This is a genomic window from Bacillus sp. PS196, from assembly GCF_037963555.1.
In the GTDB taxonomy this organism is placed as follows: domain Bacteria; phylum Bacillota; class Bacilli; order Bacillales; family Bacillaceae; genus Bacillus; species Bacillus subtilis.
The window spans coordinates 245,172-302,448 of record NZ_CP150159.1 but is presented as its reverse complement, the minus strand read 5'-3'; the positions used below and the strand labels follow the sequence as shown (position 1 = coordinate 302,448).

60 protein-coding genes, 1 pseudogene and 1 other annotated feature (2 of these 62 only partly in view) are annotated in these 57,277 nt (G+C 46.1%); of the genes and pseudogenes, 18 read left to right on the top strand and 43 right to left on the bottom strand.

The window, feature by feature from the left end:
* Both NST79_RS01700 and NST79_RS01695 read right to left on the bottom strand, forming a co-directional pair.
* Nucleotides 1-646, bottom strand: partial view of a YcdB/YcdC domain-containing protein gene (locus tag NST79_RS01700; protein ID WP_212060604.1) — the 5' end (the start) only. 716 nt of this gene lie to the left of the window's left edge; the window shows 646 of its 1,362 coding nt (coding positions 1-646); the start codon lies at nt 644-646; its stop codon lies off the left edge, out of view.
* A 186-nt stretch (nt 647-832) separates the two neighbouring features.
* Entirely contained in the window at nt 833-2,251 is a 1,419-nt protein-coding gene (locus NST79_RS01695; RefSeq protein WP_212060602.1) for a YcdB/YcdC domain-containing protein, read from the bottom strand.
* Nucleotides 2,252-2,424: 173 nt separating this feature from the next.
* On the opposite strand from NST79_RS01695, the gene NST79_RS01690 reads away from it, so the two are divergent.
* Both NST79_RS01690 and NST79_RS01685 read left to right on the top strand, forming a co-directional pair.
* Complete coding sequence (locus tag NST79_RS01690; RefSeq protein WP_003246334.1) at nt 2,425-2,556, top strand: hypothetical protein; 132 nt, start codon at nt 2,425-2,427, stop codon at nt 2,554-2,556.
* A gap of 22 nt (nt 2,557-2,578) precedes the next feature.
* Nucleotides 2,579-3,643 (top strand): DUF4352 domain-containing protein, encoded by a 1,065-nt coding sequence (locus NST79_RS01685; protein ID WP_003234750.1) that lies wholly within the window; start codon nt 2,579-2,581, stop codon nt 3,641-3,643.
* 38 nt (nt 3,644-3,681) lie between these two features.
* On the opposite strand, the gene NST79_RS01680 is transcribed toward NST79_RS01685, so the two are convergent.
* The 3 genes from NST79_RS01680 to natA all read right to left on the bottom strand — a co-directional run bounded on the left by NST79_RS01680 (nt 3,682) and on the right by natA (nt 6,651).
* Nucleotides 3,682-4,614: an aldo/keto reductase gene (locus tag NST79_RS01680; RefSeq protein ID WP_212060600.1), complete on the bottom strand. Its 933-nt coding sequence runs from the start codon at nt 4,612-4,614 to the stop codon at nt 3,682-3,684.
* A gap of 135 nt (nt 4,615-4,749) precedes the next feature.
* On the bottom strand, nt 4,750-5,910 hold the full coding sequence (gene natB / locus NST79_RS01675; RefSeq protein WP_003234755.1) for a sodium ABC transporter permease NatB: 1,161 nt from the start codon (nt 5,908-5,910) through the stop codon (nt 4,750-4,752).
* Nucleotides 5,911-6,651, bottom strand: coding sequence for a sodium ABC transporter ATP-binding protein NatA (gene natA, locus NST79_RS01670; RefSeq protein ID WP_015252894.1), 741 nt, complete (start codon nt 6,649-6,651; stop codon nt 5,911-5,913).
* A gap of 143 nt (nt 6,652-6,794) precedes the next feature.
* On the opposite strand from natA, the gene natR reads away from it, so the two are divergent.
* Nucleotides 6,795-7,496: a two-component system response regulator NatR gene (gene natR, locus NST79_RS01665; protein WP_003234759.1), complete on the top strand. Its 702-nt coding sequence runs from the start codon at nt 6,795-6,797 to the stop codon at nt 7,494-7,496.
* A 12-nt stretch (nt 7,497-7,508) separates the two neighbouring features.
* Entirely contained in the window at nt 7,509-8,465 is a 957-nt protein-coding gene (gene natK / locus NST79_RS01660; RefSeq protein ID WP_181216761.1) for a two-component system sensor histidine kinase NatK, read from the top strand.
* A gap of 39 nt (nt 8,466-8,504) precedes the next feature.
* On the opposite strand, the gene NST79_RS01655 is transcribed toward natK, so the two are convergent.
* Complete coding sequence (locus tag NST79_RS01655; RefSeq protein ID WP_003234762.1) at nt 8,505-9,581, bottom strand: helix-turn-helix domain-containing protein; 1,077 nt, start codon at nt 9,579-9,581, stop codon at nt 8,505-8,507.
* Between the two features lie 234 nt (nt 9,582-9,815).
* Between NST79_RS01655 and NST79_RS01650 the strand changes: the two genes are divergently transcribed.
* A complete protein-coding gene (locus tag NST79_RS01650) occupies nt 9,816-10,199 on the top strand; it encodes an RDD family protein (RefSeq protein WP_017695030.1) in 384 nt (127 codons plus the stop codon).
* Between the two features lie 37 nt (nt 10,200-10,236).
* Here NST79_RS01650 and lipA read toward each other — a convergent pair whose 3' ends face one another.
* Both lipA and ansZ read right to left on the bottom strand, forming a co-directional pair.
* Nucleotides 10,237-10,875 carry a lipase LipA gene (lipA, locus tag NST79_RS01645; RefSeq protein WP_003246250.1) on the bottom strand — a complete coding sequence of 213 codons (639 nt, stop codon included), beginning with the start codon at nt 10,873-10,875 and terminating at the stop codon, nt 10,237-10,239.
* Nucleotides 10,876-11,037: 162 nt separating this feature from the next.
* Nucleotides 11,038-12,165, bottom strand: a complete 1,128-nt coding sequence (gene ansZ / locus NST79_RS01640) for an asparaginase AnsZ (protein ID WP_015252898.1) — start codon at nt 12,163-12,165, stop codon at nt 11,038-11,040.
* A gap of 216 nt (nt 12,166-12,381) precedes the next feature.
* On the opposite strand from ansZ, the gene lmrA reads away from it, so the two are divergent.
* The gene (lmrA, locus tag NST79_RS01635) at nt 12,382-12,948 is read left to right on the top strand and encodes a transcriptional regulator LmrA (protein WP_003246449.1); all 567 of its coding nucleotides are present in this window, start codon (nt 12,382-12,384) and stop codon (nt 12,946-12,948) included.
* A 38-nt stretch (nt 12,949-12,986) separates the two neighbouring features.
* Nucleotides 12,987-14,426 carry a lincomycin efflux MFS transporter Lmr(B) gene (lmr(B), locus tag NST79_RS01630; protein ID WP_212060597.1) on the top strand — a complete coding sequence of 480 codons (1,440 nt, stop codon included), beginning with the start codon at nt 12,987-12,989 and terminating at the stop codon, nt 14,424-14,426.
* A gap of 41 nt (nt 14,427-14,467) precedes the next feature.
* Here lmr(B) and NST79_RS01625 read toward each other — a convergent pair whose 3' ends face one another.
* Nucleotides 14,468-15,580, bottom strand: coding sequence for an aminotransferase class V-fold PLP-dependent enzyme (locus tag NST79_RS01625; protein ID WP_212060595.1), 1,113 nt, complete (start codon nt 15,578-15,580; stop codon nt 14,468-14,470).
* Between the two features lie 78 nt (nt 15,581-15,658).
* On the opposite strand from NST79_RS01625, the gene pcp reads away from it, so the two are divergent.
* The gene (gene pcp, locus NST79_RS01620) at nt 15,659-16,306 is read left to right on the top strand and encodes a pyroglutamyl-peptidase I (protein ID WP_212060593.1); all 648 of its coding nucleotides are present in this window, start codon (nt 15,659-15,661) and stop codon (nt 16,304-16,306) included.
* Here pcp and tatC read toward each other — a convergent pair.
* The 6 genes from tatC to cwlJ form a co-directional block, all read right to left on the bottom strand.
* A complete protein-coding gene (gene tatC, locus NST79_RS01615) occupies nt 16,303-17,031 on the bottom strand; it encodes a twin-arginine translocase subunit TatC (RefSeq protein ID WP_014475692.1) in 729 nt (242 codons plus the stop codon). The two genes, pcp and tatC, sit on opposite strands and share 4 nt — an antisense overlap.
* Nucleotides 17,032-17,091: 60 nt before the next feature.
* Entirely contained in the window at nt 17,092-17,304 is a 213-nt protein-coding gene (tatAD, locus tag NST79_RS01610; RefSeq protein ID WP_003223835.1) for a sec-independent protein translocase protein TatAD, read from the bottom strand.
* Nucleotides 17,305-17,316: 12 nt separating this feature from the next.
* Nucleotides 17,317-19,068 carry an alkaline phosphatase PhoD gene (gene phoD / locus NST79_RS01605; RefSeq protein ID WP_014475691.1) on the bottom strand — a complete coding sequence of 584 codons (1,752 nt, stop codon included), beginning with the start codon at nt 19,066-19,068 and terminating at the stop codon, nt 17,317-17,319.
* An 18-nt stretch (nt 19,069-19,086) separates the two neighbouring features.
* The gene (locus NST79_RS01600) at nt 19,087-19,263 is read right to left on the bottom strand and encodes a hypothetical protein (protein WP_003246278.1); all 177 of its coding nucleotides are present in this window, start codon (nt 19,261-19,263) and stop codon (nt 19,087-19,089) included.
* Between the two features lie 81 nt (nt 19,264-19,344).
* On the bottom strand, nt 19,345-20,076 hold the full coding sequence (locus NST79_RS01595; protein ID WP_044052703.1) for a VWA domain-containing protein: 732 nt from the start codon (nt 20,074-20,076) through the stop codon (nt 19,345-19,347).
* 105 nt (nt 20,077-20,181) lie between these two features.
* Nucleotides 20,182-20,610, bottom strand: a complete 429-nt coding sequence (gene cwlJ, locus NST79_RS01590; RefSeq protein ID WP_003246500.1) for a cell wall hydrolase CwlJ — start codon at nt 20,608-20,610, stop codon at nt 20,182-20,184.
* 313 nt (nt 20,611-20,923) lie between these two features.
* Between cwlJ and NST79_RS01585 the strand changes: the two genes are divergently transcribed.
* The gene (locus tag NST79_RS01585) at nt 20,924-21,310 is read left to right on the top strand and encodes a YndM family protein (protein ID WP_003246313.1); all 387 of its coding nucleotides are present in this window, start codon (nt 20,924-20,926) and stop codon (nt 21,308-21,310) included.
* Nucleotides 21,270-21,404: a hypothetical protein gene (locus tag NST79_RS01580; protein WP_119122840.1), complete on the top strand. Its 135-nt coding sequence runs from the start codon at nt 21,270-21,272 to the stop codon at nt 21,402-21,404. The genes NST79_RS01585 and NST79_RS01580 overlap by 41 nt, the downstream gene beginning before the upstream one ends.
* Here NST79_RS01580 and NST79_RS01575 read toward each other — a convergent pair.
* The 15 genes from NST79_RS01575 to glnK form a co-directional block, all read right to left on the bottom strand.
* A complete protein-coding gene (locus NST79_RS01575) occupies nt 21,365-22,051 on the bottom strand; it encodes an ABC transporter permease (RefSeq protein WP_080019558.1) in 687 nt (228 codons plus the stop codon). The two genes, NST79_RS01580 and NST79_RS01575, sit on opposite strands and share 40 nt — an antisense overlap.
* An 18-nt stretch (nt 22,052-22,069) precedes the next feature.
* A complete protein-coding gene (locus NST79_RS01570; protein WP_116316159.1) occupies nt 22,070-22,993 on the bottom strand; it encodes an ABC transporter ATP-binding protein in 924 nt (307 codons plus the stop codon).
* Between the two features lie 91 nt (nt 22,994-23,084).
* Nucleotides 23,085-24,020 (bottom strand): two-component system sensor histidine kinase YcbM, encoded by a 936-nt coding sequence (ycbM, locus tag NST79_RS01565; protein WP_116316160.1) that lies wholly within the window; start codon nt 24,018-24,020, stop codon nt 23,085-23,087.
* Nucleotide 24,021: 1 nt separating this feature from the next.
* Nucleotides 24,022-24,702 (bottom strand): two-component system response regulator YcbL, encoded by a 681-nt coding sequence (gene ycbL / locus NST79_RS01560; protein ID WP_076458515.1) that lies wholly within the window; start codon nt 24,700-24,702, stop codon nt 24,022-24,024.
* A gap of 102 nt (nt 24,703-24,804) precedes the next feature.
* Nucleotides 24,805-25,737 carry a DMT family transporter gene (locus tag NST79_RS01555; protein WP_212060591.1) on the bottom strand — a complete coding sequence of 311 codons (933 nt, stop codon included), beginning with the start codon at nt 25,735-25,737 and terminating at the stop codon, nt 24,805-24,807.
* Between the two features lie 20 nt (nt 25,738-25,757).
* Nucleotides 25,758-25,919: an anti-TRAP regulator gene (gene rtpA, locus NST79_RS01550; RefSeq protein ID WP_003234807.1), complete on the bottom strand. Its 162-nt coding sequence runs from the start codon at nt 25,917-25,919 to the stop codon at nt 25,758-25,760.
* A 97-nt stretch (nt 25,920-26,016) separates the two neighbouring features.
* Nucleotides 26,017-26,264: a binding site (T-box leader), on the bottom strand.
* Nucleotides 26,265-26,320: 56 nt separating this feature from the next.
* Nucleotides 26,321-27,241, bottom strand: coding sequence for a macrolide 2'-phosphotransferase (gene mphK, locus NST79_RS01545; RefSeq protein WP_212060590.1), 921 nt, complete (start codon nt 27,239-27,241; stop codon nt 26,321-26,323).
* 276 nt (nt 27,242-27,517) lie between these two features.
* Complete coding sequence (gene garD, locus NST79_RS01540) at nt 27,518-29,050, bottom strand: galactarate dehydratase (RefSeq protein WP_014478709.1); 1,533 nt, start codon at nt 29,048-29,050, stop codon at nt 27,518-27,520.
* Between the two features lie 90 nt (nt 29,051-29,140).
* Entirely contained in the window at nt 29,141-29,842 is a 702-nt protein-coding gene (locus NST79_RS01535) for a FadR/GntR family transcriptional regulator (protein ID WP_003246338.1), read from the bottom strand.
* A gap of 69 nt (nt 29,843-29,911) precedes the next feature.
* The gene (gene gudD / locus NST79_RS01530; RefSeq protein ID WP_212060589.1) at nt 29,912-31,279 is read right to left on the bottom strand and encodes a glucarate dehydratase; all 1,368 of its coding nucleotides are present in this window, start codon (nt 31,277-31,279) and stop codon (nt 29,912-29,914) included.
* Between the two features lie 36 nt (nt 31,280-31,315).
* Nucleotides 31,316-32,683 carry a glucarate transporter GudP gene (gene gudP, locus NST79_RS01525; protein ID WP_003234818.1) on the bottom strand — a complete coding sequence of 456 codons (1,368 nt, stop codon included), beginning with the start codon at nt 32,681-32,683 and terminating at the stop codon, nt 31,316-31,318.
* Nucleotides 32,684-32,767: 84 nt separating this feature from the next.
* The gene (gene gucD, locus NST79_RS01520) at nt 32,768-34,234 is read right to left on the bottom strand and encodes an alpha-ketoglutaric semialdehyde dehydrogenase GucD (protein ID WP_212060588.1); all 1,467 of its coding nucleotides are present in this window, start codon (nt 34,232-34,234) and stop codon (nt 32,768-32,770) included.
* Nucleotides 34,235-34,263: 29 nt separating this feature from the next.
* Nucleotides 34,264-35,190, bottom strand: a complete 927-nt coding sequence (kdgD, locus tag NST79_RS01515) for a 5-dehydro-4-deoxyglucarate dehydratase (protein WP_212060587.1) — start codon at nt 35,188-35,190, stop codon at nt 34,264-34,266.
* Between the two features lie 227 nt (nt 35,191-35,417).
* Nucleotides 35,418-36,362 carry a glutamine utilization two-component system response regulator GlnL gene (gene glnL / locus NST79_RS01510; RefSeq protein ID WP_181216755.1) on the bottom strand — a complete coding sequence of 315 codons (945 nt, stop codon included), beginning with the start codon at nt 36,360-36,362 and terminating at the stop codon, nt 35,418-35,420.
* A gap of 10 nt (nt 36,363-36,372) precedes the next feature.
* A complete protein-coding gene (gene glnK, locus NST79_RS01505) occupies nt 36,373-37,605 on the bottom strand; it encodes a two-component system sensor histidine kinase GlnK (protein ID WP_080474535.1) in 1,233 nt (410 codons plus the stop codon).
* 301 nt (nt 37,606-37,906) lie between these two features.
* Here glnK and NST79_RS01500 point away from each other — a divergent pair, with 301 nt between their 5' ends.
* From NST79_RS01500 to mmuP, 4 genes are all read left to right on the top strand, one after another.
* Nucleotides 37,907-38,890, top strand: a complete 984-nt coding sequence (locus tag NST79_RS01500; RefSeq protein ID WP_198879032.1) for a glutaminase — start codon at nt 37,907-37,909, stop codon at nt 38,888-38,890.
* Between the two features lie 22 nt (nt 38,891-38,912).
* The gene (locus NST79_RS01495) at nt 38,913-40,349 is read left to right on the top strand and encodes an alanine/glycine:cation symporter family protein (protein WP_003234831.1); all 1,437 of its coding nucleotides are present in this window, start codon (nt 38,913-38,915) and stop codon (nt 40,347-40,349) included.
* Between the two features lie 128 nt (nt 40,350-40,477).
* Nucleotides 40,478-41,425, top strand: a complete 948-nt coding sequence (gene mmuM / locus NST79_RS01490; RefSeq protein WP_212060580.1) for a homocysteine S-methyltransferase — start codon at nt 40,478-40,480, stop codon at nt 41,423-41,425.
* A gap of 119 nt (nt 41,426-41,544) precedes the next feature.
* Complete coding sequence (gene mmuP, locus NST79_RS01485; protein ID WP_212060578.1) at nt 41,545-42,957, top strand: S-methylmethionine permease; 1,413 nt, start codon at nt 41,545-41,547, stop codon at nt 42,955-42,957.
* 36 nt (nt 42,958-42,993) lie between these two features.
* Here mmuP and NST79_RS01480 read toward each other — a convergent pair whose 3' ends face one another.
* From NST79_RS01480 to gamR, 3 genes are all read right to left on the bottom strand, one after another.
* A complete protein-coding gene (locus NST79_RS01480; RefSeq protein ID WP_003246499.1) occupies nt 42,994-44,064 on the bottom strand; it encodes a branched-chain amino acid aminotransferase in 1,071 nt (356 codons plus the stop codon).
* A 209-nt stretch (nt 44,065-44,273) separates the two neighbouring features.
* Nucleotides 44,274-44,549 (bottom strand): DUF1648 domain-containing protein, encoded by a 276-nt coding sequence (locus NST79_RS01475; RefSeq protein ID WP_212060577.1) that lies wholly within the window; start codon nt 44,547-44,549, stop codon nt 44,274-44,276.
* Nucleotides 44,550-44,582: 33 nt separating this feature from the next.
* Nucleotides 44,583-45,290, bottom strand: a complete 708-nt coding sequence (gamR, locus tag NST79_RS01470; RefSeq protein ID WP_003234841.1) for a transcriptional regulator GamR — start codon at nt 45,288-45,290, stop codon at nt 44,583-44,585.
* A 218-nt stretch (nt 45,291-45,508) separates the two neighbouring features.
* Between gamR and nagB the strand changes: the two genes are divergently transcribed.
* From nagB to gltP, 3 genes are all read left to right on the top strand, one after another.
* Nucleotides 45,509-46,258, top strand: a complete 750-nt coding sequence (nagB, locus tag NST79_RS01465; protein WP_212060576.1) for a glucosamine-6-phosphate deaminase — start codon at nt 45,509-45,511, stop codon at nt 46,256-46,258.
* Nucleotides 46,259-46,278: 20 nt separating this feature from the next.
* On the top strand, nt 46,279-48,174 hold the full coding sequence (gene ptsG, locus NST79_RS01460) for a glucose-specific PTS transporter subunit IIBC (protein ID WP_181216751.1): 1,896 nt from the start codon (nt 46,279-46,281) through the stop codon (nt 48,172-48,174).
* Nucleotides 48,175-48,318: 144 nt separating this feature from the next.
* Nucleotides 48,319-49,563: a glutamate-aspartate/proton symporter GltP gene (gene gltP / locus NST79_RS01455; protein ID WP_003234847.1), complete on the top strand. Its 1,245-nt coding sequence runs from the start codon at nt 48,319-48,321 to the stop codon at nt 49,561-49,563.
* A 35-nt stretch (nt 49,564-49,598) separates the two neighbouring features.
* Here gltP and NST79_RS01450 read toward each other — a convergent pair whose 3' ends face one another.
* From NST79_RS01450 to purT, 10 genes and pseudogenes are all read right to left on the bottom strand, one after another.
* The gene (locus tag NST79_RS01450; protein ID WP_003234849.1) at nt 49,599-50,567 is read right to left on the bottom strand and encodes a rhodanese-related sulfurtransferase; all 969 of its coding nucleotides are present in this window, start codon (nt 50,565-50,567) and stop codon (nt 49,599-49,601) included.
* 249 nt (nt 50,568-50,816) lie between these two features.
* Nucleotides 50,817-50,906: pseudogene (locus tag NST79_RS01445) on the bottom strand (hypothetical protein); the annotation flags it as partial.
* 89 nt (nt 50,907-50,995) lie between these two features.
* Nucleotides 50,996-51,274, bottom strand: coding sequence for a hypothetical protein (locus NST79_RS01440; protein ID WP_212060575.1), 279 nt, complete (start codon nt 51,272-51,274; stop codon nt 50,996-50,998).
* Between the two features lie 54 nt (nt 51,275-51,328).
* On the bottom strand, nt 51,329-52,120 hold the full coding sequence (locus NST79_RS01435) for a phosphatidylserine decarboxylase (protein ID WP_046380746.1): 792 nt from the start codon (nt 52,118-52,120) through the stop codon (nt 51,329-51,331).
* Nucleotides 52,113-52,601 (bottom strand): DedA family protein, encoded by a 489-nt coding sequence (locus tag NST79_RS01430; RefSeq protein ID WP_003234861.1) that lies wholly within the window; start codon nt 52,599-52,601, stop codon nt 52,113-52,115. Before NST79_RS01430 ends, NST79_RS01435 begins: the two co-directional genes overlap by 8 nt.
* A complete protein-coding gene (pssA, locus tag NST79_RS01425; protein ID WP_009966430.1) occupies nt 52,592-53,125 on the bottom strand; it encodes a CDP-diacylglycerol--serine O-phosphatidyltransferase in 534 nt (177 codons plus the stop codon). The genes NST79_RS01430 and pssA overlap by 10 nt, the downstream gene beginning before the upstream one ends.
* Before the next feature lie 195 nt (nt 53,126-53,320).
* The gene (gene cesB, locus NST79_RS01420) at nt 53,321-54,211 is read right to left on the bottom strand and encodes an enantioselective carboxylesterase CesB (RefSeq protein ID WP_046380745.1); all 891 of its coding nucleotides are present in this window, start codon (nt 54,209-54,211) and stop codon (nt 53,321-53,323) included.
* 165 nt (nt 54,212-54,376) lie between these two features.
* A complete protein-coding gene (locus tag NST79_RS01415) occupies nt 54,377-54,775 on the bottom strand; it encodes a YbfJ family protein (protein ID WP_015715171.1) in 399 nt (132 codons plus the stop codon).
* Entirely contained in the window at nt 54,738-55,679 is a 942-nt protein-coding gene (gene mpr / locus NST79_RS01410) for an extracellular metalloprotease Mpr (protein WP_041850652.1), read from the bottom strand. Before mpr ends, NST79_RS01415 begins: the two co-directional genes overlap by 38 nt.
* Nucleotides 55,680-55,822: 143 nt before the next feature.
* Nucleotides 55,823-56,992 (bottom strand): phosphoribosylglycinamide formyltransferase 2, encoded by a 1,170-nt coding sequence (gene purT / locus NST79_RS01405; RefSeq protein WP_339225838.1) that lies wholly within the window; start codon nt 56,990-56,992, stop codon nt 55,823-55,825.
* Between the two features lie 215 nt (nt 56,993-57,207).
* On the opposite strand from purT, the gene NST79_RS01400 reads away from it, so the two are divergent.
* Nucleotides 57,208-57,277: the beginning of an AraC family transcriptional regulator gene (locus NST79_RS01400; protein WP_212060573.1), read on the top strand. 758 nt of this gene lie beyond the right edge of the window; only the first 70 of its 828 coding nucleotides appear in the window; it begins with the start codon at nt 57,208-57,210; its stop codon lies off the right edge, out of view.

Genomic DNA, 57,277 nt, shown 5'->3' with positions numbered 1-57,277 from the left:
CATCTGCGATATGCTGGTCGGGCACAATTTCGTCTACATCTGCGGGATAGCTGTATCCCGGGAGAATCGGTTCATATACAAGCCTTGGTTCCTGTTCGCCATCAATGACATCGTACATCAGCTCAAAAGACATTGTGTTTAAGTAATGGGACACAACCTTCTCTTTTGCTACAAATTCCGTCGGAACTTCGGCTTTATGCCCTTCCCCGTAATATAGAAAGTGGACAATCTGACCGCTGCGTGTCATATCAATTAAAAAGCCTGAATTGGGAATCGGAAGCCCCAGCTCCATTTTGGTATAGACAAACCGGATGTGCTCCCTCCGTTCTTCCTTGCCTTGAAAATTAAAATTCATAAATGTGCCGGGATGATGGGCAGCGGCAAACTGAAGAGCCGTCAGCTTCAGCTCGGCATCTGGAAGTTGTTTGTCTGTCTCGGAGCGGACAGTTGTTGAAAAGGTGAGCAAAGCGCCGTCATTTCTAAGTTCAACTGTAATGTGCTTTTCCGGATCTTTAGGGTCCTTCCAGATAAAATATGCCTGCCCGTTCTTCTTTTGCTTTTGGTCGTAATCTTCTATCTCAAGCTCATAATGCGTCGGTACATTTCCGATCTCCTGCGCCTTCTTTTTCAGCTGTTTATTAACCAATGAAGTCATCCCTTTCAAAGAGTCTACGACAAAGAGAATCCTGTTTATTATATAAAAAGACCTTTCTTCATTTAAAGTGAAGAAAGGTCCTTTTCTATTATTGTCATTGTTTTTCGAGATTCTTTCTGTTACTTTCATCACATACTCTCTTCTATACCTGAGGCAATTGCGTGACTTTTGGCTGTTTTACCATGAGCTGAAGACAGGCTCTCCTGTATGTGCATCGATAAAACGCGGATACACCGGCTTATAGACGAGCCGGTAGCTGTGTTCTTCATCATCTCCGTACTCTCTTTCCCAGCCAAGCTCAACTTTAAAATGCTGCCAAAAGATAGACTTGGCTTGTTCAACTGAAATAGCCGGCACAGGATCAATGGTTGCCAGCTTATTTGGGTCAATATCCGGTCCCATATAAACGGTGATATACCCTGTCTGGCGGCTGACACAAATTCTGATCTGCCCAAATCGGATCGGAACCCCGTGACAATGCGCCTCAAATGTAAAACCAGCGACTGCGTTTTCTTCTTCATCATTTTCATCGTATCTGATCCTAAAATATTGATCGGCATTCGGAAATAAAGCAAACAGAAAGCGAAGCGCTATTTTTTCGCACTCTGCCTCAGTTACTGTCAACGGCCCTTTTTTCTCCATAAATGACATGACGCCTTCGAGTTTTCCGGTTTCTTTGTGATAGATGGTTTTCAGCACTTGATGAGTCCGTCCCTTAAACCAGCTGTCCATGCTTTTATCCGCCGGCTGATAAACAGGGTCATCCGGATTCCGCCAAACGATTCCGATTCTCCCATTTCCCAAATCCGCTTCCCGCTCTTTGACAAACCCTTTTTCAATACCAATCATGCTGTCAGGATCGGCCTTTTCGCGGATGCCCTCGAATAAAGGGAGAGGAAAGCTCTCCGGCTCCCTGTAATCATCGTCATCATCAACTGCTTGTTCTTCTTGAACCAAATCCGCAGGTACGGTAATCGCCCTACATTCAGGCTCGTACACCAAATGCGGCTGATCATCTCCGTTTTTGTAAACAGAACGATGGAGAACCTGAAACAAAAGGTCGAACTCCACGTCCTTCTTGATAAAGGCAAGTGCCTCTTCAACATCCGCGACCCGCTTTGGCTTGATGATGCTGCCCGCTTCGCCGTAATAACGGAAGTAAACAATCTCACCTGATAAGGAAACATCAGCCATAAATCCGCTCATGGGGAGAGGAAGCCCAGCCTCCATTTGAACATATGAAAATCTCACTTTATCGCCGTATGCACGGTCATTTTCTTCACGAACAAAGGCAGAGAGTGCCCCCGGATGATGAGTCTCGACAAATTGGCGCATGATATCCTCTAGTTTCTCCTCAGACAGCCTTTCTCCGCTTTCAGGCTCAATATCACGGGAAAGGGATTCCAGCTCTCCGTCCGGTCCAAGCTCCACGATAATGCCGGTATTCTCATCCTGAGGATCTGCCCAACAAAAATGAGCTCTTTTATCATCACCGCCATAATCTTCAATTTCCAGTTTTAAGTGTGTCGGCACCCGGCCGATTTCCAGTGCTTTTTGTTTCAGTCCCTCTTTCTTCACAAAGGCGGCCCCTTTCATCCTTCTTAAGTTCCCTCCAACTAATCAAAAAGTAATAGTCTAAAATACACAGTTTTCTGAGTTTACCAGTTTTACCAGAACATTTTTCACCAAAAATAGGATGATGAACCTATTCAATATAAAAGCTAATAATCTTAAAATTAATTCCGTTGTAACTTTTTATAGGTCCATTCATGACAAAGGAGGGCGGAGTTTCCAGAAAATCCGGTGAAAACCGTGAGAAAAGAACTGATTTTTTTGGTTATATGATGCTAATCCATTCAAAAAGATCCATTTCTCAAAGACAAAAGACTCCCCTTTCCTAAACCATTTGAGGAGGAAAAATGAATGTTTCAGAAAAAAACGTACGCTGTTTTCCTAATTCTTCTGCTGATGATGTTTACAGCTGCTTGTTCCGGCAGCAAAACAAGCGCGGAGAAGAAAGAATCAGAAACAGAAAAAAGCTCAGATATAGCTCAAGTCAAAATCAAGGATGTCTCTTACACACTTCCGTCTAAATATGATAAGTCCACTTCAGATGACCAGCTTGTGTTAAAAGTCAATGTCGCGGTGAAAAACACAGGAAAAGACCCGCTGAATGTAGACAGTATGGATTTCACATTGTATCAAGGTGATACCAAAATGTCTGACACAGACCCTGAAGACTATAGCGAAAAGCTTCAAGGCAGCACGATTAACGCTGACAAATCCGTTGAAGGAAATCTTTTCTTCGTTGTAGATAAAGGCAAGCAATACGAGCTCAACTATACGCCGGAATCTTACGGTGATAAAAAGCCAAAATCAGTTACTTTTAAAATTGACGGAAAAGACAAAAAAATCCTGGCGACGGCAGATAAGCTTCAAGATTCTGCAAAAGCGTTATCAGCTTATGTTGATGTCCTTCTTTTCGGCAAAGATAACGCCGATTTCGAAAAAATCACCGGCGCTAACAAAAATGAAATTGTAAATGATTTCAATGAATCAGCCAAAGACGGTTATCTCTCAGCTTCCGGCCTTTCCAGCACATATGCGGACAGCAAAGCGCTTGATAATATCGTGAACGGCATTAAAGAGGGATTAAGCAAAAACTCTTCCATTCAAGCAAAAACGACTTCAATCTCTAAAGACGAAGCAATTGTTGAAGCCACAGTTAAACCTGTAGATGCATCTTCTCTTTCAGACCGTATCGAAGACAAAGTGAAAGACTACTACAGTAAAAACTCTAGTGCCAGCTATGAAGAGGCAGTGAAATACGCGCTTCAAGTCTACCCTGAGGAATTCAAAAAGCTTGGACCTGCTTCATCTGAAAAAACAGTTGAAGTGAAAATGAAGAAAAATGACATCGATCAATGGCAGCTTGATATGGATGATTACAGAGCAGCAGAATTAGTCGAAGCATTCATCAAAGAATAAAACACCAAAAGGAAATAGCCTTGACGGCTATTTCCTTTTTATTTAAAAATGTCGCTGATGAAATTCACTTCGTCTTCGGTGAGTTCAATGTTCAAGGTTTTCAGGTTATCCTGTAATTGCTCAGGTCGTTTAGCTCCTGGAATAATGGCATCAATCGCCGGTCTCGTTAACAGCCACGCCAAGGCGACATGTGCCGTATCCGCTTGTTTTTCCTCCGCTACTGCTTTCAGCTTATCTACTTTTTTGAGATTGTGGATAAACGTTTCACCCTGAAATTGAGGTTTATCCTTTCTGAAATCATCAAAGACTGTGTCTTGCGTGAATTTTCCTGTCAGCAGTCCGGACGCAAGCGGAAAGTAAGGAATAAAGGAGATGCCTTGTTTTTCACAGTATGGAAGAAGCTCTTTCTCGGCATCACGCTGTATGAGAGAATATTCGGTCTGGAAGACCTCCAAATAGCCGTCAGCATTAAAATCCTGCAATTGCTGATAATCGAGGTTCGAAGCGCCGATTGCTTTGATTTTCCCCTCATCCTTCAGCTCTTTCAAAGTGCCCGCCACTTCAGCGAGAGGTGTTTTTCCATCCGGAAAGTGAACATAATACAAATCAATGTAATCTGTTTTCAGCCGCTTTAGGCTCTTCTCGACCTCGCTGCGAAGAAACTCCCGGCTATTGTCTAATTCAATGCTGCCGTTCACTTCTTTATGAGCTCCTTTGGTGGCGATGATGAGCTCATTCCGCACGCCGCGTTCCTGTACGACTTCGCCGATTAATTCTTCAGATCGCCCCAATCCATATATAAAGGCGGTATCGATAAAATTGACGCCGCCATCCAATGCCGTGCGCACTAAATCCTTCCCTGTTTCATCATTTAGATTTGGAAATAGATTATGCCCGCCGACCGCATTCGCGCCGAATCCGATCCGCTTCACCTTCAGCTTCGTTTTGCCGAGTGTACGTGTTTGATCCATTGTTCCTTCTCCTTTGAAACCAATTTTGATGAAAAATAGTGCAGGGTCACTTTTTGTATTAGATATCCTTTTTCTATTTTCCTTCTTTTTTCAGGATATACAAAAAGGAGAAAGTGTATTTCTCCTTTCGCAAGTTTATTTTGGGAGAACCCATTTGTCTTTCAGGAAGCAGGCTCTGGCTAGTAAAAAGAAGATGGCGATCAGCACGGCGATGGTTCCTGACGTAGACAAAATGGCAGCCGGATCAACCATCCCGAATAAGAGCTGTTTAAATAACGCATGCAGGTTCAGAAACGGGATGAGAAAGTATGATAAGTCAAATTGGTTCGGTGCCTTGCTGAAGATGAAAAACATCGGGAATACAGGCAAAAAGACGACGAGAGACATATAACTTTGTGCTTCTTTTACCGAGCTGGACATGATGCTGATGAAAAGCTCCATCGCAGATATCAGCAATGCAGAGAGCACAATGATTAGCGCTGAAGCGCCGATTACACTCCACATATGATCTCCCAGCTGGAAGGCCGTTTTTAAATTTTCGGTAAATAACACGGTGGACAAAATCAAAAACACCAAAGCAAATACACCTGAAGCCACGCCAAAAGTGGAAACCGCAAGCCACTTGCCGACCAGCACTTTGTTTCTGCTGACTGGCGTTAATAACAGCGCCTCGATTGACTTTCGGTCCTTTTCACCGGCCATGATATCAAGAGCGATCGGCATTGCGCCGGAAACAATGGAAGTCAGAATCAGCATGGGCAGAATGGCGGAAAGCATAATAGCGGAAGTCCCTTTCTCCTCATCCGCTTCCTTTTGCTGAATCGTAAACGGCTGGATCACCGATTGATCAATATGCTTATTTGTTAAACGTTGCTGCACAATTTCATTTTTGTACTGATCTAAGGCAGACTGCACAAGCTGCATGGCATTTGAAGACCCTTGATCGATTGAATTGCCGTAAACATCAACCTTAAAAGGTGTCATGCTGTTGACATATGAGTCGAACTCTTTCGGGACGTTCAGATAGGCATCTGCTTTTCCTTCATCAACTGCCTCTTCAGGCTTTGCAAATGTTTTTACGCTGATTTCGTCAATCTCATTAAGCTTGCTTTCCAGTGCGGGCGGAAGCGAATGGCCGACAGCCAGCGTGTACTGCTCCCCTTTGTCGGACAGCATGCTTTCATAAAAGAAGACAAGTCCAAGCATCATAATCATCGGCACTAAAATTGTGAGTAAAATCGTTTTTCTGTCGCGCAAAGCGTCGATCATTTCTTTTTTATAAATATGGCTCAGCATTTAAGAAATCCCCCTGACAAGCTTAGACATAAAGATGTAATTCAAATCCTCACTGCGCTCGCTCTCGTATAGTGATTCAAGCGCCCCTCGGTAAATCACCTCTCCGCTGTGAATCATGATGACACTGTCACAGAGCGCCTGCACTTCCTCCATAATGTGGCTGGAGAAAAGAATCGTTTTTTGTTCTCTTTTCAGCTGCTGTATAAATTCTCGGAAGATGTTGCTTGACGTAATATCAAGCCCAGTTGTCGGCTCATCAAATAAAATGATGTCCGGATCGTGAATCAGCGCTCTGGCAATGGCGACTTTCTGCCTCATGCCTTTCGAAAACCCGCCCACTCTCCGGTTCATATAATCGCGCATGCCGAACCGTTTCGATAAATCTTCTATTCTTGCTTTGATCTCGTGGCGGTTCAGCCCATACAGCCTGCCGAAGTATTGGAGATTTTCTTTAGCGGTCATCCTGTCGTAAAGCCCGGTTTCTCCTCCGAATAAGACACCGATTCTTTTTTTGACTTCAGCCGGCTGCTTGACCGTGTCAAAGCCGTCTACTGTGATTACACCCTGTGATGGTTCAAGCAAGGAAGCAATCATTCTCAGCATCGTCGTTTTGCCGGCACCGTTTTCTCCGAGAATGCCGACGACTTCTCCTTTTTCAATTGTTAAGCTTACATCTCGCACCGCTTTGACTACTTTTTTCTTATCCTGAAACCTGCGGCTGCAATCGGTCAGTGTAATCATGTCACAATCTCCCTTATCTTTATTTCTAGTAATGACTATATACGAAAAGCTGGATTAGTTGGATAAAGTTGTCGCGAAGAGTTCTTTTTATGTCGTGAAATGGGATAGAATAAAGATGATTCTATGTAACTAGGGGAATGATAATGGTAAAAGTCGGACTTGTAGATGATTATCGAGTAGATTTAGAGAAGCTGGAAGCGATCGTGTCCAGAATGCAGGACGTCGAAATTGTCTTTTCCACCGATTCAGCGAAGGAAGCCTACAGGCGGGTAAAGAACGGAGACATTGATCTGCTGCTTGCCGATATCGAGATGCCCCATATGTCTGGCTACGAGCTTGCTGATTTGATCAAATCCCATTCACTTGATGTGGATGTGATTTTTGTTACCGGCCACGGCGGTTATGCGGTTCACGCCTTTGACCTGAACGTCCATGATTATATTATGAAGCCGTACTATGCCGACCGTCTGGCCGCTTCCTTCGACCGGTACTTGAAAAAGAAAACGGAAACGAGTTTGAATGGGCGTATATTGATAAAGCAAAAGTCTGAAATGCACGTCCTGCAAAAGAAGGATATTATTTTCGCAGAACGGACGGGACGTTCGACGACGATTGTGACAACCGCCGAAGAGGTGCAAACGTATCAAACATTAAATGATATTAAAGGCGACCTGCCCGAAAAGGATTTTCTTCGTTCGCATCGTTCCTTTATTATCAACATTCATTACATAAAGCATTTTTCCGCTTATACCAAGCATTCATTCACAGTTTCCTTTGAGGGAACGTCTAAAAAAGCGATGATCACCAAGCAGCAGCTTGATTATTTTCAAAACTACTACTTTTGAGGAGTTCAGAACGTGATTACCCTTTTTCAATGTCTTTATCTGGTTTTATTTAGTTTCATATGTTATCAGGGAGCTGCTGCTTTTTCACACAGCACAGCCGCCTCTTGGCTCACCGCTGTTTTAGGCGCAGCTGCTGCAGGATTGTACATTTGGAATACGAATCGGGTGTGGAAACACTGTTCCTCAGGGCTTTGTGCATGGATTGCCGTGATTCAAGTGATGTCGGCGGGAGTGGTGCTGATCGGCACAGACATCATGCAGGCATTATGTGTAATCGCGATATTTGCAGGGTGTGAAGGGCTCCGTATCGGACAGTCTGCTTTACAGGCAAGGCTTTCTGATCAAATTGATAAGCTGACTCAAGCTGAACAGCACGCCAATCAAATGCTGATTGATGTGAGAAGCCGGAATCATGACACAATGAAACATATCACTGCAATCAAATCAGCTCAGCCCAAGGCAGATACACAAGCATATATTCAAAACTGGGCGGATCAATACAGCCAATATGACCGTTTTTTAAAAGGAGAGAACGCGTACGTTGCAGGGGTGCTTTATGATTTTTTAGAAAAAGCCCGCGCCTCGAATGTGAGTGTTTCGCTGCATATGCATACACCGCTTTCTTCCCTTCCGTTTTCGCCTGCTGATCAGGTCAGCTTGGTCGGCAACATATTAGAAAATGCGCTCGACAGCGCGGCGGAGGCCCGAGAAAAAGCAGAGATTAAACTGGAGACTTCACTGCGCAGCGGACTTTATGTACTGACTTGTGAAAACAGCACTCCCGGGATGGACCCAAAAGTGCTCGATACAATCTATCAATCGTTTGGCCGCTCAACGAAAAACGGCGCTCATGAAGGCATGGGCACATATATCATTCAAAAACTGGTGAAGAGCGCTTTTGGCAGGCTGGATTTTACCTACCGCCACCCCGTCTTCCGGTTAGAAATCAAAATTCCGTTTCAGAAATAAAAAAACCTTGAAAAGCCAAGCTTTTCAAGGTTTTTTTCATTATGAGGATAACGCTTGTGCAAAACGATCTGCTTCATCTTGCAGCGTGCTTTCAATTTCTTTGTAACGGCTGGAAATCGTTGATGCGCTGACGCCGTATTTTTTCGCCAGTTTAGCTTGAGAAACGGACGCGCCGTTAAGAGAAATTGCGTTTACATAATATTCAACTGCCGCCGCAAAAGCTTCCGGCTTTCTGATGACAGGTGATTTTTTCTCGCAGAATGTTTTCCAGATGTCAATAACAGCTGGGATCAATTCAGTCGGATACTCTTCCCCGCTCATGCCTTCTTCAATAGCCGCAGCGGTTTCTTTCTCCAAGTCGTTTGCCCACTCAACAGTGCTTACTTCCGCTTTCTCTGCTTGTGGCTCTTCATCTTTCTCAGCTAACAACGCGAACAGAACGTTGTTGAATTCCTGCTTCATGAAGTCCTCCGGCGTTTTGCCTTCCTTCACAGCGGCATCCGCATATTTCTTCACCTTGCTGATCAGCGCTTCTGTTCTCTTCACCGGGAAGATCGTGAACTGCATGAAGAATTCTGCTTTTTCCGCTTCGTGGATTGGGTATCCAAGAATCAGGCTTCCCACTGGAGGAAGGTCTTGATTGCTGGCGTCCATTTCCACTTCGAATTGTTTTGCCGTAATGACATCTTCAAAGTGAATGATGCCTTCCTTCAGGTCCTTCAGCAGCAATAAAGCAGGCGTCATGCTCTGCCATGATTCTACGATCTCACGCGTTTTCGGACGAGTGATCGAATCGCCTTTTTTCTGAAGGTACTCTTCGAAGATTGTCTTCTCACCAGCAAGCGGGTGGAAGAAGATTCCCCAGATTCCTAAGTTAAATACGCTGATGTCTTTCGTCTGTCTGTCCATAGCAGAAAGAAAATCATGCTGGTTGATAAAGCCTGAAATGCTTTCTCTATGTACTGTGAAGGCATACTCCACTAAGTCTTCCTGAATTTGTTTCGCTTCTTTTGCCGCTAGTTCCGCCGGGAAGTCGACAACTTTACTTCCGCAGCATTTTTTATATTTCTTGCCGCTGCCACATGGGCAAGGGGCATTTCGTTTCACTTTTCCCACAATAAACCCTCCGAATTCTGTTGTAACTTTTCTATTTTAACAAAAATAACTTCTGAGGGCTTGGTTTCGGGCTAAAAAAGAATTTGGTAATGTGATAAGCTGGCTGATTATGCCAATTTACCTATGACATTTTCACCAACTTTTGTGATTTAAGGCTTATCACCTATTCCCACTTTAGGCCCTTCTTTTTTACAATCATTAGGTGTTTATTTAACATTTTAAGGAGTGTTTCTATTGGAACTAGCTGGTTTCATGCTGCGCGCCTGCGCTCTTTTACTTGATGTAATCATTGCCGCAGCAGTGATTTTGGCAGCCGGATTTACGTTTGGCGATGGGTCCGCCGGTGTCATTATTGTCGCCATATTGATGCTGATTGTGTACCCTTTGCTGATGCCGCTGACAAATTGGAAGGGCACACTGGGCAAAAAAATCATCGGGCTGCAAATCGTGAGGGACGAAACACACGAGAAAATTTCTCTCCTACAGGCGATTGTCCGCTACATCATAGCGTGGGTGCATGTGTTCTCCCGCCTGATCTATTTGACTGCCGCATTTACGAAGAAAAAACAAACCGTTCATGATATGGCTGCGAAAACCATTGTGCTGAAAGCAGAATAACCTTGAAGAATAGCATTCTTCAAGGTTTTGTTTTTCATTAATTCGTATTCTGGCCCCCGCCGTTCAGCCCTTCTTTAATCAGGCTGTTGACTTGGCTGCTGTACAGAAGGCCGATGTGTCCAACGCCATGGATTTGAACGTTTCTAGCACCATCTAATCTTGATAAGTAATTCATGACAATCATATCGGCACTGCTGTAAATGGATGTGTATAAAATCTTTTGATTTGGATCTGTTCCCGGAAGCGCCTTGCCTGTCGTCAAACGGTTCGCGCCGCCAAGCGTCACGACGTTTGCAACTTTATTTCCGCCGTCCAGATTTTTTATGTAGTAAAGTGTGTTCGCGCCCCCCATACTGTGAGCGACAATATCCACTTTTTTCGCACCCGTTTCATCTAAAACCTTTTGCACAAATCGTGATAATACCGGTCCATTGTTATAATTTGTGCCTGTCTTGTCCCAAAAATCAACTGCATACAGCTTGTCCCGCGACCAGCCCTGAGATACGAGATAGCTCTTAATTCCCGCAAAATTGAATGATGCCCCTCCAATACCGTGAACCATAACGACTGGATTGTGTTCAGCGGCTTTTGCTGACGGCTGCAACGCAAACAGCGATGTAACAGACAGCATCAAAATTGTTACAAGTGCAATGATCCTTCTTTTTACAAATTTCATAATATCCTCCTTTTTTTGTAACAAATTCTCCAATTATATTACGTTACCAAATTAATTAAGTAAAGGGTAATTTTGGCTTATTTTTAAAGAAATTTTAAGATTCAGAGGTCATTATTGGTCCTAAAAAGCCAAAAAAAAGAAGGCTTATTCGCCTTCTTTTCTTCAATACTCATTGAAATAAGCTTGGATTTTTTGAGGATCATTTGTTTTGGTAAGCGCAAGCATCAGCAACATCCGTGCTTTTTGGGGGTTTAAAGAGTTCGATGCCAGCAAGTCCTTTTCCGCATAGTCTTGGTTTGGTGTGACGACACCATTTCCCGTGCGGGTAGAGCGCACCACTGTGACGCCTTTTTTGACTGCGCTGTCCGCCCCTTTTTCGGCTGCGTCAGATAAAGACCCGTTCCCAGAACCGGCAAATACAATCCCCTTTGCTCCGGCTTTTACAGCAGCGTCAAACAGGTAGCTTCCGTCATTTTGGTATCCATAGATAATGTCAACCTGCGGCAACTCATCAAGATTAGAAACCGAGAAATCCGTGTCCTTCGTATGCTTTCGGGTAATCTCATTATTAAAATAGATATCATCGGCAATTGTTCCGACAAAGCCCATTTCATCTGATTTAAATGTATCTGTTGTGGTTGTGTTTGTTTTGGTGACATATCGGGCTGAGGCAATCCGGTCGTTAAGAACAACAAGCGTCCCTTTCCCTTTTGCCTCAGGGGCACCTGCCACTTTCACTGCATTGTACAGGTTAGAAGGCCCATCAGCGCTGATGGCTGTGGAAGGTCTCATCGAACCGACAATAACAACCGGTTTATCACTTTTCACGGTGAGATTCAAAAAATAAGCGGTTTCCTCCAATGTATCTGTTCCATGAGTCACGACGATTCCGTCTACATCATCTGAAGCGAGCAAGTGGTTGATGCGTTTCGCCAGCTTCAGCAATATTTTATTATCAATATTTGTGCTGCCGACGTTAACAATCTGCTCGCCGCTGACGTTTGCAATGTCCTTCATTTCTGGAACTGCCTCGATCAGTGATTCAACGCCGACAACACCTGCTTTATATTCAGTCGTTGAGGTTTTCGATTGATCGGCACCAGCTATCGTGCCTCCTGTCGCTAAAATTCTAATATTCGGCAGATCCTTTTTTTCAGAGGCAGAAGCCGAAGAGACTTTTTGTGTCTGCGTTTTTTCTTTCGGGGATTCTTTTGTTTCAGGAGAATGTGAACATCCGGTAAAAACGAACAATAGTGCGGTAAAAAGTACGAGCATTCGTTGTTTTTTCATCTATTTCTCTCCTTACATTCATATGATGATTAATCATTGTACATTTTATCTATTCAGTCAAAAGATCAGTGAGCTTTTCTCTCAGTATTTTTTGTTGTCATATCCTTCTTTTTTTGTCTTTTCATACAATGAATTTTTCTTGACAATTGATGATTGAATCAAGATAATAGACCAGTCACTATATTTTTGATTGCAATTCAGTAAGGTGGGAATGTTATGAGTTATGGAGATTCCCGTGAGAAAATCCTTTCGGCAGCTACCCGGCTTTTTCAGCTGCAAGGGTATTACGGCACGGGGCTGAACCAGATTATAAAGGAAAGCGGCGCGCCTAAAGGCTCTCTTTACTACCACTTTCCCGGGGGTAAAGAACAGCTTGCGATCGAAGCCGTGAATGAGATGAAGGAGTATATCCGTCAGAAAATCGCGGACTGCATGGAAGCCTGCACCGATCCAGCGGAAGGCATTCAAGCCTTTTTGAAGGAGCTCTCCTGCCAGTTTTCATGTACGGAAGACATTGAAGGCTTGCCTGTGGGCTTGCTAGCGGCTGAGACGTCATTGAAAAGCGAACCGTTGCGCGAAGCCTGTCATGAAGCCTACAAAGAATGGGCCTCTGTATATGAGGAAAAACTGCGGCAGACTGGCTGCAGCGAGAGCCGTGCAAAAGAAGCCAGCACTGTGGTTAACGCGATGATTGAAGGCGGCATCCTTTTATCTTTGACGGCAAAAAACAGTACGCCGCTCCTTCATATCTCCAGCTGCATTCCTGACCTGCTGAAGAGATAAAAAAACGACATACTACATGCAGTTGATAGAGAGGGGAAATGATTTTGGAAACAACAGCTAAAGCATCTCAGCAATACAAAGTGATGCCGATTATGATTTCCTTGCTGTTGGCCGGTTTTATCGGCATGTTCAGTGAAACAGCACTGAATATTGCGTTAACCGACCTTATGAAGGAATTGAACATTACAGCGGCAACCGTCCAATGGTTAACGACGGGCTACCTGCTTGTACTCGGTATCCTTGTTCCTGTTTCAGGACTGCTGTTGCAGTGGTTCACAACAAGACAGCTTTTTACCGTGTCACTAATCTTTTCAATTATAGGAACCTTGATCGCGGCACTCGCGCCAAGCTTCCCGTTTTTATTGGCGGCAAGGATCGTTCAGGCACTTGGAACCGGTCTTTTACTGCCGCTGATGTTTAACACAATCTTGGTGATTTTCCCGCCTCATAAACGGGGCGCCGCAATGGGAACGATCGGGCTTGTCATTATGTTCGCGCCCGCCATCGGCCCGACTTTCTCAGGATTGGTTCTGGAGCATCTCAACTGGCACTGGATTTTCTGGATCTCTCTTCCATTCCTTGTGCTGGCGCTTGTTTTCGGTATCGCATATATGCAGAATGTATCTGAAACGACAAAGCCGAAAATCGATGTATTGTCTATCATCCTGTCGACGATTGGCTTCGGCGGCATTGTGTTCGGATTCAGCAACGCGGGTGAAGGCTCCGGGGGATGGTCCAGCCCGACTGTTATCGTGTCGCTGATTGTCGGCGTTGTCGGCCTTATCCTATTTTCAATCCGCCAGCTGACAATGAAGCAGCCGATGATGAACCTCCGTGCGTTCAAATACCCGATGTTTATTTTGGGTGTGATCATGGTGTTCATTTGTATGATGGTCATTCTGTCATCTATGCTGCTTCTGCCGATGTATCTGCAAGGCGGCTTAGTCCTCACTGCATTTGCATCTGGTCTTGTTCTCTTGCCGGGCGGTATTTTAAATGGATTTATGTCCCCTGTTACAGGCCGCTTGTTCGATAAATACGGGCCGAAATGGCTTGTCATTCCGGGATTTGTGATTGTCACCGTTGTACTATGGTTCTTCTCAAATGTCACGACCACTTCAACAGCTGTGCTGATTATCATCCTGCACACCTGCTTGATGATCGGGATTTCTATGATCATGATGCCTGCACAGACAAACGGTTTAAACCAACTGCCGCGCGAATTTTATCCAGACGGCACCGCCATTATGAACACGCTGCAGCAAATGGCTGGCGCTATCGGAACAGCGGTTGCGGTCAGCATTATGGCTGCAGGCCAGCATGATTATATGAGTACAGTTAAAAACCCTGCCGATCCGGCAGTCATCCCGCAAGCTTTGACAGCGGGTGTACAGCACGCATTTGTGTTTACAATGATTGTTGCCATTATCGGTTTAATTGGCGCTTTCTTTATGAAGCGCGTGAAGGTAGATCATTAATATGAAAAGCCCCTGACTAATGTTCAGGGGCTTTTTTATGTTTACTTGTGGATCGTTTTCGCCGCGATTTCATCAATCGCGCGCCGCATGTCCTCCTTCGTATTATAAAAATGGGGAGCGAGACGGATCACATTTTCCCGCGGCGCGCAAATCACTTTTTTCTTCTTCAGCAACGCCGCCGTTTCCGATGCCCGCTCATCCCGGATCGCAACCATGCCCGGCTGACCCCCACCTTGTGCCGCCGCCAGCTGCAGGCCTTTTTCAGCGGCATATTGAACTGCATCGGCACAGATCGTTTTCACATGATCCCTGATATGAGAAACCCCAATATGATTCAGCAGCGATAAAGCCGCTGCAGCTGCGTATACGCTGATAAAAGCTGGGGTGCCCGTTTGAAAACGACGCGCGCCTTTCGCATAAGCCCCATCAAATCCGTTCTCTCTGCCGAACCAAGCTGATGCTTTCGGTTTCAGTGCGTCAGCCAGCTCCTTTCTCACATAAAGAAACGCCACACCCGGTATGCCGAGCAAATACTTCCGGGTGCCTGCTGCCAGCATATCTACGCCCCATTCCTTCACATCAATGGGAATATGCCCGGCTGATTGATAAGCATCTACAAACAATAAAGAGCCCTTTCTCTGAGAAATCTCGGCAATCGCTTTTATATCCTGAACATAGCCGTCACGATAATGAACGTGAGGAACACACGTCAGTACTGTTTCATCCGAAATATGCGTTTCATATTGTTCAAGCGGCAGCACGCCGTCTATTGATGGAATGACGGATACGGTATAATCGGAGTGTGCCTGCCAAACATGAGGCACCGCCGGAAAATCCATATCTGTATATACAACGTGCTTCTTTCCAAATGCAGTTAAGGACGATGCTACAGAAACCAGTGCATCAGAAACTGACGGCACAATCGCCACTTCATCCGGTTCAGCCCCGATCAGCTTTGCAAACTCGTTTCTCGCAAACTCTGTTTTTTCAATCGCTTCTTTCCAGTTCGTCCCTTTATACAGCAGGCTGTCATGATAATCCTGGATCGCCCTTGATACAGGCTCTGCCAATGCGCTCTGAGAACAGCTGGCAAGCATCGTATGCGTCTGCAAGATTGGGAATAAATGACGATACTGCTGCGGCAAATGCTCCATTATGATTCACTCCTTTACATTATTTTGATGAAAAACCCATAAATAAACAATAGAATAAAAGAAAAAGGAGATGGGAGCATGAGAAAAAAAGTGCTGATCACTGGCTTTGACCCTTTTGACAAAGAAACCGTCAATCCATCATGGGAAGCAGCGAAACGGCTTAATGGCTTCGAGACAGAAGAAGCCATTATTACAGTGGAACAAATTCCAACCGTCTTTAGATCCGCTCTGGACACTCTGCGCCAAGCCATTCAAACACATCAGCCGGATATCGTAATTTGTGTCGGCCAAGCAGGAGGACGGATGCAGGTTACACCGGAACGGGTGGCGATCAATCTTGCAGATGCGCGAATCCCCGATAACGAAGGACATCAGCCGATTGATGAAGAGATTTCTCCAGATGGGCCCGCCGCTTACTGGACAGGGCTTCCCGTGAAACGAATAACTGCTAAGATGAAGGAACACGGCATTCCAGCTGCGGTTTCCTACACAGCGGGGACCTTTGTATGCAACTATTTGTTCTACGGGTTAATGGATCACATTAGCCGGACATCCCCGCACATTCGCGGCGGTTTTATTCATATTCCTTACATTCCGCAGCAAACAATCGACAAAACAGCGCCGAGCCTCAGCCTGGACACGATTGTCCGGGCATTGAGAATCGCCGCTGTTACGGCCGCACAATATGATGAGGATGTGAAGTCACCGGGCGGTACGCTGCACTAAGCGGCCGCCGCTGTTTCTTCCCTCAGCCTCTTTTTGTAGACAAACGCCGATAGGGTGACACTCACTTCAAACAGGACAAGAAGCGGGATCATCACGAGAAAATCAGAAATAAAATCAGGCGGTGTAATCAATATAGATACGACAATCAGCAGAAAATAGGACAGCTTTCTCGCTTTGGCCAGTCTGTAAGGATTTAAGATGCCCAGCCTTGTTAAAAACATCACCACCAAGGGCATCTCAAACAAGAAGCCGAACGGCAGGCTCAAATTCACCATAAACCGAAAGTAGCGGTCAGCCGTAAACATCGTTTCAAAGTGGCCGGAGGATAAATGAGTCAAAAAGCTGAGCACGATCGGAAACAAGACAAAGTATCCGAAGGAGATGCCCGCCAAAAACAACGCAAATAAACCTGGTATGTACATGAGCGTCACCTTGCGCTCCGTTTTCGTCAGCGCCGGTGCAACGAAACGCCACAGCTGGTACGCGGCAACAGGGATAGAAGCCGCAATGGCACAAATGCCGGAAAGCATCATATACACCCAGAGGATTTCACTCGGCCCAAGCACAGCCAGCTTTCCATCCAAATCCCTGATTAGCCAGTCATAAATGTCCTGTACGAACAAAAAAGCCGTGATGAGAAATAGAAAAAATGCCGCGAGGGTTACGATAATCCGGCGGCGAAGCTCTTCTAAATGCCCGATCAAATGGGTTTCTTTTTTATCCATTCAAAAAAGCCCTCCCTTTCATAAAAAAAGAGGCAGACCCGGTGTCTGCCTCATCAGCATTCAGCCCGCGTTTTTGTCCTGCTTTACCGCTGTCAGCTCAGCTGATTTCTCTTCTTTTTCATCACCAGACACAAGTGATTTTGTGGCGCTTTTAAATTCCAGCAGTGTCCGTCCGGCGGCACGCCCGATTTCCGGCAGCTTGGAAGGGCCAAAAATAATGAGGGCGATGACGAAGATCAGAATCAAGCCCGGTATTCCAATGTTTGAAAACATAATTTCCACTCCTTAATTCGTGATTTTTGCCCGCTTCTTAATCATTTGTTTTTCGTGGGCTTTGTTGTGCGCAAAGAAACGATCCTCTTCGACCTCATCGGATTGCTTCACCCCGCCTTGGATTGTTGTGGATGATACCTTTCTCAACCCAGTTTGGTCTTTCTGGTAAACGAATGAAGCCCGCGTGGAAATGGCTGCGCCCGGCTCGGTCACAAACGGCATCACCCGATAATCGGCTTTCCACTGGTGAGGCGTCACTGTACAGCGGACATATCCGCGATAGTCGTTAAAGAACTTGATGTGCGGATTTTCTTTTAAAATTTGGTCCGTATCCGCCCGCTTATCGGCGCCGTTTCCTCCGGATGTGATCGAGGTTCCGACAAATTCGGCTCCGAATATTTTTGAACTTGTCTTCTCGAAATCGACATGCAAATTCGATGCCCAGCTTGCGTGTACATCACCTGTCAGTACGACAACATTATTCAGATTTTTGCTTTTAATGAAATTGATCACCCGTTCGCGCTGAGCCGGGTAGCCGTCCCACGAATCCATGCTGTAGATCGGGCTTGCGCTTGTCCCGAAATTCCACTTGGCAAAGAAAATCTGCTGCGCCAGCACATTCCAGTGGGCAGTCGAGCTGCCCAAATTGTTGAAGAGCCACTGCTCCTGTTCTTTTCCAAGCAGGGTCCGATTCGGATTGCGCGATTCATCAGAAGGCGGCTTATTGCCGTCGTTATTGGCTTGGTCGTCCCTGTACTGGCGGGTATCAAGCACATTGAAGGACGCCAGGTTTCCGTACGTAAAGTGCCGGTACAGCTGCATATCTGGGCCATTCGGCAAAGAGGAAATGCGGAGCGGCATATGTTCATAGTATGCCTGGTATGCTGCCGCGCGGCGGAGCACGAATGCTTCAACCGACTGTCCTTTTTCAGGTATTTTATTGGCATAGTTGTTTTCAACTTCATGGTCATCCCAAGTTACAACCCAAGGGAATGCCGCATGTGCAGCTTTAAGATTGGCGTCAGAACGGTATTGAGCGTGACGGTTCCGATAGTCTTGCAGCGTAATGATTTCCGCGCTGTTGTGCGTGCGGACATTGCCTGTTTTTGATACATATTCATTTGGGCCGTATTCATATATGTAATCACCGAGATGGAAGACAAGATCAAGCTTTTCCTTTGCCATATGCTTGTAGGCCGTATAATATCCGTGCTCATATTGCTGGCAGGAAGCAAATGCAAAGGTCATTTGCGGCACATTGGCGCCAGGGGCAGGCAGTGTTTTTGTTTTTCCGACAGGGCTTAGTTCATGGCCGGTTTTGAAACGGTAATAGTACACTTTGTTTGGCTCAAGCCCGTCCGCTTCCACATGAACGGAATGGGCAAGACTCGGTTTAGCCATTTCAGTGCCTTTTCTTACGATTTTGCGGAAATGCTCATCCTTTGCGACCTCCCATTTGACAGGCACTGCTTGCTTCGGCATTCCCCCGCCATTCAGCGGATCTGGTGCCAGACGTGTCCAAAGCACGACACTGTCAGAAAGCGGATCACCTGACGCTACCCCTAATGTAAACGGATAGCTTGAGAATTTAGGCGCAGCATTTACTTCAAAGGCCCCAACCGACTGGGCAATCGTTAATCCAAGAGAAAGTCCTGCAATCTTCCCCGCTCCTTGAATAAATTTGCGGCGGTCAAACGTATTGTTTTGAAAGCTTTCCTCTTTCAGTTTCTGTACCCATTCATCAAAACGACTGTCGTATGCCATTCAAGATCCCCTCTCTCCTCATTGATCGTCTCCATTATAGGAAATCATTGTTAAACGACTGTGAAGAAGTGTGAACTGATTGTAAGCGCTGAACATTAAAAACAGGTCTTCCCTCACAAGCCTGCTGCTGAAACATGCCGAAAGCTGGCTGAATGACGCGTTTTCTGCATATCCTGTCGTTTGCAAGCCGCCCATTCGGCCTATTTTTCTTCACATGATCTTAAAAAAACAAAAACACCGAGCCATTTCGCAGAATGACTCAGTGCTCTTTATCAGTTATTTCGAAAACAATCTGCTGAAAAAGCCCTTCTTTTTCGGCTTTTCAGCAGGAGGCTCTTGTTCTCTTACAATCCCTTTTTCCTTCGCTTCTTTCAGCCAAAATGGAAATTCAGCAAGCAGAGCATCATAAAGCTCATCATCAGAAATGCGGTCAATCTCTTCGATATGCAGGAAGTTCGTGTTATCAATGACACGCCCTTCTAACGTATCCAGTTTATTGAGAAAATCAAAGTTTCCGTTTCCGATGCCGACAAACTGCCAGAACACCGGTTTATCAGAAGAAGCTTCAATTATCGGTTTGATTGACTTTTTACAGCCCCCGTCATTGATAAAAACAATGAAAGCAGGATACGAGCTCGGTTCCTCCGTAACATATTTGCGCAGCACGTCCTTCATGACTGGCGGCTCATCATTTCTGCCGAATTTATGCAAGCGGTCATTATTTAAAATTTCACGATCGACATAGCCCGAAAAATCCTTTTCTGAAACTGGCTTTAATCGGGAAAATTCATTATCATACACCCATACATCCAGCAAACCGTTATCATCAAACTGATCAGCCACTGCCAAAATCCGCTCCACCACATTTTGAACCGTCCCGTTTTTGTAGAGCGGTCTTATCGATCCCGTAATATCAAGAACCAGTCCAACACGAGCCGTCACCTTCGTTAACTGCTTTTTCTCCAGTACGATCTTTACACTTTTCTTTTGCAGGTCAATTGTTGCCATTCTGTCATCTCCGTCAGCTCTTTTTTCTTTGATTATCTCACAGGAATATTTTGCATTGCATCTTTTCAAAGAAAAACACCGTTCAATTTGAACGGTGTCCTGTCTCTAAAATGTGTTATATACATTTTCACACGTCTCCGCCGTCGGCTGATAAAAGCAGTGTGACTTAAATCTGGCCACAAACGGCTGGTTATACCACTGGGCTGGACAGTCCCCCTGCGGCCTGAAGTACCATAAACTAAATTTTGCAGGCCAGCGCCTTTCACCATTAATCGACCGGCGTGCAAGGGCACGCTCGCTATCTCGCGCCCTTTGATAAAAATATCCATGAGTCACAGCCTCAAACGCGTGTGGCTGATAAATCATCTGCCTGATGGTGCGGAGGCCTTTAAAATCTGAGCAATTCGCCCGCAGCCGATTAATTCCAACGTTGCCGACAAGCAGCATCCCCTGCTTGCCTTCGCCTTCCGCTTCCGCTCTGAGCAGCCTTGCCATCAAATCGACATCCGCACTCGTTGCTCTCACGACCGCCATCACGTCACCTCCCCTTGATCTCTTTTCATCATATTTCATTACTTCAGAAGTGATGACGGAGGGACAGGAGAAGTTTTTAAATTTATTCATCTAAAAACAGCAAACATAATGGGCTGTTGGGCGTCAAAGCAGCGTCCGGTGCAGTACAAGCTTCACGTTTCCGCTGTCGAAGCGCCGCAGTCTCAATTCCTGGATTCACATCATTGACCCCTCCCCAGCAGATTTGCACCCGTCTCCGAAAAGAAATAAGGTTTAACTTTTTACATTTGAGGAATTATACATAACAAATCAAATGACAAAAGGAGGAATTGTAATGACACATGTGAAAGCGCTCGCTATTAAAGGTATTATGACGATTATTGTGTTGTATCTGGTGCTTGGTCTGGGCTTTGGTTTCACGTTTGGTGATACGCTGCTAATGACGATTGTGTTAGGGGTTATTTCTTATTTGCTGGGCGATCTTTATGTATTGCCGAAATGGAATAATATGATTGCAACTTTGGCTGATTTTGGGTTGGCCTTTCTCGTGATCTGGCTGATGGGCATGCCGCTTTCTATGGGGATGACTGGCGGTGAAGTTGCATTGGCGGCTTTATTCGGCGCGATCGTCATGGCAATCGGTGAATATTGCTTCCATTTCTATATGATGAGCAAAGAGATTGGCAAGAAGCATTATCTTGAAACAAGAACAGACTCATAATGGAAAGGCCGGTGCTGACAGCATCGGCCTTTTATACATATTGGGCGCCTTTGTTTACGCATCCTGCTTGTCCGCATTCCTGATCGCCATGTAGGAAAAGAACAAACCGAATGCCGCTAACGATAACGGGATATACACAACAGATGAAATCGAGAAGCCCGGACTTGTTGAGCTGATGAGCATCACAATTACTACAGATGAAATGATGGTCGCCGGAACCGAGTGTCTACGCATCCCAAAAAAGATGGGAACTAAACTGGTTCCAGCGGCGCCAAAAGCGAAAACCGCCATTTTGACCGCCTGTTGAGAAATGATCTCGGAAGTAAGCTCTCCCGGTATGAAATGGTAGATCGAGTTCAGCCAAAAGAAACCGGCGGCTATGAGTATATTTGAAAGTAAAATCGTGATAAACGTCAGTCCGCCCGCGATCATGAGCTTAGCGGTGAGCAGCTTTTTACGGCTGACCGGGTACGTGAACATCACAAGAATGGTTTTGTTTTTATATTCCGAAATCACCAATTTTACGATCAGCACAGCGCCAAATACGATAAATACCGCTCTGACGAAGGTGCCGATGATGAGGAATGCTTCATCCGTACTTTGGAACGAAACCCCGCCATCGGCTTTTTCGGAATAACTGATCAGCCACATAAAACCCATAATGATCACGTTGGCAATAAGGGCACCTCTGATATACCAGCCCATTTTCATTTTTCTTAATTCGATTCTGATCAGATTCATCAACGTGTCTCTCCTCCTTTACGCACTGATGCTATTGCCGTTGATCAATTTGATAAAATAATCCTCCAGCGACGTATACTTTTTGTTCATTGATTCAATGTCTACATCATTTAAAATCAATGCTTTGGATATGGCAGCCTGAGAGGCTTCAGCCTCGTAAATTCGAATCGTTTTCTCATTTAATATTTTAAAGTTGGTTAATTGCAGCTCTTTCTCCAGCACAAAGCAGGCCCTTGTCTGATTCGATGTAACAAGCTCGATGTATTCAGTGTTCTGGCCCCTGACATCCTCCATTGATACCTCTTCAAGCAGCCTGCCGTCCCGAATGACGCCGATCGTGTCCGCAATTTGTTCGATTTCACCCAGCAGGTGGCTTGAGATCAGCAGCGTCATACCGTACTCTTTGCTCAGCACTTGAAACAATTGCCTGATCTTTTTAATGCCGAGAGGGTCAAGACCATTCACCGGCTCATCCAGAATAAGCAGGTCCGGCTTCGTGAGGATGGCACGCGCAATTCCAAGGCGCTGCTTCATCCCGAGGGAAAAGGTTTTGACGGGTTTTTTGTCGATTTGTTTTAAATTCACCATATCCAGCACTTCTTGTATGGCTTTTTTATTGTGATATCCCATATATTCACAATGCAGATCTAAATTTTCTTCAGCTGTCAGGTTTTCATAAAAAATCGGATATTCAATCATGCTGCCGATGTTCCCCAGAACCTCATATGACGTGTGGGTGAACTTGTTCCCAAGAATGATGATTTCACCGCTTGTCGGTTTGACAAGGCTCGTCAGCATTTTCATAATGGTTGTTTTCCCCGCGCCGTTCGGGCCGAGAAAGCCATAGATTTCACCTTTTTTAATATGCATGCTGACATTGGATACGACCTCTTTGCCCTGATATGTTTTGGTCAGCCCGTTTGTTTGTACGATATAAGTCAACTTTGTTTCTCCTTCCCTCTCTTTTCCTGTTTTCTATTGTAGCGGCGAGCCCTGTCATTTTTATTTCTCAAACCTTAAGAAATTCTTACGATTAATATGTCATGCGTTTCAAGGTGATCGTAAATGCAGTCCGTTCGTACGGCTTGCTTTGGACGGATATGGTGCCTCCCATTTTTTCTGTAAGCCGTTTTGTGATGGTTAAACCCAAGCCGCTTCCTTGAAATGCTTTATTTCTGGATTCTTCAAGTGTGTACAGCCTCTCAAACACCCGCTGCTGATCGGTTTCACTAATCCCTTTTCCGCGATCCCATACGGTGATGGCGATGTTCCTCTCATCATAAGACAGCGTCAGCCCGATTAACTTGCCGGCCGCGCCATATTGAATCGCATTGGACAATAGGTTTTGCAGGATTCTGTCCAGAGCCTCTTCATTCGCCTGCGCATACACCGGCGTATCCGGGATATCGATGGCTGCTTGAAAGCCTTTTGACTGAACAGCGTCATAATAGTGCAGGATATTTCGTTTGCATATGTCGTTCATATGTACTTTGGTGATCGGGATCTCTTTATCTTCAGATTCTAATTTCGCTAAATCAAAAAAGGAGTTGATCATCTGAATGAGTTCATTTGTTTTCTGGCGGAGCTTCCCCAACAATCTTTCCCGCTCTTCTTCCGGCATGTTCGGGTCACTTTGAATGGCTTCGATATAACCGAGAATGACCGTTAACGGCGTTTTCAGGTCGTGCGACATATTGGTCAGCATCCGCTTCATGGATTGCTCTGTTTTGGCAAATTGGGCGCTGATCTGCTGACGATTCTCAACGATAAGATTGATATTAACAAGCAAGCTTTTGAGCGCATGATCGTCTGTAGGAATCAAAATTTGTCCTGCCGAATCCCGGCTGAGCATGTAGCTAAGCTGGTCAGCCGTGTAAGCCAGATTCCCGTCCCGCTTCTTTTTCATTATGAATTGAATCACATTCAGACACGCCAGAGCGATGACAGCGGCCACCCATAGCACTGTCATTCTAAAACTCTCCTAATTTATAACCGATGCCCCATAACGTTTTAATATATTGAGGGGAGGAGGGGTCATCCTCAATCTTTTCTCTGAGCCGCCGCATATGTACGTTAATGATGTTCTGATCATCAAAGTACTCTTCATTCCAAACGGAACGGTAGATTTGTTCTTTCGTAAACACTTTTTTAGGATTTGATGCAAATAAGCACAGCAGCTGCCATTCTGTTGACGTCAGCTGGAGCGGCTCTCCGTTTTTCAAAACGGAAACATTGTCTATATCTATCGCAAGCTGGTGAATCCGGATCACCTTATTCACAGCCGGCTCCTCTGCCGAATATTGCGTCGCCCGCCGTATCGCGGCTTTTACTCTGGCTGTCAGCTCAATCATCGAAAACGGTTTGGCGATATAATCATCCGCCCCAAAGCCCAGTCCCAATGCCTTGTCCACATCTCCATCTTTTGCCGAAATCATTAAGACCGGAACGTTGCTTTTTTCCCGGATGATTTTCAGAAAATCCATGCCGTTCAGCTTCGGGAGCATGATATCAAGGAGGACCAAATCGTATGAACCCTGCTGAAACAGCCGGATGCCCTCTTCTCCGTCGAAAGCATGCACAATTCCAAAGCCTTCTTTTGTTAAATAATGATCCACCATTTCACTGATTGAGTGGTCGTCTTCTACAAGCAATATGCGCTGCATCTTCTCACCTAACCTTTACAAAATCAAAAAACACACACGTAATTACACTTATTGTAATTGAAAAACGTGTGTGTTTTATATAAATTATTCTTATTTTCCTGTTTTCAGCTTCCTGTATTCCATCACCGTAATGACAAAAAATACGGCACCGCATCCAATGACTTGAATGAGCCCGAGCCGTTCACCGAGAAATAAAGCTCCATAGAAAATCGTCATGATAGGCCCTGCCATTGAAATGGCGGCGGCTCGCTGTGCCCCGATTCGTTTTATGCCCTCAAGCATTAGCACAAATGGAATCACTGTGGTAACGACTGCAATTACCGCGAACAAACCATACATAGAAAGCGGATATGCTGCCATTGGCGTATTCATGCCAGCCGCCGATTTTATCCCTGTGTAAAGCATCATGGCAGCTCCAGCAGCTGTCATCCCGTATGCATTGAGACGGATCCCCCCGATTTGATGGACGAGATGCCCCGAAAGGACAAGATAACCAGCATAGACTGCCGAAGATAACAAAATGAATACAGCTCCAATCATATTCGCCTGGAAAAGCTCAGCATTCCAGCCGCCCAGCGCCAAGAAAAGCCCAAACATGACCGCCAGAACTGCGAAAAGGTCCTGAATTGAAGACATTTTCCGGTCACGACACGCGGTGAATCCAAACACAAACAACGGATAGCTCATCAGCAATATACGTTCAACCATTGCGGATACATGGTTCAGCCCGATAAAATCAAGCAAGGGAGACAGAAAAAAACAAAACACTCCCGCGCCACAAGCCTTCCATAGGTCTCCTTTTTTCTTACCGTCTGGCATTGGAGGACGGTATATTAAAAAAATCAGCCAAAACAGCGGAACAGCCAGCAGCTGCCTGTATAGCAGCACGGCATCTGGCTCAGCACCCATTTGGTATGCCCATTTTATCCAAATCGATTTAGACGCAAAACAAACTGTTCCGATCAGCAAAAAAATCGTACCTGCTGCGGCCTCACGAATCTTACTCTGCTCTTCTGCTCTCATCTCAGCTCAGCTTTTCTCCTTTACTTATTCAAATGCTTTTGGATAAAATCCAGAAGCGTATATCCTTGAGCAGTCAGAATAACACCTTTTCCGCTGCAGGCCGGGCAAGGTGTTCCTTCGATTTCTCCCGCTCTTTCACATTTAGGACATGCGACCTCAAGATCATCAGTTGCAATGACCATTTGATATCCTCCTTTCTAACTCATCTGCTATGCCACCACCAGCCATCGTCCATTGGCCGTCACCTCCTTTAAGAAACACAAAAAACCCCCGTCCTATGCAAAGGACGAGGGTCTCGCGGTACCACCTTTATTAACAGCTATACAGCCGTTCACTCTAAGTACAGAAAACCTATGTTTCGATACTCCTCTCTTGGTAACGGGGAGAGAAACCCGGCATCGCCTACTATCCGTTCAGCAAAGCAATTCAGAAGCCCATTCGGCATCAGGGAAGGATCGGTTCACACCTGCCACCGACTCTCTGAACCTCCATTCTGATGCGTACTTGCTCTTCCTCACGATTGTTAATCCGTTCTATTATTTGTAAAGTTTATAATACTTGGTTCTTGAAATGAAGTCAATTCTTAATCCGACGTTACACCAAGTGCTTCCAGCGCCATATTGATGTGTTCCTCCTGCTGTGTTTGCAGAGCTAGCTTGGCGATTTCCACCGGATACGCCGCCTGCATCTCTGAAATGTGTTCCTGCATTTTTGCCCATATTCGGCCGCCTGCTTGATCATAGTATTCAAGCAAACGGGCAGTTTCTTTTTCTCCGAAAATGGTTTGATAAAGAACAAAATCCTTGGCTGGGTCAGCAACCTTCGCTTCTGTCCAATCCAGAAGTCCTGTGACACGTCCATTTTGATCGATAAGGATATGCGGCGGGTGGAGATCGCCGTGTATCAAAGAAGAGAAACCCGGCCAGTATGCATCATCATCTACCCACTTTTGCCATCTTTCCCAAAGCGTCGTAGATACGCCAAGCTTATTCTTCACATCAACCATAGAGTCTGCTGTCATTTGCCTGAAATCTTCTGGCCTTATCACTTCTATTCCGGATTGCCCAGCAGATATTTGATCCGTGCCATGTAATTCAGCCAGTATGCCAGCAAGTGTACGGACAAAATCGTCTGATGGCGGCTGATGATTCATATTCCAAACATATTGCTTTTGTTCCAAATCAATTCCAGCAGCCGGCGTTCCTTTTAACATTGGGTAAGCGATCAATTCCGGTGTATGAATTCTCCAATCCGGCACATCAGCAGTCAGATTCGCGCGGAGAAAGGCAAGCGTTATGCCTTCTGCAGATGCTCTTTCCACAACATCACTTCGCCGCGGTTTTCGCAGCACCCATGGCATACCTGTGTCGTCCTTGGCAAATACAACTTGAAAGTCCATTCCGGTTTCATTCAATTGCGCGTTCTCAGAATGAACCGTCAAACCTTGGCTGCGTGCAAGCCCGACAATCTCAGTGATAAGCTGTATTTCGTTAAGGTTTGTCATCCCATTTCCCCTTTCTCATGCTCAGGCCTGCAGTAGAGAGAAGGGATGCTTGAAGGCACAAAAAAGGGCAGGCACGCCACCCTCTTTTTTGATAACCATATAAGGGCTTATACATAGGCGGATTCATCCCGATTCTCCCGCATTCAGGCGAGAGTTGTTCACTATTGAATTCGTGTCACTCGGAATCTAATGAATGCCATGCTGGAACCCCTCCGTTCTTTGTTTGTCGATTATCATTTTACAGCATATTCCATCTTTCCGCTATAAAAACATGAATCAAGTCACTGGAGCAGGATTAAACAAGCACAAATCATTATGAAGACCCCAACGGTCTGCCCACGTTTGTTTGCGGCCGCTTGCCACATCCAAAATCGTCCTGAAGATTTCCCAGCCTACGTCTTCGATACTGGCCTCTCCTGTCGCGATTCGGCCGGCATTGATATCGATTAAATCAGCCCAATGCTCTGATAAGGAATGCCGCGTCGATACTTTCAGAACCGGCGCAGCAGCCAGGCCATATGGTGTTCCTCTCCCTGTCGTAAACACCTGCAAATTCATGCCCGCAGCCAGCTGCAGGGTGCCGCACACAAAATCGCTTGCCGGTGTCGCCGCGAACAGCAGGCCTTTTTGCTCTGCTCTTTCACCAGGACCGAGCACGCCGGAGATGGGGCTTGTGCCTGATTTCGCTACCGAGCCTAACGCTTTTTCCACCACATTGGATAATCCGCCTTTTTTATTGCCTGGTGACGGGTTTGCGCTTCGGTCTGCGTCTCCCCGCCGAAGATAGCTGTCATACCACTTCATCTCTTTGATCAGCGATTGTCCGACCTCTTCACTGACAGCCCGCGGCGTTAATAAATGAATGGCATCCCGCACCTCTGTCACTTCAGAAAACAAAACCGTTGCACCTGCGCGAACCAATAAATCAGCCGCATACCCCACGGCAGGGTTCGCCGTCACGCCGGAAAACGCATCACTGCCGCCGCATTGCAGGCCGATAACCAGATCCGAAACAGGGCATGACACCCGGGTTCTGCTGTTCAGCCTGATTAACCGTTCCTCCGCCATTTCCAAAATGGATTGGATCATCGCCGCAAAACCTCGGTGATCCTGGAGCGATAGAATGTCATCATCATTTTCGGAGGCAATTCTTTCCGGGAGGAGCTTTTCACATCCTAATCCGATGACCATTACTTCACCGCCGAAGTTCGGATGCTTCGCAAGATTTTGAATCGTGCGGATCGGAATGACAGCGTCGGGCGCATTGATCGCCACGCCGCATCCGTATTGATGATGCAGCGGCACAACGTCATCGACATTTGGGTATTTCGGCAGCAGCTCTTCTTTTATTCGTTTGACTGCATAATCCAAAACGCCAACAACACATTGAACACTTGTCGTGATGCCGAGAATATTTTTTGTCCCCGCACTGCCATCCGCATTTCGGTATCCTTCAAATGTATATCCTTCAAGTGGGGGCCGCGGCTGCGGCACCCTGTTTGCGAGAGGAAGATCGTCTAACGCCGGAGGAGCGGGCATTCTCACGAGGGCTTCCCGTATCCAGCTCCCGCGTTTGATCGTCTCATCAGCAAATCCGATCACCTCTCCGTAACGCACGATCTCATCCCCTTGATTGAGATCGGTGAGGGCCACCTTATGGCCTTGAGGAACATCCTCTTCAAGTACGAGCCCGCATGAGAAAACAGTGCCCTTTGGCAGTCCTCCATCATTTACAATAATCGCGGTGTTATCTATTTCATGCACTTTGATGTAAAGGGGGGCTTGGTTCTTCCTGAGGTTCATCGCCATATGAAAATCACTCCTCATATTTTAGTAAGCGTTTTCTAAATTGGTTTAAAAAAACCGCAGCTCTTACGTTTCAACTGCGGTTGCTCACCATTATTTTTCATCCATTCCTTTTAGAATTTTGTCACGGACAAATTTCAGATGCTCATACATGTGGTAATGTGCTTTGTACGGATCTCTTTTGGCAAGGGCGTCGTAGATTTTTTTGTGATATTCGACCGTTACATCTCTCTCCCTGTACGGAATTTGGCTGTCAATTTTCGCATGGGTGATCAGCAGGGACTGAATCATCCCTTCAACGACGGGGTTATTGGCGCTTAACGCAATAATTCGATGGAACTCTTTATCCGCTTCACCATAATGATTGTCAGTGCTGTTGGCAATATCGTCGATCGTCTTCTGCAAACGCTGAAGCTCTTCCTCATTGATTTTTTCCGCGGCAATTGTCACGAGCCCGAGTTCTAGCGCCATCCGCGCTTCAATGATAGCCGGAAGATTATCAGTGGCCAAAGCAAGCATGACTGAAAATGGCTGCATGCCAATTTTATCGTTGAAATATGTGCCCCCTCGTGTTTTTCTCGTAATGACGCCCAGCGTTTCAAGTGAACTGAGCGCCTCCCTAAGCACCGGCCTGCTGACATGCAAAATGTCCATCAGTTCCATTTCTGTCGGCAATTTGTCTCCGGCCCTCAACTGTCCGCTCGATAATAAATGGACAATCCGTTCGATGACCTGCTTGGCTAATGTTTTCCGATTGACTGTATCGACTTTCAAATCCTCTAAACCTTCGTACACGAACAACTCTCCCTTCAGTTGTTCAATTGTAAGACAAAATAGCGGATATGACAATATTTACAATCAAACTTATCGCACAAGACACGGGCGCTTCCGGTCAAATTCCCAGTTGCTAATCAGGAACTGCATTGGGATCGCGTCATTCCGTGCGCCTAAATTCATTTTCCGATAGATCTCATGCGCTTTTTCCACTTGTTCCATATCAATATCGACGCCTAGTCCAGGCTTATCCGGCACCTTGACACAGCCAGAAGAAATCTCAAAAGGCTGTTTCGTTAATCGCTGCCCGTCCTGCCAGATCCAATGGGTATCAATCGCCGTGATCCGCCCCGAAGCCGCTGCTGCCACATGGGTAAACATCGCAAGGGAAATATCAAAGTGGTTGTTGGAATGCGAGCCCCATGTCAAACCCCAATCATGGCACATTTGCGCAACCCGCACCGACCCTTGCATCGTCCAAAAATGCGGATCAGCCAGCGGTATATCGACCGCATGGAGCTGAATCGCGTGACCCATTTCCCGCCAGTCAGTCGCAATCATATTTGTCGCAGTCGGAAGCCCTGTCGCGCGGCGGAATTCAGCCATTACTTCACGAGCGGAGTAGCCATTCTCATCCCCGCACGGATCTTCCGCATATGCGAGCACATCTTGCTTTCCTTTGCATAATGCAATAGCTTCCTCTAATGACCATGCCCCGTTCGGATCAAGAGTGATCCTTGGCTCTGGAAAACGTTTCGATAATGCGGTAACAGCTTCGATTTCCTCTTCTCCCCGCAGCACCCCTCCTTTCAGCTTGAAATCCTGAAAGCCATAGCGCTCCTGTGCGGATTCGGCAAGACGCACAATGGCCTCCGGCGTCAGCGCTTCCTCATGGCGCAGACGGAACCACGCACAATCTGACTGCTCATCGCTTTGATACGGCAAGGTCGTCCGCTTTCGGTCGCCGATGTAAAAGAGGTAACCGAGCATTTTTACTTCATCACGCTGCTTCCCTTCGCCCAGTAAAGCCGCGACCGGTTCCTGAAGAAACTTTCCAAGCAAATCTAACAAAGCCGCTTCCAGTGCGGTGACGGCGTGCACAGTGGTGCGCAAATCAAACGTCTGGTTTCCTCGCCCTCCCCTGTCCTGATCGCCAAACTGCTTTCTGACCGTTTGCAATATCGCTTGGTACGCACCGATAGATTTTCCGACAACAATCGGCTCTGAAAGCTCCAGTGTGCGGCGAATATGCTCTCCGCCAGGCACCTCGCCGACTCCCTGATTTCCGCTGCTGTCCGTTAAGATTACGATATTCCGGGTAAAAAACGGGCTGTGTGCTCCGCTTAGATTCAGCAGCATGCTGTCATGTCCCGCAACAGGAATCACCTTCATTTCAGTAATTGAGGGAATATTCGATCTTTTCTCTTTTTGAACCTGCTCTTGTATCGGTGAACTCATGCATTTTCCTCCCTTTATAAAGCGCTTTCATAAATATTAGACAGGCAACGATTGATCGGGGTCTTGTTCTTGTTTCTTTAACACGACCCGTTTGATCGGCCCGACCAGCAGCAAATAGCTGAGGATCGCCGCAATCGCGTTAGCGCCGACAAACACAAGCGCGCCATTAAAAGATCCAGTGGCATTAACAATGTATCCGATAATAATCGGTGTTGTAATCGAGGCAATATTGCCGAAAGTGTTGAACAAACCGCCGCTTAATCCTGCACATTCTTTCGGAGACGTGTCCGACACGACAGCCCAACCCAATGCGCCGAAGCCTTTTCCGAAAAACGCGAGCGACATAATAACAACGACAAGCCACGCTGAATCTGTATAGTTGCAGACAATCATACTGCAAGACAGCAGCATGCCGGCAATGATTGGCACTTTTCTTGCAAAGGTCAGTGAACGGCCTTTTTTGAGTAAGATGTCTGACACAATGCCCCCAAGGACGCCGCCGGCAAATCCGCACAGCGCCGGCAGGGAAGCGACAAACCCAGCTTCAAGAATAGACATGCCGCGGGCCTGAACCAAATATACCGGAAACCATGTGAGAAAGAAATAGGTGAGAGTCGTAATACAGTATTGCGCGATGTACACGCCAATCAGCATGCGGTTCGTTAACAGCTGTTTGATATACGGCCATTTCGATTCTGTTTCTTGTTTGCTTTTACTGTCATCCATGGAAATCAGCCCGCCGCCCTGTTCGATGTACGCAAGCTCAGCTTCATTAACCTTTGGGTGTTTTTTCGGTTCATACACCGTTTTTAGCCAGATGACAGCCAGAAGAATGCCCGCAATACCCATAACAACGAAGACGGAATGCCAGCCGAAAGAGTGGGTAAGCCAGCCCATTAAAGGAGAAAAAATGACGATTGCGAAGTATTGTGCTGAATTAAAAAAGGCTGAAGCTGTCCCGCGCTCGGAGCTTGGAAACCATGAGGCAACAACTCTGCCGTTTCCGGGAAATGAAGGCGCTTCTGATAAACCAACCAGAAAACGCAGTGCAAACAGCAGGATAATCGCTGTGCCGGCGGAGAAAAAGCCAATCGCCCCTTGCAGCAGCGTAAAAAACGACCAGAAAAAGATGCTTAACGCAATGATAGTCTTTGAACCAAAACGGTCCAGCAGCCAGCCGCCCGGAAGCTGTCCGATGACATAGGCCCAGCCAAAGGCAGAAAAGACATATCCCATGGCGACCGAGTCCAATCCCAAATCATGCTGGACGGAATCTCCGGTGATGGAAAGCGTCGCTCGATCCGCGTAGTTAATAGAGGTCACAAGAAACAGCATAAACACGATAAACCAGCGCACGGACGTTTTTTTGCCCGCCGGAGTAACACTCGCAAAGTCTTTTTTCATAGTATCTTCTCCTTTTCAAAGTAGAGAATCATATGCTGGCTGTGATAAAGCCGGGAAAGAGACGCACGCCTCTTTCCAGCACCATTACGGCTTCATAAAAACAGTTTTGATCGCTGTGAAAAAGTCCTTCGCTGCCTCACCCTGTTCTCGGGAGTGGGAGCTCGACTGCTTCATGCCGCCAAAAGGCGCCTGCAGCTCAACACCTGCGCTTTCTGCATTGATCCGAACCAGCCCGGCATCGATTTCATCAATGAAAGAAAGCATTCGGCCGATGTTTTCCGTGAAGATGGATGCACTTAAACCGAACTTCACATCATTGGCGATGTTCAGCGCCTCCTCCATCGAGTCCACCTTGATCAAGGCGATCACCGGACCGAAAATTTCCTCCTGGGCAATTGTCATCTCAGATGTCACATTGTCAAAGATGGCAGGCTGAACATAATAGCCGTTTTGATACTTTCCGTTCTCCAGCTTTTCTCCTCCTATTAAAAGGGAAGCCCCCTCCTGTTTGCCTTTCTCAATGTATGACAGGCAGTTATCAAGCTGATTCTTGCTGGCAATCGGTCCCATCCAGACATCCTCTTTTAAGCTGTCGCCGATTGTAATATCTTTTGTGCGCTGGAGCAGTTTTTCTTTAAAGCGCTCGTAAATTCCGCTTTGTACGATGACACGGCTTGTCGCGGTGCATTTCTGTCCGGTTGAACGGAAGGCCCCCGTTATGACAGCTTCGGCCGCAGCTTCAAGGTCAGCGTCATCAGCTACGATGACAGGGTTTTTGCCGCCCATCTCAAGCTGATATTTGGCTCCCCTCGCTAAAGCGGCTTGCCCGATGATTTTTCCGACTTGATTCGAACCGGTAAACGTAACGGCGTTTACACCGTCATGCTCAGCAAGCCCCTGCCCGACAACAGACCCCGGGCCTGTCACCAAATTGATGACCCCTGCCGGGAGCCCCGCTTCCTCAAAGCAGGCAATGATCTTCGCGCATGTCACAGCTGTTTCTGTCGCCGGTTTGATGACAACGGTATTGCCGTATACCAATGCCGGCGCCATTTTCCAAATCGGGATCGCCACCGGGAAGTTCCACGGAGAAATCACGCCGACCACACCGAGCGGAACACGGGTGGTAAACATGAGCGCGTCTTTGTCAGTAGACGGAATGACGTCACCCGTTTTTCGCATGCCCTCTCCGGCGTAATAGCGCAGAATGGCAATCCCCCGGGCTGTTTCTCCCTTCGCTTCCGGCAGTGTTTTACCCATTTCACGCGTTGCACAGGCGGCGATTTCCTCCAAGCGCTGCTCCATGATATCCGCTGTTTTGTATAAGTATTGGCCGCGCTCGGCACCCGTCAGCTTTCTCCAAGCCGTTTTGGCTTCATTGGCGGCGGCGACGGCACGTTCCACATCTTCAGCTGTTGAATTCTGTACATATCCGACAATATCATTCACATCGGCAGGGTTTTCGACCTTGACCATATCGCCTGATTGAGACTTAACCCACTCTCCGTTAATAAAGTTGAGGTACGTGTTTTGTTCTGTGATCACAGACATGCCCATTGCCCCTTTCGTGTTTTTTCTGGTCAAACCGTCGCGGCTTTTTTCGGATAACGGTCAGCCGCCTGCTTCAAAATTGCTTCCAATTGCTGATAATGATCTTTTTCAACCGGGCCGACAGGCGGTCTGGCTGTATTCCTTACATTCAAACCCATGATTTCCATACCGGCTTTAATTAAGGATACGGCGTAGCCTTTTCGTTGTTTGCGAATGTCGTTGATCGGAAGAATCACATGCCGATAGAGTTCCTTCACAAGCTCGTCATTTCCGTTTTTCAATGCATCATAGAACATTCGCGAAATATGCGGGATATAATTTGAAATCGCTGAAGAGTAAGAGTAGAACCCGATCGGCAGATATGCCGGCATCGTCACTTCAGCCATCGGCATTCCGTTGAGCCATCCCAAGCGGTCGCCGATCGTATAGACGAGGTTGATATTCAAATCCATATTTCCTACCCCGTCTTTGACACCGACAAGCTGTTCACATTCGGTCAGACGTTTGATCTGTTCAACAGAGAGAACTGCGTTATCGCGCTGATAAAGAATTGCGTTCAAGTCAGTGCTTTCAATAATCGTTTTCGCATACTGGTACAGCCCCTCCTGTTCGCCATGCACCAAATACGGAGGCAGAATCAAGTAGCCGTCGGCGCCTTTTTTCTCCGACAGCTGCGCCCAATCAAGCGCTGTGCTGAGGTTGCCGCCCACCCCCGTGTAGACCGGCACCTTTCCTCCGGCTGCCGAGACTGCGACTTCCACCATTTGCTCATATTCCTTCTGGCTGAGAGATTGGAATTCACCAGACCCGCAAGCGATAAATATCGCTTCCAAGCCCTCATTCAGCAAAAACTCAATGTTTTGAAAAAGAGCTTCTTCCTCCAGTTTTCCTTGTGTGTTAAAAGGAGCAACCGGAAAACCTAAAATTCCAGCGGGTGCTTTTCTGATACGGCTCATCAACATAACCTCCTGTTATTTGTGTATACAGCCTCTGTCTGTAAGCGCTTTTATTAATTTTCCTTTCACATCCGCTCCTTCCCCATATATCCTTTTGTTTAATTGTAAGACAAATAAACAATAAGTCAATATCTTTATTTTCTGATATTTTATAAAAAAGCGGAAAATCACTGTCCGGCCGGAATTCTGCGCAGCAAAAAAACAGCCTGGTCAGCCGGCTGTTTGGTTTATATCCTTCTTTGTTTCATCGTCTCATGCAAAAGCTTTGCTTCTAAAAAAAACACGTGGATGAATTTTTTCATATTTATTCTAGCAGGTGCAAGGGGTTTTGCATCCTTGGATTGGAGTTCTTTCATTTTCTGGCTGACAACCGGAAAATCAAAGAATTTCGATGCATAGGTTTCAAATTTTGGATTCGAAAAATCAGTTGTGCCCAGTGAAGCAAAATGGTGCAGCGAATGAATAATCGCTCTGCGGATACGCTGCTCCGAGGCTTTCATTTCGCGATTGACTTCCGTCTGTGAGGCTTCTGCTCCCAGCTTCCGTACCGCTACTTGGGTGAATATTTGTTTTAGCGAAGGGCTTTGTTTTTCGTGCGGCTCGGATTGCTCGTGTTCTGCTAAATACTGCAGGACCGCCATGAGATCATGTGCGCCGCCTTCTCCCATCATGCCCAGCTCGGACAACAGGAATGTTCCTGCCTCTTTTAAACCGCTGTCACTCTTCTGCTGGGGACGCGCTTTCCGTTCAGTCCGATTGACAAGCCGGCTTAGAGAATGCTGAATGGCTCCAATCGAGTGTTCAAGCTCGATCCGCTCCTTCACCTTTTGGAGAACCGTGACAATTTCAATGCGGTTAATCGGCTTATGGATAAAATATTCGATGCCGAGCGAGTACGCTTCCCCGACCATTTCCTTCGCCTCCACTTGAGAGATCATTACAATTTTGCCGGAGTACGTATTCTGGATCTGACGAATCGTCTCAATGCCGTCTCGTCCGGGCATTAACAGATCGATTAATAAAATATCAATCTGCTTAAATTGCAGCATATGCCCTTCCACTTGGCTTCCGTCGTCAGCTTCACCAACAGCTTCCCCGAGATCTTCGTCCTCAATGATCTGCCTTAAAATTGACCGCACTGCACGGTCATCATCTGCAATAAAAAAACGCATAGCTTTCGGTTCACCCTTTCTGAATCAAATGCCGGACAGGCAGCCTGATGGCAAACACCACTCCCCGCTGCTGATTATCAAACGTGATATCCCCTTCTAGCTCAGTCACGATTTCCTTTACGTAGGAAAGTCCGATACCCGTAGAAGGCGTGCCAAATTCGTCATATTTTGAAGTAAAGCCCGGGTCAAACACAATGTCTCCGATTTTCTCGGAAATCCCGGGGCCATTGTCTTCCACCTGGAATTCTACCATACTCTCATTTGGCTTACGGAGCCTCAGGCTGACCATTCCCTCTTCATCCATAGCCTCTACCGCATTTGCTGTTAGATTATTAATGATCGAAAGCACGATAAATACGTGATATTCGTCATGCTCTCCCTCGATCGAGCAGTAAAAATCAATCTGCTTCCCTAGTGCTTCAGCGTACTTTTCATTCATTCGAATCACGAGCTGCAGCAAATCAGAAGCCCTCATATAATCTCTCAAACTCTCATTCGAAATCAGTTTTGATAGCCCAGCGAATATCCGTTGGTTGTCCTTTTTCACTTCATGAATCTCTCCGGCCAGTCTCAGGATTCTGCCGCTCAGCTGAACATCCTTTCCCTTGATTTCCCGATAGAGCTGATACGAATCGTTTGTCACTTTCTCTGTCGTTTTCAATGTCTTTTTTAGGTGCACCGTTTCCTCATATAAATTGGAAACGATCATCAGCATGTGCTCGTGCTGCTGCCTTGTCTGTTTTTCTCTCGATTGTGTTTCATACAGCTTCAGCACACTATAAAAGCTCATCACAATAAATGTGTGAGAAATCGCAATCACCGCAATGTCAGTGATTTTCTCAGGCGTGACAACCGTATGAAAAATGAGAAATTGCACAGCCAGCTCGACACAATCTGACACAACTTCAATCATAAACCCAATGAAACCGAGCATAATCGGCCGTTCACGGAAACGATTGGCCTTTAATATGGAAAACAGACAGGCGTAAGTCATATAAAAGAAAAAGCCAGACGCTTGATCATACAGAATTGGAGTCAGTCCATTGTGTCCTCCGCCCCATAATTCCAGAAAGACGCGAAAGATGAAAACAGCCGCTCCAGTCAGAAAACCCGGCAGCACAGCGGGCACATGCCGCAACAATGATAAAAAGAAGAAAAAAACCGGTGCCCCAAAGCTGACCCGGAATTCTTCATTGAGGGGATAAAATTTCAGTTCACCGGCCAGCGGCACCGTAATCAGCATGAGGGCCAGTATATATCCGTCTTTTTCAATAAACCGTTCCAGTTTTATGTTGATCACATCCTCGCTTTTTATTTTGGGGAATCGGGAGAAAACCTGCAAATTGCTTTTGACCCAGAACATGAGGTTTTTATAAATCTTACTGCTTATTTTCAAAATGTTTTTGTCGTATTTTGTATGATTCTGTAGTCTCCATTATACAGTAATTATACCTTCCGCTATTATGAAAGCGTTTAACGCCCCTTTAGCCTTCGTTTTGATACACCTCAGTCCTTTAAGAAAAAAATCAGTGAGGAGGAATTCGATGAAAGAATTGATAAAAGAGCACCAGAAAGACATAAACCCGGCGTTACAGCTTCATGATTGGGTTGAATACTATCGCCCTTTTGCCGCCAATGGACAAAGCGCAAACTATATCCCCGCTTTAGGAAAAGTCAATGATTCACAGCTCGGCATCTGTGTATTGAAGCCTGATGGAACGATGATACACGCCGGCGACTGGAACGTCTCTTTTACCCTGCAAAGCATTTCAAAAGTGATTAGCTTTATTGCCGCCTGCATGAGCCGCGGCATTCCCTATGTGCTTGACCGCGTAGATGTCGAGCCGACAGGTGACGCCTTTAATTCAATCATTCGGCTCGAAATCAACAAGCCGGGAAAGCCCTTCAATCCCATGATCAACGCGGGTGCCCTCACCATCGCTTCGATCCTTCCCGGAGAATCTGCATACGAAAAGCTCGAGTTTCTTTACTCGGTGATGGAAACTTTGATAGGAAAACGGCCGAGAATTCATGAGGAAGTATTCCGTTCTGAATGGGAAACCGCCCACCGCAACAGAGCGCTGGCCTACTATTTAAAAGAAACAAACTTTTTAGAAGCTGAAGTAGAAGAAACACTTGAGGTGTACTTGAAGCAATGCGCTATGGAGAGCACCACAGAAGATATTGCGTTGATCGGCCTGATCCTTGCTCATGACGGGTATCATCCGATTCGACGCGAGCAGGTGATTCCAAAAGATGTGGCAAAATTGGCCAAGGCATTAATGCTGACGTGCGGCATGTACAACGCTTCAGGCAAATATGCGGCGTTTGTCGGCGTGCCGGCCAAAAGCGGCGTCTCCGGCGGCATCATGGCGCTGGTGCCTCCAAGCGCCAGAAGAGAACAGCCTTTTCAATCCGGATGCGGCATCGGCATTTACGGGCCTGCCATTGATGAATACGGCAACAGCCTCACTGGCGGTATGCTGCTGAAGCATATGGCGCAGGAATGGGAGCTCAGCATTTTTTAAATATGAAAAAAGAGGTGATTGTATGCAGCAAATCCTGGAACATATCGTCGGTATTGCAAATGATCTTTTGTGGTCAAAGCTATTAATTGTTTTGCTCCTTTCTCTGGGAATCTATTTTACGTTCAGGCTTAAGTTTTTACAGGTTCGCATGCTGAAAGAAATGGTCAGGGTATTAAGAGAAGGTGCTGCTTCCCGGTCAAAAAACAGCATTTCTCCGTTTCAAGCCTTTTGCATCAGCATGGCGGCCCGTGTCGGAACGGGAAATATTACGGGCATTGCCATCGCCATTGCACTCGGCGGGCCCGGTGCAATCTTCTGGATGTGGATTATCGCCATTATCGGATCAGCATCCAGCTTTGTGGAAAGCACACTGGCTCAGATTTATAAAGTAAAAGATGTAAACGGCTTCCGCGGCGGGCCGGCGTATTACATGGAAAAAGGGCTGAACAAAAGGTGGATGGGCGCGCTGTTCGCTGTGTTAATCACCTTATCGTTCGGTATCGTCTTCAACTCGGTTCAATCCAATACAGTCAGCCTTGCCTTTGAAAACGCGTTTGGCACAAACCGCCTGACATTGGGACTCATTTTAATTGCTGTATTCGGCACGATTATTTTTGGCGGAGTCAAGCGCATTGCAAAGCTGGCTGAATCCATTGTCGTCGTATTGGCTGTCCTGTATATCGGAGTTGCGTTTTTCGTCATTTTCACCAACATTACGCAGCTGCCAAGTGTGCTTGCGCTAATCGTGAAAAATGCGTTTGGTTTTGACCAGGCCGCCGGCGGGGCTTTGGGCGCGGCACTCATGCAAGGCGTCAGACGGGGAATCTTTTCAAACGAAGCGGGAATGGGAAGCGCACCGAATGCCGCTGCCACCGCCACAACAAGCCATCCCGTCAAACAGGGGCTGATCCAAGCTTTTGGTGTACTGACAGATACACTGGTCATTTGTACAAGCACCGCCTTTATCATCCTGTTTTCGGATGCCTATCATACTCCGGGTCTGAGCGGAATCGCCTTGACACAAGCCTCTCTCAGCTCCCATGTCGGATCATGGGCATCAGGCTTTCTCGCCATTCTGATTTTGTTATTCGGATTCTGTGCTTTAATCGGAAACTATTATTATGGCGAAACCAATATCGGCTTTTTGAACAAAAGCAAAAAACTGATTTTTGTCTACCGTATCGGCGTGCTGGCAATGATCGTGTTTGGCTGTGTTGCCAAAGTCCAGCTCGTCTGGGATCTTGCTGATTTGTTCATGGGTTTGATGGTCGTCGTGAATTTAATCGCTATTTTCTTACTATCAAAGGTTGTTTTTACGGCGCTGAAAGACTATACACGCCAGAAAAAAGCAGGCAAGGATCCGGTCTTTTATAAAGATGTGCTCAAAAACCACAATGGCATTGAGTGCTGGCCGGTTTCAGACACAAAGACTGACACGCACAACAAACAAATATCATAAGAAAAGGGTGTTCAGACATATAGGCTGAACACCTTTCCCTTTTTGCGTTTATTGACAAACACGTAAGCCTCCATTACGATTTTCATATCTTTTTCAAAAAAATCTGAAAGAAGGCATCGGTACATTCTATGAATCCTATCCAACACATACTAGATACATACCCGCTTATTGTGCTAGACGGCGCCATGGCGACCGAGCTTGAACGCAAGGGCTGTGATTTGAACGACAGTCTGTGGTCAGCAAAAATCCTGATGGAAGAGCCGGAGCTGATTAAACAAGTTCATACTGATTATTTTGCGGCAGGTGCCGATTGTGCAATCACCGCCAGCTATCAGTCTACATTTGAAGGCTTTGCCGCACGCGGGCTGAGCGAAGCGGAAGCACGCCGGCTCATCGAGTTGTCCGTCAGCATCGCAGCTGAAGCACGTGATGAATTTTGGTCGCTTAAAGAGAACCGTTTGAATCGGCCAAAACCGATCATTGCGGCTTCTGTAGGCCCTTATGGCGCTTATCTTGCAGACGGGTCTGAATATCGCGGCAACTACGCAATACCAGAAGATGAACTGATTGAATTTCATCGTCCCCGGATGAAGGCGCTGATTGAAGCCGGAGCTGATGTATTGGCATGCGAAACGATTCCGTGTCTGACTGAAGCCAAAGCGATTGTTCGGCTGTTGAAGGAATTTCCTGAAACGTATGCATGGATCAGCTTCAGCGCTAAAGACGGCCTGCATATCAGTGACGGAACACCTGCAGCTGACTGTGCATCGTGGCTTGATGAACACCGCCAAATTGCAGCACTCGGCATCAACTGCACGCCGCTTCAGCATATCCCTTCCTTGATAGAGGAGTTAAAAAAGAACACGTCAAAACCGATCATTGTCTACCCGAATTCAGGTGAGCAATATGATCCGGAAACAAAAACGTGGAACGGCGCAGCATGCGCAGAATCTTACGGGGCGAGCGCCCGCACCTGGCATGAAAAAGGAGCGAGGCTGATTGGCGGCTGCTGCCGGACAAAACCCGAAAATATTCAAGAAATTGCGGCGTGGGCCCGCTCTTTAAAAACAACTTGACTTATCGGAATAGTTTGTATATTCTAACTTAAAGCCGGTTCGCCGGAGTCTCGTGTCACTTTCTGACATGAGATTTTTTATTAGGAGGAAATAAATCGCTGATAGAAAGTTGGAAAAAGATGAACTCTGCCCACAACAAGAATGAGACAAACTTTCAGAGAAGTATGAAAAGCCGGCACCTCTTTATGCTTTCCTTGGGAGGTGTCATCGGAACCGGGCTGTTTTTAAGCTCAGGTTATACCATTCAGCAAGCAGGCCCGGCCGGAACGATACTCGCCTACTTAGTCGGGGCCGGCATCGTCTATCTGGTCATGCTATGCCTCGGTGAGCTGTCAGTCGCCATGCCTGTGACCGGCGCCTTTCACACCTATGCAGCCAAATACATAGGGCCGGGCACCGGATTTACGGTTGCTTGGCTGTACTGGCTGACATGGACCGTGGCATTGGGATCAGAATTCACAGCAGCCGGCCTGTTAATGCAGCGCTGGTTCCCCCATACATCGGTTTGGATGTGGAGTGCCGTCTTTGCGCTGTTCATTTTCTTGCTTAACGCATTTTCGGTCAAGTTTTTCGCTGAATCAGAATTTTGGTTTTCCAGCATCAAAGTATTAGCCATTGTATTATTTATTCTTTTAGGCGGCTCTGCCATGTTCGGCATCATTCAGATCAAAGGCGGAGAAGCCGCACCGATGCTGTCCAACTTCACCGCGGAAGGCGGGCTTTTTCCAAATGGATTTGTCCCGATTTTGATGACGATGCTGTCCGTTAATTTTGCCTTTTCGGGAACGGAACTAATCGGAATCGCAGCCGGTGAAAGCGTTGATCCTGACAAGACAATACCAAAAGCGATTAAAACAACGGTCTGGCGTCTCTCACTCTTCTTTGTCGGAACTATTTTTGTGCTGTCAGGGCTGATTCCGATTCAAGATGCAGGTGTCATCAAAAGCCCGTTTGTCGCTGTCTTTGACAGAGTCGGTGTACCATACGCAGCCGATATCATGAACTTTGTTATCCTGACAGCGATCCTGTCAGCGGCTAATTCCGGACTCTACGCTTCTTCCCGGATGCTGTGGTCTTTATCAAAAGAAAAAACGCTTCATCCCACATTTGCAAAGCTGACGTCAAAAGGAACCCCTTTTAACGCGCTAGTGTTCAGCATGATCGGCGGCATTCTGTCATTGCTGTCCAGCGTATTTGCGCCAGACACTGTATACGTTGTGCTCGTGTCGATTTCCGGTTTTGCCGTCGTTGTCGTGTGGATGGGAATCGCTGCTTCTCAATTCATGTTCAGAAAACGTTATATCGAAGCGGGAAACAAGGTTACTGATTTGAAATACAGAACCCCTTTGTATCCGTTCGTGCCGATTGCAGCGTTCCTGTTATGCCTGGCTTCCGTTGTTGGCATTGCCTTTGATCCGAATCAAAGAATCGCACTCTATTGCGGCGTTCCATTTATGGCCATTTGCTATGCAATATATTATGTAAAAAACCGCAAAAGCGAGCCGGCTGCTGATATGACTTATTCAAAATAAAAAGAACCTGCCTTCGGGCAGGTTCTTTTTCGATTTTCACACTTCCACTGTCCAGTTAAACGGGCCTTTTACCTTGCCAAGCTGAATATCTGTTATCGTTTCATACAGCTTTTTCGAGAGGTCCCCGATTTGCCCGTCGCCTACAATCACCGTTTTTCCATGAATGTTGAGTTCACCGACAGGCGTAACGACGGCTGCCGTGCCTGTGCCGAAGACCTCTGTCAATTCTCCGCGTGCAGAGGCCGCATACACCTCATCAATCGATATTCTCTCTTCACGAACCGGAATGCCCCAGCTTCGAATCAATTCAATCGCAGACGCACGTGTAACCCCGCTTAAAATGCTTCCGCTTAAAGCAGGTGTGACAGCTTCCCCGTTTATGACGAAAAAGATGTTCATGCTCCCTACTTCTTCCACATATTTCTTTTCGATGGCGTCCAGCCACAGTACCTGGTCATAGCCCAGTTCATTCGCTTTCCGCTGTGCCTGAAGACTGGCGGCATAGTTTCCAGCCGTTTTTGCAAACCCGACTCCTCCGTTGACCGCCCGCACATACTCATCTTCGACATAGATTCTAACCGGCTTCAGCTGATCGTCGCCATAATAGGAGCCGACAGGCGAAAGCACGATCATAAATGTATAGCTCCTGGATGCCTTCACACCGAGACTCGGTTCTGTGGCAATGACAAAAGGACGAATATACAGTGACGTTCCTTTTTCCTTTGGAACCCAATCTTTCTCCAGCTCAACTAATTGCGTCAATGCCTCAAGCACCAGCTCTTCGTCTAAAGGGGGCATGCTCATGCGCTCACACGATCTGTTCAGCCGTTTGATATTTTGATCCGGACGGAACAGCAACACCCTGCCGTCGTCTGTTCTGTATGCTTTTAATCCTTCAAAAACAGCCTGGCCGTAATGAAAAACAGATGAAGACGGATCAAGCGTAAGCGGTGCGTACGGTGCAATTCTTGGATGATGCCATCCAATTCCCTCTTCGTAGTCCATCACAAACATATAATCTGTAAAATATTGTCCAAACCCCAAGGAAGACGGGTCGGGCTTTTCTTTATAATATACAGTTTTTTCTCGTTCGATAAGCTTATTCAATCTGATCAGCACACCTTTCGTATAATTGTTTAAATATTCAGTCTTTTTAGGGCTGCAAAAAACATACAGCCCTTCCTTTCATGATACGCCGCTCCACACCGATAAATTTCAGAATATTCTTTAGGATCATCAGCTATTATACACCACATTCATTGTCAGATGAAGCTGAAATTAAAGAAAAACAGCCAGTTTTATTCTGGCTGTTTGATTTAGACCGCTAAACAAAGGACGACAATGTGGCAAATCAGCAAAATATACACTGCGAATACAAATTGCCAATTGATCTTCCGCGCCCATGCAAACACCACCATCAAAACAGGCAGCATCACAGTCCCCGCCAGCTTGTTAACCGTCAGATCCGGACTGTTCGCAACATCATAATGAATCGGCATCTGCGTCGGCAGAAAAGGGTAAAATACAATTGAAAGGATGAATGCAGCAATCACTGCTCCCCACAGCACTTTTTCATTCGTCAATAAAAACATAGAACCACCATTCCCTTCTTAAAACACATTGCTTTATGAATGATATGACTGTTCAACGGTGAATTTCGTTCGGTCTCCCCGGGTAATAATTTGCGCATATTCCACCACTTCTTCATTTTTATCATAGGTAAGGGATTCTGATAAAAACGCAGGCGCTCCGACATTGGTTAATAAGTGGCCGCTGATCGTTTCATCCGTTAAAATCGGTTCGATCGATTCCGTGCCCCTGCTGATTTCAATATTGTATTTTGTCCTTAACAATTCAAACAGCGAGCCGGTGCATTCCTCCTGCGCCAGCCCCGGTGCCGCCTTCCAGGGAATATATGAGGTATGATACTGCAAAGGTTCCCCCTCGGCGTATCTGACTCTGACAAGCTTGTTGACAGGTTCATTCTCTTTCATTTTCAAAAGCTCGGCAATGGAATGATCGGCAGGAATCACCACAAGCTCAAGCACTTTTGATTCAGAACGAAGTCCTCTCATTTGTTCTGCAAAGCTCGTAATCTTATGCGGAATCGGCGTTTGTATTTTGGCCGCCGATACAAATGTCCCTTTTCCTTGAATTCTTTTAATATATCCCTCAAGCTCTAGCTGCTGCAGAGCCAGTCTCACAGTTGTTCTGCTGACATCATATTGTTCGCAAAACTCACTCTCCGTCGGCAGCTGATCATTCGCCTGATATTTGCCCGATTTAATTAACTCAATGATTTTAAACTTGATAACAGAATATAAAGCTGTCATTTCATTCTCCCCATTCTGTATGCAATCCGTTCTTTTTCATTGAGACCATAATACCATTTGCCCTCCCAATATGAAAGATTTGTATCCTTCTTTTATAACAAATTTTCAGAAATTAATATTGACAGTTTGATAAGGGCGGTGCTAAATTCGTAATGACAAGTATCATAAATTGGTCATAACAAATATGGTGCTTGTCTATCTCTTTGAGGGGGTGTCACATGAAGATTCTGATCGCCGAGCACTACGAAGAACTCTGTAAGTTAAGCGCTGCCATTATTAAAGAACAAATACAAGCTAAGAAAGATGCCGTTCTCGGCCTGGCAACAGGAAGCACACCGGTCGGCTTGTATAAGCAGTTGATTTCAGACTATCAGGCAGGCGAAATTGATTTTTCAAAGGTTACTACATTTAATTTGGATGAATACGCTGGTCTCTCTCCATCTCATCCGAAAAGTTATAACTATTTTATGCATGAGCATCTTTTTCAGCATATCAATATCAAGCCTAATCATATTCATATCCCGCAAGGAGACAATCCGCAGCTTGAGGCGGAATGCAAAGTATACGAGGATCTCATCCGCCAGGCGGGAGGCATTGATGTCCAAATTCTCGGCATCGGCGCCAATGGCCATATCGGTTTCAATGAACCGGGATCTGATTTTGAAGACCGGACACGTGTTGTGAAGCTCTCGGAAAGCACGATACAGGCAAATGCCAGATTCTTCGGCAGTGATCCGGTGCTGGTGCCGAGACTCGCGATTTCAATGGGCATTAAAACCATCATGGAATTCAGCAAACATATTGTGCTTTTAGCAAGCGGCGAGGAAAAAGCAGACGCCATTCAAAAGATGGCTGAAGGTCCTGTCACGACAGAAGTACCAGCCTCCATTCTTCAAAATCACAATCATGTAACCGTTATCGCCGATTATAAAGCAGCTCAAAAATTAAAGAGTGCATCATTCTCATAACACAATAAAAGGAGACTGTCATGTTTAAAAAGGCATTTCAAATTCTGCAGCAGCTTGGCCGCGCGTTGATGACTCCGGTTGCCGTCCTGCCGGCAGCAGGTCTTTTGCTCCGTTTCGGAGACAAGGATTTACTGAACATCCCTATTATAAAGGATGCAGGCGGCGTTGTATTCGATAATCTCCCGCTGATTTTCGCCGTAGGGGTCGCGATCGGATTAGCCGGCGGAGAAGGTGTAGCCGGACTTGCCGCTGTCATCGGATACTTAATTTTAACCGTCACCCTCGACAATATGGGAAAATTACTCGGCCTTCAGCCTCCGTATGAAGGAGCCGAGCACCTGATTGATATGGGGGTTTTCGGAGGAATCATCATCGGGCTTCTCGCCGCCTATTTATATAAGCGATTTTCATCAATCGAGCTGCATCCGGTCCTTGGATTTTTCTCTGGAAAACGATTTGTCCCGATTATTACTTCCGTCAGTTCATTGGTGATCGGCGTCATTTTCTCATTCGTTTGGCCGCTGATCCAAAACGGAATTAACGCAGCCAGCAGTTTAATTGCCGATTCAACAGTCGGCCTGTTCTTTTATGCAACGATCTATCGTTTGCTGATTCCTTTTGGCCTGCATCATATTTTTTATACGCCTTTCTATTTTATGATGGGAGAATACACAGACCCATCAACAGGCAACACCGTAACCGGCGACCTGACAAGGTTTTTCGCGGGAGACCCGACAGCCGGGCGCTTTATGATGGGGGATTTCCCTTACATGATTTTCTGTCTGCCGGCAGTTGCACTTGCCATTATCCATACCGCGCGTCCGGAAAAGAAAAAAATGATCTCCGGCGTGATGATTTCTGCGGCGCTCACATCTATGCTGACCGGAATTACAGAACCGGTTGAGTTTTCTTTCTTGTTCGTTGCGCCCGTGCTCTATTTGATTAACTCTATTCTTGCCGGCGTCATCTTTGTCGTTTGTGATTTATTCCATGTCCGCCACGGCTATACGTTCTCAGGCGGCGGAATTGACTACGTCTTGAACTACGGACTGTCTACAAACGGCTGGGTTGTCATTCCTGTCGGGATCGTGTTTGCTTTCATTTATTATTATTTGTTCCGATTTGCGATTCTGAAATGGAATTTGAAAACGCCCGGCCGTGAGACAGATGAAGACGGTCAGAATGAGGAGAAAACTCCAGTTGCAAAAGACCAGCTTGCCTTTCACGTGCTGCAGGCCTTGGGCGGACAGCAAAATATCGCTAACCTGGATGCGTGTATCACTAGGCTTCGTGTGACCGTTCATCAGCCAAGCCAAGTCAGCAAGGATGAATTAAAACGGCTTGGTGCAGTAGGTGTGCTGGAGGTCAACAACAACTTCCAGGCAATATTCGGAACCAAGTCCGATGCCTTAAAAGACGACATCAAAACAATCATGGCCGGAGGCGTCCCTGCCACCGCCGCCACGCTGGACACGGTAACTGACAAACCGCAGAAGCCCGATTCCGGTGAGACCTTTATTTATCCGATTAAAGGAGAAACAGTCTCTTTAGGGGATGTGCCTGATCAAGTCTTTTCAGAAAAAATGATGGGCGAGGGATTTGCGATTATACCATCAGAAGGAAAAGTCGTTGCACCTGCGGACGGCGAGATCGTCTCGATTTTTCCGACAAAACACGCCATCGGCTTTATGAGCGCCGGCGGCACTGAAATCCTGATTCATGTCGGCATCGATACCGTCAAACTGAATGGGGAAGGCTTTGAAGCACATGTCACAAGCGGACAAGCCGTCAAACAAGGCGAACTGCTTCTCACCTTTGATCTCAATTACATCAAGCAGCATGCCGCTTCAGCCATAACACCGGTTATTTTCACAAATACCTCTGAAGAAGATCTAAAGCACATTCAAATGAAGTAAAAAAGTCCCCCCTGCTGCGGGGGACTTTTTCGCCAACATAATGAAAGCGCTGTCAAAATAAAATAACTTGAAAAAAGGTGTTTGCATTTGAATCACGAATGATATGAATATGCCTACATTCTATCGTTCTAAAGGGGGATTCATTTGAAAAAATTAATCGCGTTTCAAATTTTAATCGCTTTGGCTGTCGGCGCAGTGATCGGCCACTTTTTTCCTGATTTCGGGATGGCACTGAGGCCTGTCGGAGATGGATTTATCCGCCTGATTAAAATGATTGTTGTGCCGATTGTGTTTTCTACCATTGTCATTGGAGCCGCAGGAAGCGGAAGCATGAAAAAAATGGGCAGCCTTGGTATCAAGACGATCATTTGGTTCGAAGTGATTACAACGTTGGTATTAGGGCTTGGACTTTTATTAGCGAATGTCTTAAAACCAGGTGTCGGGCTTGACCTCTCCCATTTGGCAAAAAAAGATATCCATGAACTTTCCGGCTACACAGACAAAGTTGTTGATTTCAAGCAAATGATCCTGGATATTATCCCTACAAACATTATTGATGTCATGGCCAGAAATGATTTGCTTGCCGTTATTTTCTTCGCCATTTTATTTGGTGTCGCCGCAGCTGGTATCGGCAAAGCTTCTGAACCAGTAATGAAGTTCTTTGAATCTACCGCTCAGATTATGTTCAAGCTCACACAAATCGTCATGGTCACTGCTCCTATCGGCGTGTTAGCCCTGATGGCAGCTTCTGTAGGCCAATACGGCATTGAACTCCTCCTCCCTATGTTTAAGCTGGTTGGCACCGTATTCCTTGGCCTGTTCCTGATCCTCTTTGTCCTCTTTCCGCTTGTCGGTCTCATCTTTCAGATTAAGTATTTCGAAGTATTGAAAATGATATGGGATCTGTTTTTAATTGCATTTTCCACCACCAGCACTGAAACCATTCTCCCTCAGCTGATGGATAGAATGGAGAAATACGGCTGTCCCAAACGAGTGGTATCATTTGTCGTTCCCTCCGGCTTGTCATTGAACTGTGACGGCTCCAGCTTATATTTATCAGTTTCTTGTATCTTTCTCGCACAGGCCTTTCAAGTAGACATGACATTGTCCCAGCAGCTGCTCATGATGCTTGTGCTTGTGATGACCAGTAAAGGCATTGCAGCTGTACCCTCAGGATCGCTTGTAGTTCTTCTGGCGACTGCCAATGCTGTAGGACTGCCGGCTGAAGGCGTTGCCATTATCGCGGGTGTTGACCGCGTCATGGACATGGCGAGAACGGGCGTGAACGTACCGGGACATGCGATCGCCTGTATCGTGGTATCAAAATGGGAAAAGGCCTTCCGCCAAAAAGAATGGGTTTCCGCAAACAGCCAAACTGAAAGCATATAGAAAAAAAGAACACCTCAATACGAGGTGTTCTTTTTTTATTCAGCAGCAGCGTGATCTTCTGTTTCAATCGCTGCCAGTCTTGCGTTTACTTCTTCTTCTGTCATATTATGCTCTTTCACATACAGGTTTCTTGGGTTCGTGCGGCATTCGTGGCTGCAGCTGCGCATATATTTATACTCATTTTCCGGTGTGCATATCATTTTTTTATTGCAAGATGGATTTGCGCAGTTCACATAACGCTCACACGGTTCTCCTGTAAAGTAGTCCTTACCGACAATCACATGCTCAACACGGTTGACAGGCACGCTGATTCTTTCATCAAATACGTAGCACTGGCCGTCCCAAAGCTTGCCTTGCACCTCTGGATCTTTTCCGTATGTCACGATTCCGCCGTCAAGCTGTGCTACATCTTCAAAGCCTTGCTTCACCAGCCATCCTGAGAACTTTTCACAGCGCACGCCGCCTGTACAGTACGTTAAAATCTTTTTGCCTTCAAGCATATCTTTGTGCTCTTCAATCCATTCAGGTAATTCACGGAAGGCTTCGATGTCAGGACGGACCGCACCTCTGAAATGGCCAAGGTCATACTCGTAATCGTTACGCGCGTCGATTACAATTGTGTTTGGATCCTGCATCTTCTCATAAAATTCTGCAGGCTTCAAATGCTGGCCTGTTGTTTCGTTCGGATCGACATCATCTTCAAGACGAAGCGTTACAAGCTCTTTTTTATGGCGGACGAAGATTTTTTTGAAGGCATGGCCTTCTGCTTCATCAATTTTAAATACCATGTCCGCAAAACGAGGATCAGCTTTCATTGTTTCCATATATTTTTCAGTCTGATCAACCGTACCTGATACCGTACCGTTAATTCCTTCAGAAGAAACAAGGATACGGCCTAACAAACCAAGCTCCTTACAAAAAGCCAGATGCTGCTCTCTAAACGCCTCTGGATCTTCAATCGGAACATATTTATAGTAAAGTAATACTCTGTATTGTTTTTCCATGTTTTAAACACCCTGTTCAATTATAGTTACTTGCTATGCACACTCTTACTATATCATACAGGAAAATGCCGCAAAGATGAACAGATCCGCCCAGACTGATAAAAATAACCAAGCTCTTACAAACCTAAGCAGCACAAGGGTTTCTCATGGCAAACAAGTATTTTCCATTCATTTACTAATCAATATAGTTATCTGAAAACTATCAAACAAAAGGTGAACTCTACCTGTTATAGCACAGGAAGACACCGCTCACTTGATAATGACAGATGGCGTGATATGCTCCAGCCAAATGACACCGTCATATTGTTCCTTAAGGATCATCCGCTCTTCTGTGAATCCCAAATTAGGTTCTCTAGTCATTACGAGATAGATATAGAAAAAGATTCCTTTTCCTGCCAACAAAAAAAGCTTCCCTGTTGAAAGAAGCTTTAGCTGGATTCTCTCATCACCTGATGAAAGTAAAACCGATACGTATTTCGTAAAAATGTCTCAATCGGAAGCTGCACATCCGCTTGGTATTTGCTGATGATGAATGGAAACCGCTCGATTCCTTTTTCGCGCAAATTGTTCGCTTGTTCATCATCTATTGCCTTCTCTTGCAAAACCGCTTCAACGATCGGCCAGCACACTTCTCGCACTTGCCGCAGGACGGCTTCATCTCCTGTGTTCTGATAATCTGTAATCCAGCTGATGATTTGTTTCTCCATGAGTCTCACCTTTCTTCAAAAAAAGAGGCGCTGCGTTTATGCAAGCTCCTCTTTTTACTCTTCGTAACCTATCAGTTCTCCGACTTGGACTTCTTGGCCTTCTGCTAAATGGGCGGACGGCTGGAACGCGTCTTTTTCAAAAATCAAAATGACCGTTGAGCCAAATGAAAAGTATCCCAGCTCTTCGCCGATCTCCAATTCAGCACTGGTGCTCGTCTGCACGATAGAATTAATATTCATCGCGCCGACAGGAATCATCAGGACATTTCGGCTGCCGCTATTCAGCTCGTACACAAACCGGTAATTTTTCGACAGCACATCTTTCCCGTATTTTAAGCCTAGTTGATTTACCGGGTATGAGCGATTTCCGAGCTCGGCCAGCTTTTGATACCTGCAGCTGATCGGAGAATGGAAACGGTGATAATGCCTCGGGCTTAGATACAGCACGACGAAATATCCGCCGTTGTATTGATGGTCTGCGCTTTTACAGCCGGTCAGCTCAGCGAATGAGTAATCTTTTCCCTTCACCGTAAAGGTTTGATTCGGGTTGATGATTCCTACTGTCTGAACCACACCGTCAACAGGGCTGACCACCGCATGCGCCTCTTTTGACACAGGGCGCCGCTCCAGATTTATTTGTCGAATGAACAATTCGGACAGCGATCCGTAATCAGCAGCCGTACCGTCCACATCATCCCAATTCAGCCGAAAATGTTTTGAGAAAAGCGGAATGACCGGTTTGCTGATTTTCGACTCGCAAAATCCTTTAATCAGATAGGATGACAAACGATGATTCGTCAGCTCTATCAATGATCGATACAGAATCTTTACAGCCGTATTAAACATGAATAATCCCTATAACCCTTCCGATTGTAATAAAAACAAAGCACCATAAAAAGGCGCCGATTGCAGCAAACGCAACATACGTTTTCAGATCCATTTTGCCGATCCCCGAAAAGTAGCACGTCACATGTCTGACGCCGGGAATAAAATAACCTAAAATAAGAGAATATGGACCGTATTTCTTCATCCATTTTTCCACTTTCATCATTCTTTTTTCTTTTAAGCCGACCCACTTGCCGTACTTGTCGATAAACGGGCGTCCAGCTTTTCTGCCAATCATGTAGCTGATCAGCATACCTAACAAAGCCCCGACAAAACTAATCAATATCGAAAGCTCATAATTCAATACATCGGTATGCGTGAAATAGCCAACAACGGTCATCATCACTTCATCTGGAATCGGCAATCCTACAATCCCTAATACCAGCATCAAAAAAATAGCGAGATAACCGTAATCCGCTATGAGCTGCTGAACTAATTCCATCTCCCGGACTCCAGGTTTTCTGCCGCATGTTTTTTAAAATGAGGGAATTTTATTTTACTCACCATTAAATATGAAAGTCCGCAAGTGCCGATTGCCAGAAGGATCGGGTTATAGGTGAAGCTTAGAATAACGAGACACATGCCCGCAAACGGAATCGGCATACCGATAAACGTCGGGAGCTTGCTTTGTTCAATGTTAAATTTAGAGAGGCGAAGCATTCCGCAAATGCTGTACGTCAATGCGCATAAGATCCCGATAAATGGCAGGGTATACAACGCGACACTGTAAGCAAGCATAGAAGGAGCCACCCCAAAGGTAACCAGATCGGCAAACGAATCCAGTTCTCTCCCCATATCAGAAACGGCATTCAGCTTACGAGCAGCCATCCCGTCAAAGAAATCAAGGAACATGCCTGTAAAAATAAAAAGCACTGCTGAATGAATGTTGTGATAAAGCAAGGAATGAATCGCCAGCAATCCGCAAATGAAGTTTCCTATCGTAATCATACAGGGGATGTAATTCACAGTGTAACCAAACCTCCAATTGTAAAACCATCTATATTATTTGACGATAGTGATCGAATAGCGTTACAGGAAAAATTTTTCTCCAATAAGCATGATAACATAGAATGCTCACAAAAAAAGCAGCATTCAAATTCTATTATTATACAACATTTGTTACCTTTTGAAAAATGAATGCCAATCTTTTCATGTTCCTTACTAGTTTATCCCCCCGCATAAAAAGGACAAGACGCGTTGATTGACGTACTCTGGCTGCTCCAGAGATAACAGATGTCCGGCGTTCTTTACGATTTCAGCCTGAATTCCCGGCACCAATACCGAAGCCCGCTCAAAGGCCATTTGCTGATGGTACATGGCCTCGTGCTCACCGAACATCAGCAGTACCGGGACTTGTATCGATTTCAATTCCTGGTCTGTGAACACGTACGGAAAGCCGTTTTCTGTCGGCTTCAGGCTCCTTTGCTCATCCTGCCATTCCACGCCCGCCACAATTTGTCTTTGCAGTAAAGGATGCAGATCATAACTGTTGCCTGTGATCCACTTGATATATGATTCAGCTCCTCTTGCCCCTGTAAGCTCTGCAGCGTATTTATAGACATCCGGATGAAATGAAATAAACGCTTCAGCGGGACTCATAACAACCGCCCGCTCTACTCTTTCAGGCGCGCGGAGTAAGAAATTCACGATATGGGACCCGCCAAGCGAAAGGCCGGCCAGGTGTGCCGTCTCAAGTCCAAGAGAATCAAAGACATCTTTCATCCATTCTGCAAAATCAGCTCTCGTTTCCATGGCTGCTGATGGTATACTTTTATTTTTGTCTCCTATTATATCGACCGCATATGTACGAAATTGACTGCTCCACGCTGCGATATTCGGATACCACATCGCAGAGCTGAAAAGGCCTCCGTGAAGCAAAATGAGCGAAGGTGCGTCCTTTGGCCCACTTGCAATGATATGTGTTTTTCCAAAACGAGTAGAAACATAGAATGCTTCCGACTCAATCGGCCACAAAGAAAGGCTTTGATCATATGCCTGGTAAAAGCGCAGACCACTTTCAACCGCGGCAAACTGCATTGAATCTTGTATCATCTTCTTCTTTTTCCTCCGGGTTTGATTGATATAAAGGATAACGCCCCTTTTGTCTCGTAAGAAAAAATACCTATTTCTTATTATCTCACATAATAAATTTCCAGTATATAGTTTGGTTTCCTGCAATAAATAAAAAAGGCAGTTCCCTTAAAATCAAGGAAACTGCTATTCTTTGAAGACTAATGGAATGGCATGATCTTTTTTATCCTCTGTTAACGAGATGTGATGGGTTACTGATGTTTCACCCTTCGTCAACGCGACTGAGTAATCGCCTTTTCTGCCGGTATCCCATTTGATATCTCCGTTTTTGTCTGTTTTACCGAGTATCTCGCCAATCTCTGTACTCGGCTCCTCATCTGAAGAGGGCGCTTTGACAATCGTCACTTGAACCCCTTCGACCGGCAGCCCCTTAGCATCCTCCACATGAAGAGTGACAGGAATAGTCGTTTCTTTTGGAGAAGAATGCGTCTGCGAACTGCACCCGCATAAAAACAAAATAGACATGAATATGGCTAGTTTGCTGTATTTATTGATTTGCCCAATATTGAATATTGTTGAATACATCGTTCGTCACCCTTGTTCCCAAGTTATATGACGATCCTCCGTTCGTGTGAATGGCAATAGCTGTCTGCCCTGTATCACTGTAGTTTCGATAAACAGGCGAGCCGCTTTGGCAGCCGTACGTATCGGTTGTATAGGTCAGCTTATACGTTTCAGCGGAGCGAATCGGCTTTGTATCAGACCACATCGTGCCAAAGGTTTTGTCACACGGGAATCCTGTCACTGACGAGGAAAGGCCCACGGGACTGCTGCTGTTTGTAGTCCGGTAGCCGTACCAGCCAACCGTGTTTCCAGGAGAACCGTTTAATTTAATAGCTCCGTAATCATAATTGGTGTCTTTGCTTTCCGTCCATCCTTTGACGGAGTAAAACATCGTGCCTGAATAAGTACCGTACGGATATGACGAACCATTGCGGCCCGGCGCGGCGGTTATCGTCGAAGCCCATCCATGATCCTGGCTGTACACACAATGTCCAGCTGTGACGACTGTATTTGGATTGACTAAAAATCCGGTACATCCATAAGTGCTTGAAGTGTTGGGATACTTGATTGACAGTTGAACAGTTGCTCTATATGGAAAAGATGTCGTGCTGGAGATTCTGGTGCGTTCATCAGTTCCGATAATGCTCGAAGGCTGTAAGGTTTGAATATTTTTCTCCAGTTCCGTTTGGCCGCCGTATAACGATTTACTTGTTTTTCCGGTTCCCTCATAAGGGGCGGAAACCTGTTCTGCTTTTGACGTTTGGTTTTTCGTAGCATCAGCTTCTTGACCGGTATTCGATACAGAAGTTTGCGGGTTCTCTGCCGCTTTTGCCGGTACGCCAAAAGAAACCGCTGCTGCCAAAGCCAAACACAAAACCGTTAAGTAAGCGAACCATTGTTTTCTGAATCTTGGAACTAATTTCATTTTGTCATCTCCCTCCTTTAGTGTCAACCACCCGTAGGGATGGAAGACTTTTACATTATAATCAGGTTTCTGATTCTTATGATAAAACTTTTATGAAGGAAGAAAAAAACAGGCCTTGTACCATGACAAAGCCTGCTCAAACTCTATTTTAAAATTAGCTGGTCCAACGCTTTCTTTGCATTCTCTCTTGCCGTTTCAACTGAATCAGCAGCAGAAAGCGCAACTGCCATCCGACGTCCGGCTTTCGTTATCGGCTTTCCAAAGACGCGCACTTGAGTCTTTGGGACTGCCAGTGCGTTTTCCAGTCCTTCAACAGTGTAATCCGCTAATTCTTCCGGTGCTTTGAGGGGCCTGCTGGCGCCAGGAGAAAGCTGTGTGATTTCTGTAATCGGAAAGCCGAGAATCGCCCGGACATGTAGCGCAAATTCTGACAAATTTTGCGTCACCAGCGTGACAAGACCCGTATCATGCGGACGAGGAGATACCTCACTGAAATATACCCTATCTTTCGCAAGGAACAACTCAACACCAAACAGACCGTATCCGCCAAGCTCATCCGTGATTGTTTTCGCAATATGCTTCGCTTCTTCTATTTGCTGCTCTGTCATATCATGCGGCTGCCATGATTCGATATAATCCCCGTCCTTTTGCACATGACCGATCGGCTCGCAAAATGTCGTACCGTTAACCGCACGTACGGTTAAGAGTGTGATTTCTGATTCGAATGGGATAAACTCCTCAACGATCACGCGGCCGTTTTTCACCCGTCCGCCTTCCATCGCCGTCTCCCAGCAGCTCTCTAAATCCGCTTCAGAGCGGCAGATACTTTGGCCTTTTCCAGAAGAACTCATCAATGGTTTAACGACACAAGGAAAACCGATCTGTGCTGCCGCTTGTATAAATTCATCATATGTATTCGCAAATTCATAGCCAGCCGTCGCAAGTCCAAGCGTTTCCGCCGCAAGCCGTCTGATGCCTTCCCGATCCATCGTCAGCTTGGCCGCACGGGCATTCGGGATGACGTGAAATCCTTCCTCTTCAAGCTTCAGCAATTCATCCGTCGCGATCGCCTCCACCTCAGGCACAATCAAATCCGGCTTTTCTTTCTCAATAATGGTTCTGATCTGATCTGGGTCCAGCATATCAACGACATAACTGTTATGCGCGACCTGCATCGGCGGAGCATGCTCGTAACTGTCAACTGCCACCGTCTGTACCCCAAGACGCTGGGCTTCAATCACTACCTCTTTACCTAATTCACCTGAACCTAACAATAAAACCTTCTTTGATTGATACATCTTTGCCCCTCCTATCTGTTCCAAACCATTATAACTGAAATATTTGAAAAATAAATTTTTATTAAAAAAGGGATAATTATTATTGAGGAATGAAATCTTTTAAATTCTTAAACGAAAGCAGATCAATAACGGTCTGCTTTCTCTATTCCTAAACAGCAACATCATACAAGAAATCCCCCAAAATCATGCTACACTTAATCCAAGAACACCACACCGACAGGAGGCATCCCATGCAAAACGAAACCCGCACACTGCAGCTTGACCCACACCTTCATATAGAAGCCTACCACTTCAAGGGAA

Excerpts from the sequence above, each read along its gene's own strand:
- NST79_RS01695 (WP_212060602.1), bottom strand. The coding sequence starts at position 2,251 with ATGAAAGGGGCCGCCTTTGTGAAGAAAGAGGGACTGAAACAAAAAGCA.
- NST79_RS01690 (WP_003246334.1), top strand. The coding sequence starts at position 2,425 with ATGACAAAGGAGGGCGGAGTTTCCAGAAAATCCGGTGAAAACCGTGAG.
- NST79_RS01685 (WP_003234750.1), top strand. The coding sequence starts at position 2,579 with ATGTTTCAGAAAAAAACGTACGCTGTTTTCCTAATTCTTCTGCTGATG.
- NST79_RS01680 (WP_212060600.1), bottom strand. The coding sequence starts at position 4,614 with ATGGATCAAACACGTACACTCGGCAAAACGAAGCTGAAGGTGAAGCGG.
- natB (WP_003234755.1), bottom strand. The coding sequence starts at position 5,910 with ATGCTGAGCCATATTTATAAAAAAGAAATGATCGACGCTTTGCGCGAC.
- natA (WP_015252894.1), bottom strand. The coding sequence starts at position 6,651 with ATGATTACACTGACCGATTGCAGCCGCAGGTTTCAGGATAAGAAAAAA.
- natR (WP_003234759.1), top strand. The coding sequence starts at position 6,795 with ATGGTAAAAGTCGGACTTGTAGATGATTATCGAGTAGATTTAGAGAAG.
- lipA (WP_003246250.1), bottom strand. The coding sequence starts at position 10,875 with ATGAAATTTGTAAAAAGAAGGATCATTGCACTTGTAACAATTTTGATG.
- ansZ (WP_015252898.1), bottom strand. The coding sequence starts at position 12,165 with ATGAAAAAACAACGAATGCTCGTACTTTTTACCGCACTATTGTTCGTT.
- lmrA (WP_003246449.1), top strand. The coding sequence starts at position 12,382 with ATGAGTTATGGAGATTCCCGTGAGAAAATCCTTTCGGCAGCTACCCGG.
- NST79_RS01625 (WP_212060595.1), bottom strand. The coding sequence starts at position 15,580 with ATGGAGCATTTGCCGCAGCAGTATCGTCATTTATTCCCAATCTTGCAG.
- pcp (WP_212060593.1), top strand. The coding sequence starts at position 15,659 with ATGAGAAAAAAAGTGCTGATCACTGGCTTTGACCCTTTTGACAAAGAA.
- tatC (WP_014475692.1), bottom strand. The coding sequence starts at position 17,031 with ATGGATAAAAAAGAAACCCATTTGATCGGGCATTTAGAAGAGCTTCGC.
- tatAD (WP_003223835.1), bottom strand. The coding sequence starts at position 17,304 with ATGTTTTCAAACATTGGAATACCGGGCTTGATTCTGATCTTCGTCATC.
- phoD (WP_014475691.1), bottom strand. The coding sequence starts at position 19,068 with ATGGCATACGACAGTCGTTTTGATGAATGGGTACAGAAACTGAAAGAG.
- NST79_RS01600 (WP_003246278.1), bottom strand. The coding sequence starts at position 19,263 with ATGGGCGGCTTGCAAACGACAGGATATGCAGAAAACGCGTCATTCAGC.
- NST79_RS01595 (WP_044052703.1), bottom strand. The coding sequence starts at position 20,076 with ATGGCAACAATTGACCTGCAAAAGAAAAGTGTAAAGATCGTACTGGAG.
- cwlJ (WP_003246500.1), bottom strand. The coding sequence starts at position 20,610 with ATGGCGGTCGTGAGAGCAACGAGTGCGGATGTCGATTTGATGGCAAGG.
- NST79_RS01585 (WP_003246313.1), top strand. The coding sequence starts at position 20,924 with ATGACACATGTGAAAGCGCTCGCTATTAAAGGTATTATGACGATTATT.
- NST79_RS01575 (WP_080019558.1), bottom strand. The coding sequence starts at position 22,051 with ATGAATCTGATCAGAATCGAATTAAGAAAAATGAAAATGGGCTGGTAT.
- ycbM (WP_116316160.1), bottom strand. The coding sequence starts at position 24,020 with ATGACAGTGCTATGGGTGGCCGCTGTCATCGCTCTGGCGTGTCTGAAT.
- NST79_RS01555 (WP_212060591.1), bottom strand. The coding sequence starts at position 25,737 with ATGAGAGCAGAAGAGCAGAGTAAGATTCGTGAGGCCGCAGCAGGTACG.
- rtpA (WP_003234807.1), bottom strand. The coding sequence starts at position 25,919 with ATGGTCATTGCAACTGATGATCTTGAGGTCGCATGTCCTAAATGTGAA.
- mphK (WP_212060590.1), bottom strand. The coding sequence starts at position 27,241 with ATGACAAACCTTAACGAAATACAGCTTATCACTGAGATTGTCGGGCTT.
- garD (WP_014478709.1), bottom strand. The coding sequence starts at position 29,050 with ATGGCGATGAACCTCAGGAAGAACCAAGCCCCCCTTTACATCAAAGTG.
- gudD (WP_212060589.1), bottom strand. The coding sequence starts at position 31,279 with ATGAGTTCACCGATACAAGAGCAGGTTCAAAAAGAGAAAAGATCGAAT.
- gudP (WP_003234818.1), bottom strand. The coding sequence starts at position 32,683 with ATGAAAAAAGACTTTGCGAGTGTTACTCCGGCGGGCAAAAAAACGTCC.
- gucD (WP_212060588.1), bottom strand. The coding sequence starts at position 34,234 with ATGTCTGTGATCACAGAACAAAACACGTACCTCAACTTTATTAACGGA.
- kdgD (WP_212060587.1), bottom strand. The coding sequence starts at position 35,190 with ATGAGCCGTATCAGAAAAGCACCCGCTGGAATTTTAGGTTTTCCGGTT.
- glnL (WP_181216755.1), bottom strand. The coding sequence starts at position 36,362 with ATGCGTTTTTTTATTGCAGATGATGACCGTGCAGTGCGGTCAATTTTA.
- glnK (WP_080474535.1), bottom strand. The coding sequence starts at position 37,605 with ATGCTGATTACGGTGCCGCTGGCCGGTGAACTGAAATTTTATCCCCTC.
- NST79_RS01500 (WP_198879032.1), top strand. The coding sequence starts at position 37,907 with ATGAAAGAATTGATAAAAGAGCACCAGAAAGACATAAACCCGGCGTTA.
- NST79_RS01495 (WP_003234831.1), top strand. The coding sequence starts at position 38,913 with ATGCAGCAAATCCTGGAACATATCGTCGGTATTGCAAATGATCTTTTG.
- mmuM (WP_212060580.1), top strand. The coding sequence starts at position 40,478 with ATGAATCCTATCCAACACATACTAGATACATACCCGCTTATTGTGCTA.
- mmuP (WP_212060578.1), top strand. The coding sequence starts at position 41,545 with ATGAACTCTGCCCACAACAAGAATGAGACAAACTTTCAGAGAAGTATG.
- NST79_RS01475 (WP_212060577.1), bottom strand. The coding sequence starts at position 44,549 with ATGTTTTTATTGACGAATGAAAAAGTGCTGTGGGGAGCAGTGATTGCT.
- gamR (WP_003234841.1), bottom strand. The coding sequence starts at position 45,290 with ATGACAGCTTTATATTCTGTTATCAAGTTTAAAATCATTGAGTTAATT.
- nagB (WP_212060576.1), top strand. The coding sequence starts at position 45,509 with ATGAAGATTCTGATCGCCGAGCACTACGAAGAACTCTGTAAGTTAAGC.
- ptsG (WP_181216751.1), top strand. The coding sequence starts at position 46,279 with ATGTTTAAAAAGGCATTTCAAATTCTGCAGCAGCTTGGCCGCGCGTTG.
- NST79_RS01450 (WP_003234849.1), bottom strand. The coding sequence starts at position 50,567 with ATGGAAAAACAATACAGAGTATTACTTTACTATAAATATGTTCCGATT.
- NST79_RS01440 (WP_212060575.1), bottom strand. The coding sequence starts at position 51,274 with ATGGAGAAACAAATCATCAGCTGGATTACAGATTATCAGAACACAGGA.
- NST79_RS01435 (WP_046380746.1), bottom strand. The coding sequence starts at position 52,120 with ATGTTTAATACGGCTGTAAAGATTCTGTATCGATCATTGATAGAGCTG.
- NST79_RS01430 (WP_003234861.1), bottom strand. The coding sequence starts at position 52,601 with ATGGAATTAGTTCAGCAGCTCATAGCGGATTACGGTTATCTCGCTATT.
- cesB (WP_046380745.1), bottom strand. The coding sequence starts at position 54,211 with ATGATACAAGATTCAATGCAGTTTGCCGCGGTTGAAAGTGGTCTGCGC.
- NST79_RS01415 (WP_015715171.1), bottom strand. The coding sequence starts at position 54,775 with ATGTATTCAACAATATTCAATATTGGGCAAATCAATAAATACAGCAAA.
- mpr (WP_041850652.1), bottom strand. The coding sequence starts at position 55,679 with ATGAAATTAGTTCCAAGATTCAGAAAACAATGGTTCGCTTACTTAACG.